Raw genomic sequence first — 54272 nt, 5'->3', positions numbered from 1 at the left:
CCGGGAGAGGAATTCCGGGTGGTACTGGCAAGCCGTGAAGAACGGATGCTCCGGTAGTTCGATCAGTTCCACCAGGCGCCCGTCTGGGGAGCTGCCGCTGATCCGATACCCCGATTCAAGAAAGAGATTGCGGTAGGCATTGTTGAACTCGTAGCGATGGCGGTGACGTTCGTACACCACTTCATCGCCATAGAGCCGATCGGCCATGGAGCCCTCAGCGATTCGGCAGGGGTACACCCCGAGGCGCATGGTGCCGCCCAGGTCCACCACGTCCTGCTGTTCCGGCAGGAGGTGAATCACCGGATGGCTGGTGCCGGGCTCCAGTTCCGCACTGGTGGCATCCGGTAAGCCAGCCAGGTTCCGGGCCCACTCGATCACCGCGCACTGCATGCCCAGGCACAACCCCAGGAACGGAATGCGCTGTTCCCTTGCCCAACGGATTGCTGCCACCTTGCCATCCACACCACGGTTGCCGAAGCCGCCCGGTACAACCACGGCATCCATGCCATGCAGCAGGGCATCAGCGCCGCGGTTTTCGATCTCTTCCGCGCAGACCCAGTGCAGGTCGAGGGAGGCATCCTGGGCGAGACAAGCGTGGCGCAGGGCTTCCACCACCGAGAGGTAGGCGTCATTGAGTTGCACGTACTTGCCGACCAGGGCCACCTTCACGGCCGGACCGGGGTTGCGCATTTTGTGCACCAGCTGCTGCCAGGCGCTCATGTCGCTCTCATGGTCGGTGAGATTGAGCACATCCAGCACTTCCCTGCACAGCCCCTGTTCTTCGAGGGTCTGGGGCACGGCATAAATGCTGTCGGCATCGAGGGAGGGGATCACGGCCCGCTCGAGCACGCCACAGAATCCGCCGATTTTGCGTTTGAGTTCAGCGTTGATCTCCCTGTCGCTGCGGCACACCAGCACATCTGGTTGGATGCCGATCGAGCGCAGCTCCTTCACCGAGTGCTGGGTGGGTTTGGTCTTCAGTTCGCCTGAGGTGCCGATGTAGGGCAGCAGGGTCACATGGATGTAGGCCAGATCATGGCGACCCACATCCCCCCTGAATTCTCGAATGGCCTCGAGGAAGGGCAGGGATTCGATGTCGCCCACGGTGCCGCCGATCTCGGTGATCACCACATCCGCATTGCTGTTGGAGGCAACGCGGTGAATGCGATCGCGGATCTCCCCCGTGATGTGCGGGATTACCTGCACGGTGCCGCCGTTGTAGTCGCCCCTGCGTTCCTTGTTAATCACCGACTGATAGATCGAGCCGGTGGTCACGCTGTTCAGGCGTGACATCGCCGTGTCGGTGAAGCGTTCGTAGTGGCCGAGATCAAGATCGGTCTCGGCGCCGTCCTCAGTGACGAACACCTCGCCGTGTTGATACGGGCTCATGGTGCCGGGATCCACATTCAGGTAGGGATCCAGCTTCAGGATCGACACGCTGTATCCGCGTGATTTCAGCAACCGCCCAAGGCTGGCGGCCACGATGCCCTTGCCGATGCTGGAGACCACTCCACCGGTGACGAAGACGAACTTGGCCATGACCCCCCGGGTGACTCTTCAATGTACCGAGCACCCCAAGGGCTGAGGACCCCCTCCGATTTCACTCCTCCAGGAGGCTGCGCAACATCCAGGCGGTCTTCTCGTGAATCTGCAGACGCTGGGTGAGCAGGTCAGCCGTGGGTTCATCACTGGCAGCCTCGGCCAGTGGGAACACGCTGCGGGCTGTGCGTGCCACCGCTTCATGGCCGGCCACCAACTCGCGCACCATGTCGAGCGCTGCGGGTTGCTGATCGGCTTCCTTGATCGATGCCAGGCCGGCCAGGGTGGAACCACCGTGGGGTGCGACCACGCCCAGGGCCCGGATGCGCTCGGCGATCACATCGAGAGCATTCCAGAGTTCGGTGTACTGCCCCATGAACATCAGGTGCAGGGTGTTGAACATGGGGCCGGTCACGTTCCAGTGGAAACCGTGGGTTTTGCCGTACAGCACATAGGTGTCCGCAAGCAAACGGCTGAGGCCTTCCGCGATCTCATTCCGTTGGGCTTCTGAGATACCGATGTTGATGGTGGGCGTGCTGGCCATGGTTTTAACGGCGATGTGGCGCTTCTAGCTCAGGAATCCAGCCCCTGGATGTAATCGCGCACCTTGGATCGGCGCTGGGGTTGCCTGCAACGGCCCCTCTTCGCCCACGAAGAAGTCCTGATTGTTCTCTTGTTCGCTGTTGAAGTGGCTGATGGGAGGGCGTAGCGGGGCTTGGGATTTCTTCGGCTTTCGACTTGTCTGCTTAGGTGTTGAATCACGTTCCGTGCTTGTTGCACTGCAGCAGCGTCGTTGTCATCGAGGTTCTGCTCTTGGGGCAGTAGCTCTTCAATCCAGTTGTTCAGCGATCGCGATGCCAGTTCGGCCGTTCATAGATGGCCAAAGCATTCAGCCCGAATGGTTGGGTTGTTTTGCTTTAAATCCAGAAAGTCTTCGTCGCTCAGCCTGCGCACTAAAGGCTCAGATGCCATTCGCACGTCTTCCTAGGGAGAACCTCGTAAGAAAGAAGCCGCTCCAACCAGTTTTCCTGCATCCCGTTTGGCGGGGGTGCTGAGACGGCCATCTTCTTCACCCAGAAGGCGGGCTGTGCCGCGTTCGAGGAAGATTTACTGCAGGGCCTGCAGCCCATTGGATGAGGTTGTCGTCAGGAGAGGCAGGCTTTCTAAAGGTCATTCTCGCGGCTGCAAATCGCTTTGACGAGATTGTTCGTTTCAGTTGTGATCCATTGCTCAAGAAGTTCGCTTTCCATCCGTTGTCGCATGGCGTCATCTCTTAGACGTTGTTGAAGCTGGGGATGGTCGCGCGAGATCAGGGTGGGTCCCACCCTGCCACCATTTCTTTGCTCAGGCCCTTCGCTGTAGTTGGTCGCCAGCTTCTCGAAGCTCGTTTCACCAACCTCCAATTGGAGCTAAAGCTCAAGGGGGATGCCTGAATCTTTCACCCTGAGAAGGCTGTAGATGGCCTGATCTAATTCTTCTTTGCGTTGAAGTAATCGGGCCTCTGCCTTGGCGCCAAAAGAATCCAAAGCAAATTTGCTGAGCTTGATGGGAAGACTGAGCTGCTCAAGAAGCTCATCTTTGCTGATGCACCGCTTTGATAACCAGTGATTAAGGGCTTCTTCGTTTCTGAGTTGGTTTTGTTGGCAATGGTTTGTGAGGGCTTGTTGAGTGAACTCCTCAGGGAGTGTGAGTTGCTTGGTAATTTCTTCAATTAACAAGCGTCTTGCTAAACGACTGAATAGATCGCTACGCCTGAGAAGGATGATACTTTCGAGTGTGAGAAAGTCGATCTTTTTGCGGATTAATGGGTAGTTATTATTCTTGTGGCCAAGACTAGGTAGTTGTATGGATATGACTGTGCCTCGGATGCATAAAGCGTCGTGTCGATCTTGCGTCGATATGACGCAATGCTGAACAAGTTTTAGAGGCTTGTCGCATGCTCATGTGTGATTATTGCGAGTGCCATTTAGAGATAAGTGAGAATTTTGACAAGAATCTAAAAGAGGGCAGAGTCAGATTACGCGAAAAATATTAAAGACTCAAGAAATGCATTGGGAATAGGCTCTTGGAATGATTATTTATTGTGCGGAGATTCTGGGTCTTGTGTTGTCGCTTTGCTTGGCTCTGGCTGAAGGGCTCGATGCATGTTAATGAGTTAATTAGACAAGAAAGTTGCCGCTTTTTTGTAGGTCACCAGCTGCATTTTCCACGATGGCCATGAGATCACCTCGTTGGTACAGATACATGTCCTCTCCTCTTGTCTTGAGCTGTAGGCCTGATGCTCCTGAACCGAGTTGGATTCGGTCTTGATTATTCGTGAAGTCTTCGACGATGGTGTAACCGCTTCCGCGCTGAACGCGGAAGGTGTCGCGCCCGCCTTTACCCCAGACGCGGTCTTTACCTGACCCACCGATCAAAACATCGTTGCCGGAGCCGCCATAGAGACGGTCATTGCCCCTGGCGCCTGTTAGGACGTCATTGCCTGCAGCGCCGTAGAGACGGTCATTGCCGTTTTGCCCATTCAGGGTGTTGGAGGAACGGCTGCCTGTAATGCGGTCATTGCCAGAGCCTGCATTGACATTTTCAATGGAGATGAGTCGATCACGTCCGTCGCGGGTGTTTTGCCAACGAGTGGTATTGAGATTGATGCGATTGGAGCGTGAAGAGAACTGTGCGGTGTCTCGGCCCGAGCCTCCGTTGATGACGTCATTACCGCTACCTCCATCGAGGATATCGTTTCCTTCGTGTGCATTAAGCACATCATTTCCCGAGTAGCCAATTAGTATGTTGTTTGTACTATTGCCAGTAAGATAATTGTTGCCATTCGGATTTGTTAGGAAAACATCTGCTTCCAGTATGTTGCTGATCTGATCTAACTCAAGAATTCCTTTTTTGCTAAGTAAGCCAGATTCGGAGCCAAGGCCAGCTGTGCCAAGTGTGGTTTTGTATGGAATAAGTGTGTATTGAGATTCATGGTCGTAATAGCTTTCAATGGTTAAGCCTTCGTTTTTTGTTCCATTTGAGTTTGTGGCCGTGACAATCTCGTAGTAGCCCTGCTTCCCGGTTTCATTCAATAATTGATTGTAGGAGTCTGAATCGTCTGTGTTTGCAGTGATAATATCTCCAGGCATGAATCTTCCTCCTCCATTGCTGCTGTTAACCATTCCGCTGATTGTATAAAAGTCTCCATTTCCGTAGTGATAGCGAGCTGTGATCTCGGAATAGCGTTCATCGACCTCCTTGGGCTTCTCGATGGAAAAATTAAATACAGATAGATTAGAATTGACGCCTGCATCAATTGCATCTACAACACCCAGGGAAAAAGAGAAGTCCCCAGAGCCTTTGCCTTTAAAGTCATCCTTCGAAAAAGTGTATTCAAAATTACCAGATGTTTTTCCTTTATTGGGTGTATCTACTCCTAGGGCGCTGAGTAGTTTTACGGAATTATTCACTGCTGTGAAGCTGAAGTCCGCATATGGAAGATAATCTTCGCTGATAAAAGTATATGAAAAGCTAATCATGTCTCCAACGCTTGCTGCTCCTGAAACTTGAAAGGCAGAACCTTCAGTTGCATTAATAGCTGTTTTTGTTCCGTTGAGAGTTCCATCGAGTGATGCTGTGATCAAGCCTAATTGGCTCTCCAAAGTGCTTTGCTGGAGAGAGCCGCTTCCGGTAGAAAGAAGGATATCTCCAGATTTATTCGAGCTATTCCCTAAATAAAGGAATGAATATGGAGAGTCGTCATCTTTTGGGGGGGGCGGTTCAGGGTTTGGCTGTTTATCCTCATCAAGAGTCGCTAACGCAAAAGGGTCGGCTTCTCCTGCCCAATTGGCTGTCACCATGTCGCCTTCTTTGACTCCCCCCATCAAGAGCAATCCGGCAACATGCGGCGCAGCCATGGATGTGCCGCTTAAGTTGGCGAGTTGCCCGCCTTTGTAATAGGAAAGAACGCTGACGCCAGGCGCTGCAACATCAACATCATCTCCTCCGCTTTGGTCATCCCAGTTCGAAAAGGATGCCATTTGATATTGATTGTCAACGGCCGATACGGTGTAAATGTTGGCATGATCGCCAGCACTCGCTGGTGAATAGCCGTCTGCATCTGAGCCACTATTGCCAGCAGCGATTGAAAACTTGATTCCCTGGTTGGCAGCATTTTTTACGGCCGCATCCATGCCCGCGCTGTAACCACCTCCAAGGCTCATGTTGATCACAACTTTGGATTTATCTAGTCCGTTGTTGTTAATCACTTGGGTGGCGTAGTTCACCGCATCAATGATTGTGCTATAGCTCGCTCCTCCACCTGTGCTGTCAAACACTTTCAGGGAGATCACCTCGGCTCCGGGTGCGACGCCGACAACCCCTACACCGTTCGCTAGTGCAGCAATTGTTCCGGCCACATGGGTTCCATGGCCATTTCCGTCGGAGAAGGCAGTTTCACCGCTGATCCAACTTTTTGACCATGTTTTGTTGACGACTAAGTCGCCTGTGGTGTCGAGGACACCCGAATCAATCACAAAGGCGTACGTTCCGCTTCCGGCATTGCCTTGCGTGCTGATGTCGCTGCCTCCCCATACCGCCTTTACTCCGTAGGGCAGGATTTCTCCTGTACTTGCTGATCCGTTGTTGTAGATCGGGAGAGCCGCTGCGCTGAATGAGCTCGTACGAAGTTCTTCTTCTATAGAGACATTTCTGTTTGTTTTGACGTAATACTGATCGAGTGAGACTGCCCGATCAATTTCTCTCCACCCTGGTGACGATCCGCTTTCGCTGAAGAATGAGCTTTCTGCTGCCGAATTGTTTGTTTCGGGGATGACCTCTACCGGTGGGGTGAGGGGAAGTGGGCGGTCTGCTTCGATGCTGCGAATGCTTGGGATTGCTTCTAGGCGTTCAGCTTCTGCAGGTGAGATTGAAATCGTGAAGCCATTGATGGCTTCAAATAATTTGATGGGTTTCGCGTCGATATTGGCTGCTTTTAAGGCTGAACCAATGCGATTTTCTAGTGAGGAATCGTTATCGCTTTCTTCTAGAAATGCGTAATGGAGTTCTTTGTTGTTGCCTATATCTGCCTGGCTTAATTGGTTCTCAACCGATTTATTTAAAAATTGTGCATTATCAATGACATGATGACTTTTCGGCTTGCGTTGCCCGGTCAGAGTGTCGAAGAGATCGAATAGAGATTTCACGACTTCATCCCTCCAGGAGGCTGCGCAACATCCAGGCGGTCTTCTCGTGAATCTGCAGACGCTGGGTGAGCAGGTCAGCCGTGGGTTCATCACTGGCAGCCTCGGCCAGTGGGAACACGCTGCGGGCTGTGCGTGCCACCGCTTCATGGCCGGCCACCAACTCGCGCACCATGTCGAGCGCTGCGGGTTGCTGATCGGCTTCCTTGATCGATGCCAGGCCGGCCAGGGTGGAACCACCGTGGGGTGCGACCACGCCCAGGGCCCGGATGCGCTCGGCGATCACATCGAGAGCATTCCAGAGTTCGGTGTACTGCCCCATGAACATCAGGTGCAGGGTGTTGAACATGGGGCCGGTCACGTTCCAGTGGAAACCGTGGGTTTTGCCGTACAGCACATAGGTGTCCGCAAGCAAACGGCTGAGGCCTTCCGCGATCTCATTCCGTTGGGCTTCTGAGATACCGATGTTGATGGTGGGCGTGCTGGCCATGGTTTTAACGGCGATGTGGCGCTTCTAGCTCAGGAATCCAGCCCCTGGATGTAATCGCGCACCTTGGATCGGCGCTGGGGTTGCCTCAGTTTAAGCAGGGCGCGTGTTTCGATCTGGCGCACTCGCTCCCGGGACAGGGCCATGGCCTCGCCGATTTCGGCAAGGGTGCGCGGCGTGTCGTCTTCCAGTCCAAAGCGGCTGCGGATCACTTCGGCTTCCCGCGGGCTCAATTCTTCCAGCAGATGTTCGAGGTCATCGTGGAGTGAGTCGCGGGTGAGGGTCTGCTCTGGCGTCGCATGACCATCTTCGATCAAGTCTCCGAGCTGGGTGTCCTGGTCTTTTCCTACGCGGGTCTCCAGTGACACCGACCGGGGCACCCTGGCCAGGGTCTGGCGCACGGTGTCCTCACTGACCCCCAGCTCTTTCGCCAGGTCGCTCACGGATGCCAGTCGCCCTTTCTCACTGGCGATCTCCTGCTGCACGCGCTTGATCCGGTTCAGTTTTTCGGTGATGTGCACCGGCAGCCTGATCGTGCGGCTCTGGGTGGCGATCGCCCGGGTGATGCCCTGGCGGATCCACCAGTAGGAATAAGTACTGAAGCGAAAGCCGCGGGTGGGATCAAATTTCTCCACAGCTCTCTCCAGTCCGAGGGTGCCCTCCTGCACGAGATCCAGGAGCTCCATTCCGCGCTGTTGGTATTTCTTGGCAACAGCCACCACAAGGCGCAGATTGGCTTGGATCATCCGGTCCCGGGCCCGACGACCCTCGCGCAGGCGTCGTTGCAGTTCCTTCGCCTCCAGACCACTCTCCTCAGCCCAGAGGGTGTACCCCTCGTTCAGGACTCGGTTGAGCTCACTCAGGGGCAGATCCGCGGCCCGGGCCCATTCCTGCCGGGTTGGCCAGTGGCTGATGTGATTGGCCTCGCGCTGCTGGAGTTCCTCGAGATCCAGCAACACCCGGATTGCTGCGATGCGGGTGCTGAGATCACGCTCTTGCACAAGCAAACGTTCCCGCTGCTGCACCTGGCGGGAGAGCGTCACTTCCTCTTCGCTGGTCAGGAGATCAACGCGGCCGATGTCCTGGAGGTAAAGGCGCAGCAAGTCGTTGCTGCCGCTCCAGCGGATCGGGACCTTCCCCGTCGTTCGAGCCTTCTCAACCAATGAACCGACACTTGCGCTATGTAGCCAGGTTCAGTTGTTTTGCTGGCAAGTGCCCCGAACCGCCGGTTTCTGTTCGGGTTCTAGTCAGAGTCTCCTTCGGCTGGATCCACCCACGTGCTGGCCACATGCAGCTCCTCCAGCTGCATGTCGGCCACCCCTCCAGGGGCATTGGTCATCAGGCAGCGGGCTTGCTGGGTCTTGGGGAAGGCGATGGTGTCGCGGATTGATTCTTCCCCAGCCAGCAGCATCACCATGCGGTCGATGCCGAAGGCCAGGCCGCCGTGGGGTGGCGCGCCCACATCGAGAGCATCCATCAGGAAGCCGAACTGCTCCTGAGCCTCCTCCAAGGGCAGGCCAACGGTCTGCAACACCTGGCGCTGCAGTCCGGAGTCGTGAATGCGTAGGGATCCGCCGCCGAGTTCCAGACCATTGAGCACCAAGTCATAGGCCTGGGCCCGTGCGGTGGGCAGGGTTGTCTCCCATTCCGCCTCGTTGCTGCCGAGATCCTCTCGGTTCGGCGCACAGAAGGGATGGTGCAGCGCTTCGTAGCGGTTCTCGTCGCTGTTGAACTCGAACATCGGGAAGTCCACCACCCAGAGGAAGTTCCACTGGTCGTTCTCCCGCTCGGGTTTCACCATGCCCAGCTCCTTGGCTAGGTACTGGCGCACTCGGTCGAGGGCTTTGTTCACTGTGGCGGTGTCGCCGGCGCCGAACAGCAGCAGGGTGCCGGGTTCCGCGCCCGTGCGGCTGAGCAGCTCCTGCTTCTGCCCATCGCTGAGGTTGTCCTTGATCGCGCCGATGGTGTCGATCTCACCGCTATCGCGCACGCGGATGAAAGCCAGGCCGCCGGCACCGGCTTTCTGGGCTTCGCTGAACACATCGCCGCCGGGCTTAATTCGCACATTGGAAAGCGCGTCGTTGCCACAGGGAACAGCGATGCATTTCACCGCGCCGCCCGACTTCACGGCACCGCTGAACACCTTGAAGCCCATGTCTTTGACGATGTCGGACACGTTGGTGAGCTCCATGCCGTAGCGGGTGTCCGGTCTGTCGGTGCCATAGCGCTCCATGGCGTCATGCCAGGTCATGCGCGGGAAGGGCCTGGGCAGGTCGATGCCTTTCACCGCTTTCCAGATTGAGCAGATCAGGGATTCGTTCAGCTGCAGGATCTCCTCTTGATCCATGAAGCTCATCTCGATGTCCAGCTGGGTGAATTCCGGCTGGCGATCGGCGCGCAGGTCTTCGTCGCGGAAACAGCGGGCCACCTGGTAATAGCGCTCAATGCCGCCCACCATCAGCAGTTGCTTGAACAGTTGCGGCGACTGGGGCAGGGCAAACCATTCACCACCGCAGACGCGGCTGGGCAGTACGTAGTCGCGGGCGCCTTCGGGCGTGGAGCGGGTGAGAACCGGGGTTTCTACTTCGATGAAGCCTTCGTCTTCGAGGAAGCGACGGGCGGCCTGAATCGTCTGGGCCCGCAGGCGCAGGTTGTCGTTCATGCGCTTGCGGCGCAGATCCAGATAGCGGTGGCGCAGCCGCAGCTCTTCGCGGGTGTTCTCCTCGTCGTGCACCGACACGGGGAAGGGCAAGTTGCCCTTCACGCTGTTGAGCACGCTGATGCCGCTGGCCAGCACCTCCACTGCGCCGGTGGCCAATTTCTCGTTGAGTGATTCAGCGGGGCGAGCCCGCACCTTGCCGCTGATCTGCAGCACGGTTTCGCTGCGCAAGTGTTCGGCGACGGCGAAAGCCTCAGCTCCCAGATCGGGATCCACCGTGATCTGCACGGTGCCGGTGCGATCGCGCAGGTCGATGAAGATCACCCCGCCATGGTCACGGCGCCGGTCTACCCAGCCGCAGAGCTGCACGGTGTTGTCGATGTGCTGTTTGCGCAGGTCGCCGCAACCGTTGCTGCGCATGGGATCTCTCAACTCGTGACAGGAGATTTTCCCACAGCCCAGGTCTCCTCAGGGATGGCGGTAAAAAGGTCGCCTGACGACCGTGGCGGCCTCTGCCTTGCCGCGGATCTCAACGCCAAGCTCCTGCCCGATCTTGGCCAGGTTTGTGGGGACGTAGGCAAGGGCAATCGCTTCCCCCAGGGTTGGTGACCAGCTGCCGCTGGTCACCACGCCGACGGTCTCTCCGTTGTGCAGCACTGGATAGTCATGACGGGCGATGGCGCGCCCCTGCAACTTGAGGCCCACCAGCCGTTTGGCGGGGCCGGACGCTGCGGCCTGCTCCAGGGCCTGGCGACCGACGAACTCCGCCGGCATCTCCAGATGCACCAACCAGCCCAGGCCCGCCTCGAATGGTGTGGTGTCGGCGTCCATGTCTTGGCCGTAGAGATGCATGGCGGCCTCCAGGCGCAGGGTGTCGCGTGCCCCCAGGCCGCAGGGGCTGACGCCGCGATCCAACAGAACCTGCCAGAGCTTTTGTCCGTCGTCTGCGCTCAGCAGCAGCTCGGCACCGTCCTCACCGGTGTACCCCGTGCGCGCTGTGAACACGGGATTGGCGAGTGCCTGAAAGCTGAGGGTGCGGTGCCCAAAGCGAGGCAGGCCGCTGAGGCTTTCTCCGCTGAGCTCCTCGAGTAGTGGGATGGCCTGCGGGCCCTGAAGAGCCAGCAGCACGCCGTCTTGTTTGATGTCGGTCACCGTGAGGCCAATCGGTTCCATGCGCTCACGGATCCAGGCGGTGTCTGCGTCGGCGCAAGCCGCGTTGATCACCAGCACCAGGGAACCCCGTTCGGCATCAACAGCGCCGCAGTCGTAAACGATCAGGTCATCCCGAATGCCGCCGCGCTCGTTCAGCAGCACCGTGTAACAGGCTTCGCCGGGACCGATGCGATGCAGATCGCTTGGCACCAGCTTTTGCAGTGCATCTTTGGGATTGGCCCCCTCCAGCTGCAGCACTCCCATGTGGGAGATGTCAAACATTCCAACGTGCTCGCGCACGACTTTGTGCTCCTGGATCAGGCCGCTGAATTGCACCGGCATCTCCCAGCCAGCGAACGGCACCATGCGGCTTCCTGCTGTGATGCAGAGGTCATGGAGCGGGGTGCGGTGCAGATCCATGCCTGTTGAACGCTTGGAGGAAGGGTGCGCCGAATCCTATGGAGGCCTACGGAATTGCGTCGGAAGTGGAAGCAAAGCCGCAGATTGTGCTCTTTTGCTGGACCGCTTTCACAAGCGTCCCTAGCTTTAGCTCTCCTTCCGGTCGGTGCGATTCTGCCACCATCTTCCTGCCAGTCTTGCGCGCACTGCGCTGCGCCAACGACCCATCAAGGAGGTTGGTGCCGCTTGCGTCATCTGCCTGTGCATGCCGAGCTGGCGCGTCTGGTCTGGTGCCATCACTGGACGGCACAACGGCCATCCCTGCCCGAGCTGGAGCCTGGGAAAGCCCATCTTCCCAGGGGTGACCGCCAGCTTGACCTTGGTGCTTCCGTTGAGGGGGAAGTGTTTTCGATGAATTCTTCTGGTTTGCTTTAAGAGAAGAATAATTGTTTTGCTGGCAACATCTTTTTTATGCGTCGTCAGTTGATATTAGTAACCATATTTCATTATTTCTGTTGCCAGCGACGACGACAATGCCGACTGCTGTGCAGCTGATAGCCGAGCATCGCAATCACGATCAATTGATTCTGCCCACTGGAAGTTTGCTGTTCAGTCGTGGGACCCCTGCCAGGTCGATCTACGCGATTGAACGCGGTCTTGTTGAGTTATCGAGTGGGGGGCGGGATCGCTTGCGCTACGGAGATGGTGAGGTGTTTTTCTATGAAGATCTCATCGCTGAGACGCAGAGACACAGCCGAACAGCCACAGCCATCACGCCGCTTCATGCCTTCTCATTGGATCGCAACAGCTTTATGGAGCTGATCCATCAACACCCGACCCTGGTGCTCACCCTGTTGGGTCGGCAGCACGCCAGGCTGAGGGAACAGCGCATGGACGCGGCTCACTTTTATTGAGCCATCAGCAGCAGCAGGCTTCGAGTGACCTTGGCCGCCAGCACACTGCTGATGCCGCTGGGATCGAGTTGAGGGGCGAGTTCAACAACATCCGCGCCCACCAGGTGGTGATATTGCAGCTCATTGATCAGAGCAGCGAAATCAGCCCAAGTGAAACCCCCTGGTTCCGGTGTTCCGGTGCCTGGCATCACCGCAGGGTCGAACCAGTCGAGATCCACGGTGAGGTAGATCGGCCGCCCGCGCAGATCGCTGAGCTTTTGGCTCATCTGATGCAGTGGAATCAAGCGGCCACTGCGATGCAGTTCTGAGAATTCCTCGGCCGTTCCGCTGCGGATGGCGATCTGCAGCAGATCGCCGCTCGGCAGCACGTCCAAGCAGCGGCGCATGGCGCAGGCATGGCTGTGACTTGCGCCGAGCCAGGTCTGCCTCAGGTCTGCATGGGCATCGAGTTGCACCAGTACCAAATCAGGATGGTCTTTGGCCACAGCCGCGACGGCTCCGGAACTGATGGAATGCTCCCCACCGAGCATCAGCGGTTTGAGGCCCAGGGCAAGAATGTGAGCCGTTGCCCGTTTAACGGCCTCCACCACAGGCTCGGGTGCTCCGAAGGCGATGTTGAGCGCGCCGAGATCGGCGTAGGCCAGGGTGTCGAGGTCTCGATCGAGCTGCGGGCAGTACGTCTCCAGGCCGGAACTGACCTCGCGGATCGCGGCAGGGCCGAACCGGGTTCCAGGGCGAAATGATGTGGTGCCGTCATAGGGCACGCCAAATACACCGACCTGACAGCCGGATGAATCGCGGCGAGCGCCCATGAAGATTGCTCCGTCTTGGTCAAACATCTCCTCAGCGTCGAAGGCCTGCAATCGGTTTGTCGTCATGCGCTGAGCTCCCTTTCAATGCTGGCGGGGATGGCCTTAAACGCTCCCGTTTGCCAACGTGGACTCCAGATGTCACAGCCATCGCCGATCGCTGCGGCGCGCGCGGGATCAGGGCTGAGGTAGCGGGGCCCGTCGCTGGCCGCGAAGGTCCAGCTCCACCAGCCGCTGGGGTACATGGGGACCCAGCCATAGAGAGGGTCCGCATAACCGAAGACCTCACGCAGCATGCGCACGGTGTCGATGTGAACCGCGCGGAACGCTTCCGGTGATTCGCTTTGGGTTGCGAACACTCCACCGGGTTTGAGAATGCGGCGGCAGTGCTGGAAGAAGCTGCGATTGAACAGTCCCTCGGCCGGCCCCGCAGGATCTGAACCATCCACCAGCACCACGTCGTAGCTGGCGTCGGAAGCCTGACCCACCCAGGCGATTCCGTCTCCCACGGTGAGCTGAAAGCGCGGGTCGCTCCAGCATCCCCCGCCGACGGCCGCCAGGTGTTTCTGGCTGAGCTCCACGACCCGACCATCAATTTCAACGAGATCGACGTGCTTCACCTCGCGATGACGAAGGCATTCCCGGGCCGTTCCGCCGTCGCCGCCGCCAATCACCAGGATCCGATCAATCGAGCGGGCCGCACAGAGGGCAGGATGGACCAGGGGCTCGTGATAGTGGCGCTCTTGATGTTCGGCTGTCATCCAGCAGCCATCGAGCAGGAGCCCGTTTCCGTAGCGATTGCTGTGGATCACCGTGATGCGCTGGATCGCGCTCTGTTCGTCCACAATCACGTCGCCTTGGAGTCCGTAGCGCACCCCGTTGTGGTGTTCGTCGATCCAGTCGCTTGCTGTTGAGGGGGCTTCGCTCATGATCTGGCGCCCAGGGTTTCTTGTCTCCAGCTAAGGGCACGACGGGTTTGCCATGCCTGAGCCGCGGCTGCAGACTGATGGCCATTTCTCCGGCCGTGTTGTGAGAGTTGTCCAGCGGTTTTTATCGATTTTCAAGGACACCAGGGAGTGTCTGGACCCGGCTCAGTTCGACGATCCAGTGGCGCTGCGCACGAACTGGACGCCTGTTGTGCATGGCGGAAATAACTTTTGCACCCACCGCTTGCAGTTGAAAAGCGGGCTAACGAGTTCCTCTGTGATCTTTCGGACCACCCCTGCGATGTTGGCGTTCTGCTTGCTGTTCCTCGTTGGCGGAGTGGGTGTTGCAGCGGCGATGCTGGTGATGAGCGCTGGGACTGCCATGGCGTTCTCACCGGGAGTGTTGGTGCCGCTGGCCTTTGCTGTGGGTGGTGGCCTGATGCTCAAACGAGCGCGGGCCCATGAGGCCAGTTTTGAACGGACGTCGGGCCAGTGCAGGGTGCGAGCGAAGAACTACTCGATCGGCGAGGTGCACGCGTTGCAGTTGCTGCGGGAAACGGTGCGGGGCAACGATTCCAACTATCACAGTTACGAGTTGAATCTGGTGTTTCGGGATGGCAGTCGCAGCAATGTGACCGATCACGGTGCCCTCCCAGCGATTCGCAGGGATGCCAGTGCGCTTGCGGACTATCTGCAAATCCCCGTGTGGGATGCCATTGATTTCAGGCTTCCCGAGCATCTGCGCAACGGCGGTGCTGATCCCAAGCTCGATCTTCTCAGAAACAATCTGGGCTTGTAAGAGGAGGTCAGTTGCTTTGGTTCAGGAGCTGCGGATCAATGAGCGCCTGGTGATTCCTGCTGCCGAACTGCAGTGGCGCTTCTCCCGCGCATCCGGTCCTGGAGGGCAGGGAGTGAACACCACCGACTCCAGGGTTGAGTTGCTGTTTGATGTGGAAGGCTCCCGGGTGCTGGGTCCTTTTCGTAAAGCGCGGCTGAGGGAGCAGCTGGCGTCCCGTTTGCAGGATGGTTGCCTCAGGGTTGTGGTTGCTGAGGAGCGATCGCAGTGGCAAAACCGTCAGCGGGCGATGGCGCGTCTGGCGGATTGGTTGCGCGAGGGCCTGAAGCCTCCCCCGCCCCAACGCCGTGCCACCCGCCCTGGGCGTGCAGCCGTGAAACGCCGGCTCGATGCCAAGGGCCGGCGCAGCGAGCTCAAGCGCCGCCGACAAGGACGTTCAACCTTGGATGACTGAGCAAAAATGCAGCAAACCTTTGGTTATGGGAACATTAAACTGATGGAAGATGAAAGGTATGGGTTTGGCAAAAGCGCAAAACCGCCGTTCCATTGATCACCTCGTTGATCTGTTGATGATCGAGGAGAGAGCGAGGTGCTGCTGCACGCGAGCTCAAGCGCAATTGCTGATCAAGGAGTCCGATCAGGTCAAGCGTGCTCTCTGGGGTTCTGCAGCGGATTCCGGTTACGAGCATTTCTGAGAGCTCAGAGTGTCTACCCGGCCTACGGTCTAGGCATCAACCCCAAGAATGTGCAGATCCGTCGCGACACCATCGGCCTCACTGTGGATGGGAGCTTGATGCGCCTCTATGTCGCCCAGCCCCAGCCCGAGGGGTGTTGGCCTGGCTTGCTTTTTTATTCCGATATCTATCAGCTTGGTGATCCGATCACGCGCTTGGCGGATCGCCTCGCCGGCTATGGCTACGTGGTGGCCGCTCCTGAGATCTTCCACCGCCGTGAACCGATCGGTGCGGTGATCAAGCCCGATGCCATAGGTCGGCTGCGGGGGAACAACAACGCCAGAAACACCTCCACGGCTGCTTTCGATGCGGATGCCGCTGCTGTTCTCGATTGGCTTACGGATCAGGTCGCTGTGGATGGAGCCCGCCTGGGCGCTGTGGGCTTCTGCATCGGTGGGCACCTTGCCTTTCGAGCCGCCCTGCGGCCTCAAGTGCGGGCTACGGCCTGCATCTATCCCACGGGGCTCCAGGATGGGCTGTTGGGCTCAGACCGAGCCGATTCCCTCCAGCGCGCTGCCGAGATCCAGGGGGCTTTGCTCACGATCTTCGGCAGCCTCGACCCCCATGTGCCGGAGCCGGCCCGCGAGGCGATCCTCGCTGCGTTCGCTGCAGTGCCTGACCTGCGGCAGACAACTCGTCTCTATGAGGCCAATCACACCTTCATGCGCGATGACGGTGAACGCTGGGACCCCCAATGTTCAGACCATGCCTGGGGGGAGGTGATCGCCTTTCTCCAGAAGGAGCTGGGTTGAACGTGATCAAGACGACTGGGCGCTTTCAGCGCGGATCGCAGCCTTCGCTTGCTGCCACAACTCCTCAAGCTCCTGGATGCTCCGTCCTTGCAGGTCTCCTTTCAGGGCGCTCTCAACCCGGGAGAACCGATCCAGGAAGCGGTGATTGGTTGCGGCGAGTCCTTCCTCGGGATCAAGGCCGCACCAGCGGGCCACATTCACCAGGGTGAACAGCACATCGCCGAGCTCATCCTGGGCATGGCGGCGATCCCCCGAGGCAATGGCGTCCTTGAGCTCGTCGAGCTCCTCGTGAACCTTGTCCCACACGCCCGTGAGGTCATCCCACTCGAAACCGGCCTTGGCGGCCTTGCGAGAGATGGTCATGGCAGCGGCCAGGGCCGGTTGCCCTCGCACCTTGCCGGCCAGTTGATCGCTCAGCGGGCTGGAGGATTGCTCTCCTCCCATTTGTTCCGCCCGTTCTGCGGCCTTGATGGCCTCCCAGCTCAAGCGCACGGCCTCACTGCTTTCCGCTCTGGCCTCACCGAACACGTGGGGATGGCGGCGGATCAGCTTGTTGCTGATGGCCGTGGCGATGGCATCGAGATCAAAGCGGCCGTGTTCTTCACCGATCCGGGCGTGCAGCACCACCTGCAGCAGAAGATCGCCCAGTTCCTCTGTCAGATGCCGGTCGTCGCCATGGCGGATGGCATCCGCTACCTCATGGGCTTCCTCCAGCACATAGGGGACTAGGGAGGCATGGGTCTGCTCCAGGTCCCAGGGGCAACCGCTCACCGGATCCCGCAGGCGTGCCACCACGCTTTCCAGGTGGCGCAGGGGGTCCTGATCACCAGGAACCGTGGCGTGCTCGGCCATGAAGTCTGTCGGCGTCCTGCGCCACCCTCTCACCGGTGCCGTCCGTGCGGCCAGTGTCGGGGCCATTCAGCGGGCAGGGGATCACCGTCGAGGATCAGATGCAGCCAGACACTCGTCTCCAGCCCCAGCAGAACGGCCAGCACGGGGCGCGGATGCTTGCGCAGCCAGTGAAGAACCACAGGAAGTGCCTCGCTGGGTGCGGGACCGGACCAGCCAGGGAGGGCTGTCAGAGCGATCCAACCCAGCACCCCAACGATCAGCATCCAGGCCAGCCGCAGCCCTGTGCCGATCAACGGGCCATGGGAGAACAGTGATCGGTGCGGGATCAGCGTCCGGTAGGGGCGCCAGATCCAACCCAGCGCACCCCACCGTTTCAGAGCTCGTGAGCGGGTGTCGAGATCAGGAGAGAGCCAGAGCCCTCCCCAGGCGAAGGCCGCGGCGGTGAGTGCGCCCAGACCCCAGCCCAACCAGAACCCCGAAAGCAGGCCCGCGGGGACACAGCCGATCAGCGTGGCGCGGTCATGATCCCGGCCGGAGGCCATCGCAGTGATTCATCCGTGACCCAGCCTGCCGCGATCAGGCAGAATCTCAACTCCGGGCGATTAGCTCAGCGGTAGAGCACCTCCCTTACAAGGAGATTGTCACTGGTTCGATCCCAGTATCGCCCATCATTCATACCAAGGCTTCTCAGCCAAACACCACCCGCCACTCGGCGGGTTTTTTGTTGGCGGGACCACTACGGGACCACTTTTCATGGCATGATCACCGAAGTGGTCCCAACAGAGAGATTGTCATGGCACTCGATTTTCGTCCCGTTCTCAAGGAATCCATCAAGAACGCAGGCGTCCCCCGCGGGTGGTCCGTCAGTGAGCACCGAGGCAAGGTGAAACTGCGCGTCAGGTCTGGTGCCGGTGGTGCCGTCGCGTCATGGAGCAAGACGCTGCCTATCCCATGGGAAGTGGGTTGCATCGGTCCCGTCACCGACGAGGTGGCTGCGCTTTATGCGGCCACACAGTCCGATCCACCCAAGTCAGTTGGTGATGCGTGGCTGGAACTTCACCCTGAAGACGACGACGCCGAACCTGCTCCAGGTGTCCCGTCATTGATCACCGGCATCGACTGGCAGACCATCGCCAATCGGTTTTATGCCGACCGCTGCAAACACGGCACCAAGATCAACCTGCGCACCCTGAGGGAAGAGCAGCGGTACGTCGGGGCTGCAGTGGAGCTATTGACTCAGAAGCGCCCACCAGCAACTCCATATGCCCTGATTGACGCTGCGTTGGAACTGCGGGGGTGGGTTGATAAGCCAGCGGCCCGTAAGTCAGCAGTAGGTGCCATCTGCCGGTTCCTGGCCTTCGGGATGGATCACTGCGGGTTGAGTGCTGACTGGGAAATTCCCAGCAGACAGAAGGCAAAGCTGGGCGGCAGTGGCCGTGCATCTGACCCACAGCCCGTTGCACCTTTGACCGATGTGGAGTGTCTGAAGCTCATTGATGCCGCGCAATCCCCTGAGTGGAAAAACGCGTTGCGGATCATGGCCACTTATGGGTTGCGACCAATCGAGTTGTGCCATCTGACGGTCGAGTTCAACGATGCGACCAAGCGCAACCAGCTGAAGTGCACCTACCGCAAGGCATGTGGTGGGCGCTCAGAGAAGCTGACGACAGAGCCACGATTCCTGTTTGCAGCGCCGTTGAAAGATGCCGATGGAATGCCCACCAGCGGTGATCTGACAGCGGCCTGGGAGGCTGGTCTGCTGCCCCTGCCACCACTGAAGGAAGGTGGACGGGCGGTCGACCAATACCTGTCACGAATGCCGTTGTGGAAGCAATGGAAGGCTGAGTTTGCAGCCAAGGGCAAGACGTTGCGGGCCTACAGCTTCCGCAACAGCTACAGCGTCCGGTGCCATGCAGCAGGCAAGCCCACCAGCGCGATCAGCGACGCTATGGGCCATAGCGAGCGCACCCATTCCGATAGCTATCTGACGACGAGGTTGAAGACGGTGGAGCTGACTGACCGGGTGAATGTGTGGAATCGGTTGAACGCCAAGACGATTGATCGAGTCCGCAGGACAGGGACGGATGAATGTGATTACTGGGTGCCGTTGACGTCTGACGAGTGACAGCGGGGAACACTCAAGGCAGTCACGTCTGACCGATGCCTCAAGACACCCGTATTGCCACACGATGGTCGGCTGCAATCTCAGGCAGAAGCAGCTCCAACAGGGGCAGCACCCAAAGAAGCGGTGCAAGCTCTGGGCACCCACCTGGCAGAAGGAAATGGGCTGTGCTCCTGAGGCGAGCTAGAAGCTTGGTGCGGTCCCTTGATTTGGAACATCGAACTCAGAATTGTTTTTCTCTTCCAGCTCATCTAGTGAAATCGTCATTTCATTGCTGGGCTTGGATGAGACCCCTTTGACCGTGGGTGGCTTTGCGCCCCAGTCGTGTCCAGGCTGATCAGGCAACCATTTCCCAGCTCTGTAGTTCCTAGAGGACATCGCTCAGAGTCATCCATTGCTTACTAGTTCTAGCTCTGGGCTCCTGCCTGGCAGAAGGAAGTGGGCTGGGAGCCAGACGCTGGCTGAGCAGAGCGGGGAACACTTCAGGCAGTCACTTCTGACCAATGCTTCAAGACACCCGCATCACACTGTTCCTGCTGGCTGAACTGGTGGCAGCGATTAGCCCAGAGAGGCCTGCCCCAACAATGGTGATGTCAACTTTGGTCATGGTTTGATGAGACTAGATTGTTCGGTTGTATCGATGATTTTGCTCAGCCACGCATGAAAAACTTGTTCAATGTTTGAGTTATTTCCCAGATCACATCTTCACCCTTGGGAAGGTAGAAACTGTCCCTTGCTCGATAGGTCTCTGTGATTCCATTACTTTTGTACGTGACGTTGACAACGCCAGAAATGACTGTCATCAGTTCTTCTACAGGCTAAGCCTCCTCTTCAAGGCATGGTGCACACTTCCAGATGCCACATATTGTTTTTTCATCTTCTGATTGGTAATAAACATATTCGCTTTCGGTGTGATCGTCCGTCGTAAACGCTTCGAGCGGAACCATATTGGATGGAGCGAGTTCCACCTGTGGGTCGAGACGCATCTGAAAAATACAAAAGATATTTCTATAATGATAACAGGGAAGATAAGTGGCGTATCAGTTGATACAAAGTTAGTTTCGGTGCGATTTTTCTAGGCAATTCATGAGATTGATTGCAACGACCAGCGCAATCAATCAAAGCTCGGCATCATACGCGGACTGACGCCAGTCTCATGCTCCGTCGTCTTTCCATTGGACTCTTTGCTTCTGTTATAGCCATCACGCCATTCCCCCTGAAAGCGCATGACGGCTTCGCTTATGGCATCAAGCCTAGAGATCAGCCAAACAAACCAAGCATTGGATTGTGCGATCACCTCAGAGACGATGATCGTCAGTGGGACAATACTTTTACGACTACCATTGGGTCATGGAGGCTAACTGTAAGAAACTCGAATGAATTTCATGCGGGAAACATTACTTTTATTGAGAAAATAAATCCTAAAAACGCAGAGGAAGGCTCAAAAGAATTCAATTCAGTCGTGCATACTATTGCGATTGATAGTGGCTGTCCGCCACATGCTAATCGGAATATTCGCAATGAGATCCTGGATACCAAAAAAATATTTTATCTGATCAATACCCATGCTCACCATGATCACATCCTGGGAAATTCGCTTTTCCGCGATGCCGGGGCCGAGATCATCGCCCACGACAACGCCAGAAAGGAGATGGCATCACTCGAAGACTTTGATCCGTCGGGCCTACCTAACATTACCTTCACGGACGAAATGAGCTTATTTGTTGATGACATTGTCGTGCACCTGATACATCTTCCATCAGGCCATACAAATGGTGATTTAGCTATTTGGATACCCAAGCTCAATATTCTCTTCACGGGCGATACTTATATGACCGAAGGCTATCCTTTGATTGACCTGAGAAGTGGATCAATTCGGGGGCTAATCAAAGCGGTTACATTAATGATTGAAATTGCGGGAGATAATACATTAATCATTCCAGGCCACGGTAATCTTAAAAAAAGAACAGATGGGAGCATTGAAGGCCCAAAACGGGAGGGCTTGATTCAGTACCGCCAGATGCTGATAACAGTCACCAAAGAAGTTGAAAAACTAAAGCAAATTGGGTACAGCTTGCAGGAAATAAATGCCAAAAATCCCACTCAAGAATTTGATCAAAAATGGGATAAAAACTTGATCTGCCCCGAAAACTTTGTGTCCTTTATATACAATTCATTACCGGGGAACAAAGATGAAGTTAGCTCTTGCTCTAACAGCAGCCGTGTCGATTTTGCACCACCCAAATAAGACAATAAATCCTTTATCGAGTCACGCTTAAGGTTTGCTCAGACAGCTTCAGCAAGATCTCCTTTACCGTCTAATTATCTATCCGATACCTGGCACGATTGAGCAGAAATTAGCTAAAAAGAGATCGCTAAAATAAGAGTGTCAGCTAGGGACATTGCAGCCCCGCCACGAGTGGGGTTTTTTATTGCAGCGGGGAATGCTTTCAGCAGTTGCACCCATCCAATGACCCTCGACACTCAGATGACGCTGGCTCTGCTGCAGGAGCTGCTCCTGTCGCTACGTGCCAACGACCCTGATGGCTTCAAAGGCTGGCTAGCTGAAGTCGTTCATGAGCTTGGTGAGCCAGCAGTGATTGAACTGATGCTCGACGGGTTGAACCCAATCCTCACGACAGACGAAGCGGACAGGCTGGTGGGCTGGCACCTAGGGGTAAGCCTCTAATAATTTTGCTAGAGAGGGCATGGAGTCCTAGTCCTCTCCTATGTCAGAAGAACAACTCAAGGCTTTCTTGGAAGCCGTCAAGGCAGACTCCTCACTGCAAGAGAAACTCAAAGCCGCTGGCGATGTCGATGCCGTTGTCGCCATTGCAAAGGCTGCGGGTTTTGCCATCTCAGCTGATGACCTCGAGAGAGCTCAATCTGAAATTTCGGAAGAAGAGCTGGAAGGCGTGGCTGGTGGCTACGGCCATCCCGAAACTACGATGCCAGCAGACCCTACGAAACTACTGCCGATAAAGATAAACTACGGGGACCTACTGCCGAAAACCCTTCCGTTACTGTGAATGTACTGCCGTTACTGTAAAAAACGAAAACCGTTTTTACCTTGATGGTAGCAGCCCAACATGATGGGGGCAGCAGACCCTAATTATCCCATCAAACCCCTGTTGCCACAGGGGTTTTTTATTTCCTCAACCAACCCACAGAAAGTCCCAAACGGCTTCCGATACCTGGCACTAATGAATACTTAGCCCCGTCAGCAATGGCAGTTTTTTTACATGGACCACCAAGGAAGCTGGCGAAACTCACTGACTTGATCTAGCGAATCCAAGCTTTTACTTCTGGCCCCAGTTGAATCCGAACCGCTGCTGGGCGGATGCTTCCATCTCCTTGCGGATCTGCTGCATCGCTTCGCGAGCAAATGCCTTTTCATTCTCCTGAGCAGTAATGATCTGCTTCGTAAGAGTACGGAGCTTTTCAATGTCCTCGCAGCCATCGATCTCTCTGAAGGCTGCTTCCAAATGAAACCTTTGCTCAACTGACAAGTGATGATTGGTCATTAGAGATAAGTAAAGGAGTTACAGCCCCGCTGATATGGCAAGGCTGCTGATCAGTCGGTGATGACTCAGGCTGCAGAAATGCTGTATGGAGCTTCAGGGGCGCTGGTGGGCATGGGGTCGAGCTTGCCTTGTGCCAATGCTTTGGCGCGGACATACATCTGACTTGATGTGGCACCAGCTGCTTCCATTGCCTTGGCGACGATGGCCCAGTTACGAACTTCGGTAGACATTTGAGGCTGAATTGAAGACAAAACAACCATCGCCAGCCAACAGACCTGGCCGTGACGGTGAAAACCGCCAAGGGACCGAACACGCGAAACGAGAAGTTCGCTGCTAATTACCTGGTTTCTCCGAGTGTTCGTCTGGCTTTGGGCGGTAACGAGACATGGCATACAACAGGCCAAAACGCCTGTCTTGCGTTGCCACTGCATCACCAGCGCAACAGCGGGGAATACTCAAGGCAGTGACGTCTGGCCCATGACCCGCGACACCCGCATTGCTCTGTTCCTATCCAGCCTGTCGATGCCAACAGGAACACCCAGGAGTTCAGAACTTACGTGTGGTGTATCGCTCGATTACACTCCTGAATTTACTCTCACCAGAGAAATAAAGTTTTCTAAAGATTGTATCGATATCTGTAGGTACTTGAACTCAAGTACATGAAGTCTCCGTTACATCCAGTGAGAGTCTGGCTTCTGTGCCGAGAGACACTTATTTGGAATTACAGAATCCCTTAATATTCTTTGCATCCCTCATCATGGGCTCTGCCCTCCTTCCCATGGCTTCATCCAAAAAAGAACTTGCGCTGCTTGGCGGCACCTTCATCTTTGGCTTGAGTGCTCTTGAGATGGTTCTGAGAATTGGCGGATATTGATATTGAGTAGAGGAGTTTATTCTGCCATTAGAGATAGCCCGGTATCACATCAAGGTGGTGGCAAATGAGTCGCCATCAATCTCCCGATAAAACATTCAGCCCCGCCACGAGCGGGGTTTTTTATTGCCAATTGATGAGATCGATTACTGCGAAGAGCGCAGTCAAGCAAAGCTCGCCATCATGTGCGGACTGACGCTATCCCAATGCTACGTTCCGCGATTACGTCTGCCGCCTCTCTGCTGGCAATAGCTCTTACGAATCCTCTATTAACTGCAAATGCGGGGGAGGCCGGGCTTGAGCACTTCAAATGCAAAGCGGCAGGCACCATCACAATGACTGACGAGGAAGGTTTTCAACCCGTATCAGAGGAGATCACCGTTGCGTTGAAGGTCGAAGTCGATGAGCCAAACGGAAATGTAAGGATTAATCAGCCTTACTCTCAAGAGATGGATCCTTGGGGTGCAGCCATCTTTGACCGGGATGCATCCGGACGTTGGGTAGCAGTTGAATTTTATCAGCAGATACTGCACACAAAAGTAGAGGTGACGATACTCAGAAAGAGCGGGAAATTTTATTACGCGAGAAATCAGAGCAAGGTATTCCCAAAGTTTTCAGAGACAGCCGAAGGTGTTTGCAGGCGTTATTGATTAATAAAAATAATGCCCTATCAATTTGCGTCTCATTTCCTCAGGAACCTTCTGATCGTAATTAATTCTCCAGCCTTCAATACCTGGCACTTGTGAGCTGAAATTAGATAAAACGAGATCGCTAAAATAAGGGTGTCAGCTAGAGACATTGCAGCCTTACGTGACTGAGACTTTCTGAAGGGGGGATGCTTTAGGCAGTTGCCCTTAACCAATGACCCTCGACACCCAGATGACGCTGGCTCTGCTGCAAGAGCTGTTAATGGCGCTTAGGGCTAACGACGCTGATGGCTACAAGTCTTGGCTTGCCCTTGGCATTGAAGAGCTTGGAAGGGATGTAGCTGGTGAGGTCGAGTCGGATTGGATGGTGCCCTTATTGGTTGAAGAGGAGAGGGACAGGCTGATGGTTTGGCAGCTGGGTGTGAGCCTCTAGTCCTTTCGGAGGCGGAACTCTTACGTGTCCAATACTACAGAACAATTCTCCGTCCCCATGCTCAAATAATATATTATTTTAATTGACAATGAGATTTGCAGTGAACTGGACAGTGCCTTCTAGTACTGACGCCTCTTATGTCAAGGCTGTACAAGATGCTGTCCTCGGTTACCTGAAAAGTGGATCCCCGATGGATCAGTTTGAGGGTTTCAAAATACTTGAGCGAATCCATTTCCCACTTCAAGGAGGAATACAGCTGGTCGAGGCCGAGAGTATGGCTCATGTCTACAAGTTCACAGCTCCATGGACCAAAAACTTAGGGATCGAAGTTGAGGTTCTTCCTGCACTGAGTGATGAAGAGCTAATAGCTACAGAAGAGGCTTTGACGTCGTAATTAATTCAGATTGAGGAGCTGGCCCTACCCCGCCATAAGCGGGGTTTTTTATTGCCTTCCTGTCAGCTCATCCCAGCTCACATATGCAGGTCCAAGCTCAATGAGCTGCCTGCAGCGTCTCCGTGCAGCAGGCGTGTCAGGTCGCTTGGCATCAAGCTGCCATTGCTTCCGTACGCCTTCCCATTGCCCCGTCGTTAATTCCTGCGTCTTGGGGTCGCGCTTATGCCTGCGCCTTGCCATCAACGCAACCTCTGCAGCACCTGTGTCGCAAGCAATGCCACGTCTTGCAGCATTAACTCAACTGGGGGATAGAGGCGGCTGAAATCGGGAAAATAAATCCCCCAGTTGGGGGAGGGTGTAACGATGCAAAAGTGCGATGGTGAATACATCGGGGGGCGACCCTCACACAACACCTGAATTAAATGAAACTTTCTGCTTTTGTCGCTATCGCTGCTGTTATTGGTGGTTCATTTTTAATTCCTGTTCCTGCTGATGCAAGCGTCTGGGTTGACCTAAAAAATAATAAACAGCTACTTGCCAATGACGGTGATTCAACAGTTTATGTGACAAATGGGTATACGACCACATCGGAAAAAACTGAGAAGGCAGGCTATCCAATTGCGTGAGGCAAACATAATGCAAGAAAACTGATTAACAATATCCCTGGCATTAAGGGATGGGCGAGCGCATTTCATAATGAGTCAAACCATATGCCAAACTCTGAAATTGGTTCTTGGACTGCAGAAATGCTTTACAGAAACAGTAATTGAAAAAAAGTCGGGAAGCCTGAAGCCTTATGGCTGAAAGCTATACAAAACCCGCAAGGGAAAAGCAGGGGGCGTTATGTGTCGCTATCAATCTCCCGACAAACTTACTTCTTTTACTCCATAGTCAAATGATTGAGCAAAGTATTTTCATCAGTGAAGACGGTCGAAGATTTGACACCTCAGAGGAATGTCAAGAGTGGGAATCTCTGCTTATTGTCATAAGAAAAGTCAGGCAGCGGTTATGGGAGCATGAATTCAAGACATCAGCCTTGGGTCCAGCATGGTGCAAAGAAAATATGGGAGAAAGGTGTACCGACGAATACCAGCTCAGTTCTGACAACGAACTTCTTCACCTTGATGACGATATATTTGGAGGAAGACTAGAAGATGTATGCATTGTTGCAGTTCAGTCATACATGTTTAGGCTTAGACAAGAATATTCAATAGTCTTTGATTGGCTAATAAATACTCAATACTAGTTTTGCTATCAATCTCCCGACTGAACATTCAGTCCCGTCAGCTATGGCGGGTTTTTTATTGCCTACCCAGTTGGTGGATGCAATCAACCCACTCCTTAGGCGAAGTTGATGCCAGTAATGAATTGAGGGAATGGAAAAGTTGGTCTACGGACCTTTTGTTACGAGAGAGATCGCTTTGCAGCTGCTATCCCTAAGCCTACTCATGGCCTACATGGCGGAGAACAGCAAGCGGCTCATGGAAGCGAGGTACTGAACCGATTGGATGCAAAAGAGGGAGCAACTGCCTTGTAGGCAGTCGGTCGATTGCAAAGTGGTCCCACCTTGTAAGTGGTCCCGCCCCCTAAAACGGGACCACTATTGGCATTTCAGGGGGGTTCCTAGGGCGCCCTCTATATCCAAGAGCCCAGTCATAGCTTGAAAATCGCTTGCTAGGACTGTGAAATTTTCTCCCTTACAAGGAGATTGTCACTGGTTCGATCCCAGTATCGCCCACTTGAATTCAGCGTGTCACTGGGTTCTCAGCGACTGTCTCGGCAGCTGTGGCAGAGCCCGAAAAATTCCAGGGTGTGGAAGATCACATCGAAATCTTCCGCTTCCGGAGCCTCCACGTTCAGGCCGTGGATCGGGCAGTGCTCAAGACGTTCGGTCTTGCCGCAGTCCACACAGGTGAGGTGATGATGATCTCGCTCCACTGGTGCATAGAGAGCTTCACCCGTGGGCAGATGACGACAGCGCACTTTCCCTTGGCGCTGCAGCTGGCGCAGGTTCCGGTACACCGTGGCCAGTCCCATCGCTCCAGGTTTGTCCTGGAGGCAGCGATGAAGCTGCTGGCCCGTCATTTCCTGTTCGGAGCGTTGCAGTTGCTCCAGCAGTTTCAGCTGGCGATCACGGCCAGCATTTCCCCGTTCCATCGTCGTTGGTCTCACACTGCAGCGCTGTGGTGTTCAGTCAGTGATTCACTCACTGTCCAGAGGCGTTGTCGCTGGCTTTGATCCTTGGCGGCACGGGCCACCGGCTGTTGTTTGGGAGAACCGCGCAGTCCGCCCAGCTGGCTTGGGCCGTAGTGCTCACCGCCCTGGGCATCGCTTGCCGTGGCGGCATAAAGCTGGGGCAGGGCTCCCTGGGCAGCGCTCTGGAAGAAAGGATCCATCAGCCGATAGGCCAGGGCTTCCTGCCAGGCTCCCGTGGCGGCCACCGACACCGGTTGCAAATTGGTGCGTGCCAGTCCGGGGTGGGCTGCGAGGGATCGCACCGCACTTCCGGAGGCCTGCAGCCGCTGATTCAGTTCCAAAGCAAACATCACATTGGCGAGCTTGCTTTGGGAATAGGCCTTCCAGCGGTCGTAGCGCTGCTCTCCCTGGAGGTCGTCCCAGGCCATCACTCCGAAATACTGGGCGCCGGAGGTCACGGTGACAACCCGCGCATGCGGGCGGTCGTTCATCAAGGGCAGCAGCGCCTGAGTTAAGGCGAAGTGACCCAGATGATTCACACCAAATTGCAGTTCATAGCCTTGGCGGCTGAGCATGCGTGGAGGCGCCATCAGTCCGGCGTTGTTGATCAGAAGATCCAGCCGTCCGTACCGGTCCGCCACATCCCTCGCGCAGCTCGCCACGCTGTTCAGATCCGAGAGATCCAGCTCGAGAAGATCCAGACCGGCAGTGCCTGCTCCCAGCAGTTGGGCACGGGCTGCTTCACCCTTGCGTGCGCTGCGGCAGGCCATCAGCACGGTGCAGCCACGGCCGATCAGTGCCCGCGTGGTTTCCAGCCCAAGGCCGCTGTTCGCCCCGGTGACCAGGGCGACCCGACCTCGCTGATCAGGTATGTCTTCGGTAGTCCAACCCATGGTGCGGGAGTGTCAGCACAGGGTCAGTCTCGCTGGTCGGATCAGTCCTCGGGGAACAGCAGCCCTGCCAGTTCGTCGGCATCCACGTCGTAGACCCTTGCCAGAGAGGTTTCGATGGCACTGGTCACTTCACCGGGAAGAAAGCGCATCGAATTCAGGGCATCTTCGGTGATCTCGTCTGTGAGAAGGGTGTCCTCGCTGTCCAGTTTCTCGTCGTTGATCACTGCCATCACCCAGCTCTGATAGGCGTACACCAGATCCGAGAATTCGAGTTCGGGGTCGTTGAGATCCAGGGTCATCGTCAGGCTCAGCGCGCTGCACCAGTCTGACCTCCGGGGAGCAGGATGTCTTTAGCTGAGCATCAGGATGGGTTTACCGGATTCCGAACAGCTCCAGGGCACTCTTGTTGATTTCGCCCTCGGTGAGCTGATCCGACAGAACCGCGAGAGTTTTCAGCCGCTCTGGACGGTGGACAGCTGGGCCAAACTGATGATTTGGCTGGCCCTGAACTGCGGCCTTGCCGGTGACAGCGAAAGCCTGGAGCATTTCGCCGCTGCTCTGGGTGAACGAATCACATCGCGCTTACGGCGCACGTTTTTTGAAAGGGAGCTGCCTGATCTTGAACTTCAGGTTCTGGCGGATCCGGCTGAGCAACAGGTGTTGCTTCTTTCCCTCGATCCAGGAAATCCCTCGGTTCTGGCTCCCGATCGCCTCCAGCGGGCACTTGAGAGAGTGGCGCTGATCCCCAGAGTGGTGCAGGACCAGGGGCGTTGGCAGCAGCTGGAGGCGGTGGTGGCCATTCCCTGGGAGGCCTGCCGTGATTGAACAGGTCTCCTTGATCGCCTCCTACCGCAATGCCGGCTACGAGGCCGTCGCCGATGGTGTGATGGCGTTCTTTGATCGCCGCAAAGACTTGCAACGGCCTGGCGTGGCCTTCGGGCCAGGCGGTGGCGACGAGCCTGCCAAGGTGTCCACCGACATCAGCCTGGTCGCCATTGATCGCAGTGATCCCGATGCCTATGCCCTCGCCGAGGTGATCGTGCGCGGGGTGACGGCAGCCCTTGCGCAGTACCTCAAGGAACGGCCCCTCTTTCGTCAGGTGTGTCCGGATCAGGAGCTTTTCGTGCTCCCGATCTTCAATCTTCAGCGCTATGCCCCTGGAGAGGGTTTCCGGCAGTGGCATTGCGACTGGACGATCAGCAATGAGGCCACCGAGCCGGTGCACCGTGTTCTCGCTTGGATCCTTTATTGCGACAGCGTGCCTGAGGCTGGCACTGAGTTCCACTGGCAGCACCATCACGAAGCCGCCGAGCGGGGCAAGCTCGTGATTTTCCCTGCTGGACCGTCTCACATTCACCGGGGGCGAGTGAACACCACCGCCAGCAAAACCATTGCCACGGGCTGGATCAACGCCGGGTCTTATCAGGCTTTTCTTGAGCGTCTCTCCCGAGCCTGATGCGTCGCTTTGCGAGCATGGCCCACGCATCGCACCGCTTCCGTGCCCGAACTGGCCAAGACCTACGACCCGGTTGGTACGGAAGCGCGCTGGCAACAGGCCTGGGAGAGCCAGGGAGCCTTTCATCCCGACCCCAATGCGCCTGGTGAACCGTTCTCGGTGGTGATCCCGCCACCGAACGTGACCGGCAGCCTGCACATGGGCCATGCCTTCAACACGGCCCTGATCGATACGATCGTGCGCTATCAGCGCCTGGCTGGAAAGAACGTGCTCTGCCTGCCCGGCACCGACCACGCCTCGATTGCAGTGCAGACGATCCTTGAGAAGCAGCTCAAGGAGGAAGGAAAGACCCGCCACGATCAGGGCCGCGACGCGTTCCTGGAGCGGGCCTGGCAATGGAAGGCCGAGAGCGGTGGGCGGATCGTTGGCCAGCTGCGGCGGCTCGGGTATTCCGTTGATTGGAAACGTCAGCGCTTCACCCTTGATGAGGGCCTGAGCGAGGCGGTGAAAGAGGCCTTCGTGCGCTTGCACGAGCAGGGTTTGATTTACCGCGGTGAATACCTGGTGAACTGGTGCCCTGCCTCCGGTTCGGCGGTGAGCGATCTGGAAGTGGAGATGAAGGAGGTGGATGGTCATCTCTGGCATTTCCGCTATCCCCTCAGCAGCGGCGAAGGCCATCTGGAGGTGGCCACCACCCGGCCCGAAACGATGCTGGGCGACACGGCGGTGGCGGTGAACCCCACCGACCAGCGCTATGCCCACCTGGTGGGACAGACCCTGACGCTGCCGTTCGTGGGCCGGGAGATTCCGATCGTGGCCGACGACCATGTGGAAAAAGACTTCGGCACCGGCTGCGTCAAGGTGACGCCGGCCCACGACCCCAACGATTTCGCCATCGGCCAGCGCCACGGTCTGCCCCAGATCACGGTGATGCGCAAGAACGGCACGATGAACAAGGAGGCGGGCCAGTTCGAGGGGCTGGATCGTTTCGAGGCCCGCAAGGCGGTGGTGGCCGGCTTGGAGGAGCTGGGGTTGCTGGTGAAAGTGGAGGACTACCGCCACAGCGTTCCCTATTCCGATCGCGGCAAGGTGCCGGTGGAGCCTCTGCTCTCCACCCAGTGGTTTGTGAAAACCGAGCCCCTGGCGGCCCGTTGCCGCGACGCGCTGGAGAAGCAGGATCCCCGCTTCATCCCCGAGCGCTGGGAGAAGGTGTATCGCGACTGGCTCACTGACATCCGCGACTGGTGCATCAGCCGCCAGCTCTGGTGGGGCCATCGCATCCCCGCCTGGTTCGTGATCAGCGAAACCGGCGGCAAGTACACCGACACCACGCCTTACGTGGTGGCCCGCAACGAAGCCGAAGCCCTGGAGAAGGCCAAGGCGGAGTACGGCGCGGCGGCGCAGATCGAGCAGGACGAAGACGTGCTCGACACCTGGTTCTCCAGTGGCCTCTGGCCCTTCTCCACCCTGGGTTGGCCCGATACGGACAGCGCTGATCTGCAGCGCTGGTACCCCACCAGCACCCTGGTGACGGGCTTCGACATCATCTTTTTCTGGGTGGCCCGGATGACGATGATGGCCGGCGCTTTCACCGGCGCGATGCCCTTCCAGGACGTCTACATCCACGGCCTGGTGCGGGATGAGCAGAACCGCAAGATGAGCAAGAGCGCCGGCAACGGCATCGATCCACTGCTGCTGATCGACCGTTACGGCACCGATGCTTTGCGTTTTGCCCTGGTGCGTGAAGTGGCTGGTGCGGGTCAGGACATCCGCCTGGATTACGACCGCAAAAAGGACACCTCCGCCACCGTGGAGGCCTCGCGCAACTTTGCCAACAAGCTCTGGAATGCCACCCGCTTCGCCCTGATGAACCTGGGCGGCGAGACGCCGGCCCAACTCGGTGAGCCCATCCCTGAGGCCCTGCAGTTGGCGGACCGTTGGATCCTCTCGCGTCTAGCCAGGGTGAACCGGGAGACGGCGGAGCGTTATGGAAGTTATGCATTGGGTGAAGCGGCTAAGGGCCTCTACGAGTTCGCCTGGAACGACGTTTGCGACTGGTATCTGGAGCTGAGCAAGCGCCGGCTCAATCCCGGTGAGAACCCCTCAGCCGAGGCCCTGGCTGATCAACGGGTGGCCAAGCAGGTGCTGGCCAAGGTGATCAGCCAGATGCACCTGATGCTGCATCCGCTGATGCCCCACCTCACCGAGGAGCTCTGGCACAGCGTCACCGGCGAACCGGCGACCAGTTTCCTGGCCCTGCAGTCCTGGCCGGCTCGGGATGAGAGCGCTCTGGATGATGCCTTGGAAGCGTCCTTCGCGGAGCTGATCGGTGCTATCCGCTTGGTGCGCAACCTGCGGGCGGTGGCGGGCCTCAAGCCCTCCCAATCGGTGCCGGTGCGCTTCGTCACCGGCCGCGGCGAGCTGGCGGCTGTGCTCACCAAGGGCACGGCCGACATCACGGCGTTGACCCGGGCGGAGTCGGTTGCGGTGATGACGCCGGCGGAAGCTGATGCGGCTCCAGTGGCCAAGGCCCTGGCGGGGGTGAGCGGTGAGCTGCAGGTGCTGTTGCCGATCGAAGGGCTTGTGGATCTCGATGCGCTCAAGGGCCGCCTGGAAAAAGACATCGCCAAGGCCGAGAAGGAGATCAAAGGACTGGCAGGCCGGCTGGGCAACCCCAACTTCGCTGGCAAGGCCCCGCCAGAGGTGGTGGCGGAATGCCAGGCCAACCTGGATGAGAAGCAGGCCCAGGCCGATTTGGCCCGCAAGCGTTTGGCGGACCTCAGCTGATCTCGACCTGGCCTTTGTCAGCCAAGCGTTTTCTTGTCCTTGGGAGGCCATTCCATGGGGTACACCTGGCGCTGGGGAAAGGGAATGGTGATGTCATTCTCTTCGAAGGCAGTCCAGATCTGCTGACGCAGTTCACTGCTGACTGTCAAAGCATCAAGCGGATTGCGAACAGAGAATTTGAGTATGTAGGTGATTGATGAGTCGGCAAAATCGATCGTGAATGCTTTCGGCATCGGCTGTTTGAGAACCCGGTCGTGAGATTGTGCAATCTCCTCCAGCAAGCCAATGATGAGTTGGGGATCGTGGTGGTAAGCGGCGCCAATTTCAATGGTTTCTCGTCTGTTATTTTCTCCTGCGGTGAATGATTCCGCTTTCGCTTGAAAAAGGATTTGATTGGGAATCAGCAGTTCCGCGTCATCACGCTGTCTACTTAGGTAGATTACCCTTAAGCCAAGTTTCTTCACCAGACAAGGTTCATTGTCGATCATGAGAACTTCGCCAGGTTTGATAGAACCCTCAAGTAAGAGCCAGATTCCAGTAACAAAGTTCAAGACTGGTTGTTGTAGCCCGAGTCCCAGGCCAATGCTTAATGAGCCGAAGATAACGAGCAGAGTGCTGCTGTCAAAATTTGCCCATAATGCAAGCGCTACCAGGCCACAGGCAATGATCAAATACTGGAAAAGAGGTTGAAGTAGTTTGCGCGTTCGGTCGTCATATTTGAGGATTAGTTGAATCACATAGGCTGTAAGTGCTGCAAAAGTTTGACTCGTTACTAAGATTAAGTACAATCCAATGACAAGTAAAAAGGTGTTGCCGATGGCGAACTCGGTGTTTGAAAAATTGCCTATTCCAACAATGCTTATGGCCGACAGGCTGCTGAGTCTTGCGATAAAATAAGTAATCGCCCAGACCAATATTGCGGGCTTCGCGATTTTACTGAGTAACGCTGCAAGTTGATTTTTGCGGTTATTGATTTTTAGTTTTGATTCAATCCAGCTGACAGTATTAAAGAGTGCCCAGAAGAGCCCCACCTGAAGAACAATGCCAGATGGGATTGGCACGATCCCAAGAAGCAGTCCCGTGCCCACTAGGGTTAGAGGGCCAACAAGATTGGCAAGGGGTTGATTGTTGTTGAAGAGTGTCGTCGTCCGGCGGGTGAATGCAACTGAAATCGCAACAACAAGGATAAAAGCGATCTGCCAGCTCACGCTCCACCTGTCCAAGTAGCCCAGCCAACCCACAATCTCTGTCTGTAGTGCCTCCATGGTGATCAGTTTGTTTGTGGTGTGGTGAGGATTTTCAAGGCTTCATCGACGTCGAGAGAGCCATCAATAAGATCTGCAATTGTTTTGCTTTGATCTCCATATCGTTCTCCGTAGCTTTGTAGTCCAGGTTCCTCTTTCGAGTAAGACTGCCATTGCTTGTTATAGGATGTATTGATGGCGGATTGAATTTTTGAGATTTCAGGTGGAATGGATACGTTTTGATTGGCTGCTAGGAGTCCTAAATCGTCGAGCTGAATCTTTCTCTGTGCGATGACGTTAACCAAGGTTTTGATGTATTTAATTGCTGTTTTTCGTTGGGTGCGACTTGAGTTTTTGCCCAATGCGAAACCATAAATTAGGTACCTTGGAAATGCTTTTGACATGGTGCCATTGGGCAGTGCGGCAATCCCAAGGTTGTTGCCCATTATTCTTTTGAGATCTTCAAGTTGGCTGCCAGAGCATGTTATCCAGTCGAGCTCATTTTTTTTGAGCTTTGTGCTCAGTTCTCTCTTGTCTTTATGGAAAGAGATGTTCTTATACAGGGCTGCTTGTCGGAGCCATTGAAGCCATTTGCGTAGACCTGGATAGTTTGGGTTGGTTGGGATCTGATTGCCAACCGAGCTGATTTCAGAAACGGCTCCTAGAGCACCTGCTGACCAGGCTATCTCAAAGCTATTCTTTGCAAGTCCAATTTTTTTTCCACTGGAACTGAGTTTTTCAAGCTCGTCAATTGTTCCCGGAGAGTTCCCTATCTTTGACTTGTTAAAGCATGCAATTTGTGTATCAACCAGCCATGGAGCAAACGTGTATTCTCCTTTTATTTGCGCAAACGTCTGGATGCGTGAATTGTAAAATGTATCAAAATTTTGTTTGTTTGGGAGTGGTGTGGTGAGGCCATTTTTTAGCAATGTAGTCGCTAAATATTGGTCTGTGATGACAAGGTCTGGCCCAAGATTAAGGTCGCTGTCTTGTTTGATCTGGCTGATAAAATTGTTTGATTTATAGGTGATGTAGGCAATGTTTATGTTTGGATTAGAGCGCCGAAATGTTTCAGTGTATTCGTTAAGGAAGGTCTTGATATCTGCTGTATCATTTTCAAAAAATTCCTGCTCCTGCGATGCACCAAAAGTGATGAACAGTGTCGTTGGCGCCTTGAAATTTGTGCAGCTGGTCAGCAGGATTGCTAAGGAGCCTGCAGTCACCGTGTTGAAGTTCTTTAGCCAGTGCACAGCGGTAGCAGCAAGGTCAAAACGATCCCTGTAAAATTAACTCAGTTCTTGTATGGCCGCACCCCGCTTCTGATTGTTGTTTGAATGCAGTGGATGGCCAAGCTGCCTTTTGGCAATACCTCATTAAAGTGAGTCAGCTGTTGTTCAAGCGTTTTGCTTGTCTAAATTGATCCTTCATAATCGTCTGGATTGCAGCTCAGGCAGTCGGTCTTTTAGTCCATGCAAACAACAACACGTCAATTCTTTCAATGACGCTGATCTGTGTTGATGGCCTGAGCAAGATCTACCGGGTTGCCGAGAAGCAGCCCGGGCTGGCCGGCACCCTGCGCCATTTCGTCCGCCGCCGCACCCGGGACGTGACAGCGGTGCAGGACGTCTCCTTCCGGATTGAGCCCGGCGAGATGGTGGGCTTTCTCGGTGCCAACGGGGCCGGCAAAACCACCACCTTGAAGATGCTCTGCGGCTTGATTCACCCCAGCAGCGGCGCGGTGCAGGTGGCGGGGTTCAGTCCCCAGCGCCGCCAGGCGGAGTTCCTCAGACGGATCACTCTGGTGATGGGGCAGAAGCAGCAACTGCTCTGGGACCTGCCGCCGATGGACTCGCTGCGGGTGAATGCGGCGGTCTACGGAATCCCCGATGCTGTGGCCCGGCGGCGCATCAGCGAGTTGGCCGATCTGCTGGAGCTGGGGGAGGAGCTCACCCGGCCGGTGCGCAAGCTTTCCTTAGGCCAGCGGATGAAGGCCGAACTGCTGGCGGCGCTGCTGCATGAGCCGCAGGTGTTGTTCCTCGATGAACCGACCCTGGGGCTGGATGTGAACGCCCAGGTCCGCGTGCGCCAGTTCCTGGCCGACTACAACCGCCGCACGGGGGCGACCGTGCTGCTCACCAGCCACTACATGGCCGACATCACGGCGTTGTGTCCCCGGGTGCTGCTGATCCACAAGGGGCGGTTGTTCCACGACGGGCCGCTGGACTCCCTGGCTGAACAGCTGGCGCCGGAGCGGGAGGTGCGGCTGGAGCTGGAGGCGCCGGTTGATCCTTCGCTCTTCGCCGGTCTGGGACGGTTGGAGTTGATGGAGGGGTGTGACGTGCGGCTGTTGGTGCCCCGCGATCAGCTCACCGCCGTGGTGGCTCAGCTGCTGGATCGTTTTGCGGTGCGCGATCTGGATGTGACCGATCCTCCGATTGAAGAACTGATCGGTGGCCTGTTCCGCCAGGGGCGCGTCTGATGCGGATCTTCGGCTTGAACCGGCGGATCATCCGGGTGCTGCTGGGCACCCAGTACGCCCACATGCTCGAGTACCGCGCTGAGATCGCCCTCTGGGCCCTCTCGGGTGTGCTGCCGTTCATCATGCTCAGCGTCTGGAGTGGCAGCGACGCGCGCTTGGGGCTGGGGCTCGATGGTGTGGCCCTGGATCGCTATTTCCTCAGTGCCTTTCTGGTGCGCCAGTTCTCGGTGGTGTGGGTGGTGTACGACTTTGAGGAGGATGCGCTGCAGGGCCGGCTGTCGCCCTACCTGCTGCAACCGCTGCACCCGCTCTGGCGTTATGTGGCGGCCCATCTCGGTGAACAGCTCACCCGTCTGCCTTTTGCCGCCCTGATCGCGGCGGTGTTCTTTGCGGTGCAGCCCCAGGCCTTCTGGCAGCCCTCGGTGGGAGGCTTTCTGCTGGCCTGGCTGGCCACCTGGATGGCCTTTGCCATCGCCTTTCTGTTCCAGAGCCTGTTGGCCGCCCTCTGTTTCTGGAGTGAGAAGGCCAGTGCCCTGGAGCGGCTTCAGTTCATCCCTTTTCTGTTCCTTTCCGGTCTGCTGGCACCGCTCACGGCCTTCCCGCCGGCGGTGCGGGCCTGGGCTCAGTGGACGCCGTTTCCGTACCTGATCGATTTTCCTGCGCGGGTGCTGGCGGGCCAGCCGGTGGACCTGATGGCGGGCTTCGGGGCGCAGCTGGCCTGGATCGCCGTGTTGCTGCCCTTGCTGCTGCTGCTCTGGCGCGCCGGCGTGCGGCGCTATAGCGCCATGGGGGCCTGATGGGACGGTACTGGCGAACCCTGCGTCGCTTCTGGGGCACGGCCGTGGCGGTGCAGCTGGAGTACCAGGCCAACGTGTTGATCGAGCTGCTGGCGGTGGCGATGAGCCTCAGCGGCAGTCTGTTTCTGCTTTCGCTCTTTTATGGACCGCAGCAGACTCTGGGGGACTGGAGCTGGGCCCAGGCTCTGATGGTGCAGGGTCTCTACACCGTGTTCGACGGCATGGCCACCACCTGGCTGCGCCCCAATCTCGGCGCGATTGTCACCCATGTGCGCGAGGGAACGCTCGACTTCGTGCTGCTCAAACCGATCGACAGTCAGTTCTGGTTGTCGTTGCGCACGCTGTCGCCGGCGGGTCTACCAGAGATCGGTCTGGGGCTTGGGCTTTTGGCCTGGGGCAGCCATCAGGCCGGTGTGGTGCTCACGCTTTTCTCCTTTTTTACCGTGTTGGTGATGCTGCTGGCCGGTGGTTTGATTCTTTATTCACTGTGGTTTCTGATCGCTGCCACCAGCATCTGGTTCGTCAAAACCTGGAATGCCACGGAGGTGTTACGAGCTCTTCTGGCCTCGGGCCGCTACCCCCTCAATGCCTATCCGCCGGCCCTGCGCCTGCTCTTCACATTGGTGTTGCCGGTGGCCTTTCTCACCACGGTTCCCGCCCAGGTATTGCTTGGACAAGCCGCCGCACCGATGCTGCTGGCGGGGTGTGGATTGGCTGCGTTGTTCTTTTCAGCGGCGCGGGCTTTCTGGCTGTTTGCACTGCGCTCCTACACTTCGGCGTCGAGTTGACACGACCGGGCAAGTTCAAGATGCATTCTGGGGAAGGAATTCGGACCATTGGTTTGGATGGCTGGTCGCTGCCGGGTAGAGAGTCATGCAATTGAAGGCAAAATCAGCACCCCTGCCTTTCACGATGCCGGCAATATCGAGAAAAATTGATTGTTGAATCGACAGCCATTCAGCCCATGCTGTCGTTTTGGTGAAGCAGTACACCATCATGTTGATGGATGATGCATCCCACTGGTTGAAATTCACCAGAATGATCTGCGTCTGGTCGATCTGAGGATGATGCTTCAGGTGGTCTCTGACCTCCTCGGTGACTCCGGCGATTTTGTCAATGTCCTCATAGCGAAGGCTGATGTTGGCGAGAATTCGCCTGTTGTACATCTGGCCTGGGTTTTCAATCGGTTTCGTGGCAAAAACCGAGTTGGGAATGTTTAACGGTCTGCGATCGAAGGTGCGGATTCTTGTGTAATACCAGCCGATGGATTCCACGGTTCCCTGCATTTCGTCGACGTTGATCCAATCCCCTTCTTTGAAGGGCCGATTGAAGAAGAGCATGAAGCCGGAGAGGAAATTCTGGCTGATCTGCTGTGTGGCAAAGGTGAAGCCGATGCCAGCGCCGCCCAGCAAGGTGGCGATGGCGGCGGACGGAATGCCGAAGTTCACCATCAACATCGCTGTGGTAATCAGCAGCACGAGAATCGTGAACAGGCGTCTCAGCAGATTGATGAGCATGGATTTGTCCTGCTCGTCGTCCATCTGCATCCAGCGACGCATCGATCCCGACTGGAGAATGACGTGCCCGACGTTCAGGGCCGCCCAGCTGATGGTGAGGATCAGCAGAGTTGCTGAAAGACGGTTCAGTGTGGTGGGATCCACCAGGTCGACGCGCTTGTCGATCCAGTGGGTGATCCAGGTGCCATACAGCGACACGCCCAGGCCGATCAGCACCGGTCGCCTCAGACTGCGTGAGATCAGGCTGCCGATGTTGCGCCCGTGTCGGCTCAGCAGTTGCAGCAGAAACCAGGCCACAACTAAGACCACGGTTCCGACCAGGAGCCCCAAGTTGGTCTGAAAAAATTCCACGCGTTCAACCGTGGCTGTCGTCAGTTGCTGAAAGTCCTGAATGGGTCTAGCGCGACAAGGGTCGGGATTTTAGCCGTGTCCTGTTGGTTTCTCCTCCGGTGATTCCTGATCAGTGGTCGGCCCGGACGGCAGGCTCTGCTGCAGGCTTGGAGGCCATTGCATGGGATACACCTGGCGCTGAGGGAAGGGAATGGTGATCCCTTCTTTCTCGAATCGTTTCCAGATCTCCCTGCGCAGATCACTGCCCACTGCGAAGGCATCCAGAGGGTTGGCCACCCAGAACAGCACCTTGTAGTTGATCGATGAATCGGCAAAGTCCGTTACGAAAGCCGCCGCTGGTGGGTATTTCTTCACTTTGGGATGCTCTTCTGCAATGGCGAGCAGCAGGTCAATCACCCGGTCGGGATCGTGGTCGTAGGCAGCGCCGACTTCAACGCTGTCGCGACGTGCCGTTTCAGCTGCTGTGTACGACGCTGCTTCCTGCGTGAAGAAGGTTTGGTTCGGGATCAGCAGCTCGGCGCCGTCACGTCCGCGCCTCAGCTGCGTGGCTCTCAGTCCGAGCTTGCGCACAGTGCAGGGATCTCCATTGATCATCAAAATCTCGCCTGGACGTACGGAGCCTTCAAACAGCAACCAGATGCTGCTGATGAAATTGGAGATGATTTCCTTGATTCCGAAACCGATGCCTACCGATAAACCACCGGCGATGGCGATGAATGCATTGCCATTGATGCCGATGTAGTACGCCACGCTCACGATGCCGATGGCGATCACGCTGTAGCGGAACAGCAATTCCATGCCACGTCGGTTCTGCTGACGCACCCCGAAGATCGTGCCGCTGACCCAGGCCATCAGTGCTGCAGGGCGTGATGCAATCGTCACGATCAGGTAAATCGCCACAATCGCTGTATAAACCTTGCCTAAGGTGATCTCAACACCAAAGAGGTTGGCGATGCCGACCCGTGCGAGATTGGCGCGGCTGCCCAAAAGGCTCAGCATTGAAACGGTGGCTGTAATCACATAAACCGGTTTGAAAAATGTGCTTTCAAGCTCTTCGATCGGGAACTGTGGATTGACACGTTGAACCAGTAATTTCAAGGGTGTGAACAGATTCCAGCCCAGCCAGAGCAGCCCGAAATAACGCAACAGGCCGAAGGGTGCTTGGCATGCGGCAAAAACTGCCGCGAGAATCAGGATCAGCGCGGGGCCGAGTAGAACACGGAGCGCTTCTGGAACCTGTTGATGTAACCGGTAACGATTGAAATGAAGTTGAAGGCTGCGTGTGCGTGCCAAAAGCACAATCACGGCCAGCACAAGCAGCTGGGACAGTACCGACCAGCGCTGCAAAAAAGCCAGCCAGCTCAGCATTTCCACGAGAATGTCCGTGGGGGAAACCGTCAGAAGCAGGGGGGTGATGGTCATGACGATGGTCCCAGTTCGCTGCTCAGTGTTGCGGCGGCTTGGCTTGGGGTTTCTGTGCCAAAAATCACATCATTGAGTGTGAATTGCATCGCTTGCTCGAGTTTGGGATCTTGATTGAGAGCTGCTCTGATTTCATCGCCAATGTGTACATCCTCTTGGTTGGTGCTGAGGTAAAGGTCTTGGGTTCCAGGGATTTCGCGATTGATGATTTGTGCCGCGGCAGGGTTGACCGGATAGGAGGTGCGATACCGCAGGGCCCATGTTTTCTGGGCCCAGGGAAGAACGATGAATTGCATCAGTTCTTCGCTTTTCAGCCGTTGTTGATGGCTGGAATTGTGTCCGAGTCCCCACACCTGCAGTCGGCTCACCGGTGTGGCTTTTCCTGCTGGCCCTGCTGGTAACAGCCCAACGCCGAGATTGTCTTTGAGGGCCTCGCGCAGTTGGGGCAGCTGGGAGCTCCAGCAGCTGATCCAGTGCAGATTGCCCTTGATCAGCTGTTGCCTGAGGGTGGCCTGATCGTTCAGGAACAGAACGTTCTGCTGAAAGCTGGCTGCTTGGAGCCAGGTGAGCCATTGCACCAGCTGGTTCACATCCTGCGTTGTTGGTGTCTCCCCACGCAGGGAACTGATCAAGGCATTTGCAGCGCCATAGCTGCCCACACTCCAATAGAGATTCTCGAAGTTCTGGGTGAGGCCGAAAATGATGCCCTCACTGCTTTGTTGGGCCAGGTCCCGCAGAGTTTTGGGTGCACTTTTGAGTTTGCGTTTGTCGTAGCAGGCCATTTGGATGTACTGGGACACCGGCAAGCCAGTGATTGTTCCGTCGCTTGTGCTCACACGTGCGAGCAGCTCCGCTGGAATGGCCTGGCGTTGTTCAGGCGTGACCGGGACGGGATCGAGTAAGCGTGCCGCGAACAGGGTCTGGATGGTCTGGGCGTCGCTGATCACCAGGTCGGGCCCCAGTCCACTGTTGGTTTGGCGTTGCAGGTCTGTCAGGACGCTGGTTTCCGAATAAAGGGAGGGTTGGATGCGCAGTCCGGGGATCACAGCGCGCAAATTGGTCTGAAAATCACGCAGCAGTTTGCGATCGCGTGCGCTTTCCTCCCCGGTCACCACTTCGTTGCCGGGCAACGTGCGTACGACCCGCAGCAAGGTGGAGCGGGATTCGTCACTGCCGCTGCAAGCGCTGAGCAGCAGAACCGCTCCTGCCAAGCCAAGAAGCTGAAACCTACGGATTAATAAACGTTGCCCAAGCTTTCGTTTCATCGGTCTTCTATTGCATCAGCACGGTGTCGCCATCGGTTGTACCCGAGCTCCATAGTGAACCCAGAGATCCCGTGATGCCAAATCTTTGCACTTGCGCTGAAGGCCATACCCATGGAACGGTTGTTGGTCTTGGGAGAGGGAATGGCGAGTGATCTGCTGAGCACGGAGGCCGTTCTGCAGTGGCTGCAGTCTCCGTTAGGAGCCCTGGTGTTTATCCCCCTGTATGCGGTTTGGGTCACCGTGCTCTTGCCTGGCATCTGGGCTTCGATGCTGGCGGGTGCGCTCTACGGCACCTGGTGGGGAAGCCTGATCGTGTTCGCTGGAGCCACGCTCGGGGCGGAAGCCGCTTTCCTGCTGGGGCGTCACCGTTTGCGTGGCTGGGCACAACGTCGCCTCAAGCGCTTCCCAAAACTGCTCGCAATCGAAAAGGCGGTGAGCCGTGAAGGGTTCAGGCTGGTTCTGCTCACCCGGTTGTCTCCGGCTTTTCCGTTCTCTTTGCTGAACCTCGCCTATGGACTCAGCGACGTGAGCCTGCGGGATTACAACCTGGGCCTGATCGGCATCATTCCTGGCACGATCCTGTTCTGCGCACTGGGTGCATTGGCTGGAAGCGCTGCGCGTTTCGGGGAGGTGTTGGCTGGGGAGACGTCCCCTCAGGCCTGGGTGTTGCGGGTTGTCGGTGTGCTGGCCACCGTTGCGGTTGTGTGGCTGGTGGGTCGCGCTGCTCGCAAGGCCCTGCAGGAGGGATCTGAGCTTGATCAGGACCCGGCGGGTTAATCAGGATCCGCGAGGCGCCAGTCGCGGACTGCGGCGATCAGCACAAACCAGATCAACCGGCCTCTGGCCCGCAATCCCTTGCGTGCACTCAGGTCGGCATATTTGGCGCGCCCGCAGTCGGTTTTGATCCAACGAAACACCGAGGGCCGCTGTTGATCCTGATTGTTCACGGCGATGGCTGCGACGTTTCGCTGTATTTAAAGCTCTGATTAGGGATCACGCTGATCTTGGTCTTGACGTCATCCAAGGTCAGGTCTTCAGTCCAGGCCCTCTGTGATCAGACCCGCGGGGCTTGCGAGTCAAACTCCGTTGCTGTCAAGCAACTGCATCAGACCTGCTTCATCGAGCACGCTGATGCCGAGGCTCCTGGCCTTCTCCAGTTTGCTGCCCGCGTCCTCACCAGCCACCACGAAACTGGTTTTTTTGCTGACAGATCCGCTCACTTTGCCCCCTGCCCCTTCGATCAAGGCCTGGGCCTGAGAGCGGGAGAGCGAGGGCAGGGTGCCGGTGAGCACAAAGGTCTGGCCGCTTAGGTGTCCGCTGCCGTTGCTGCGATCCGCCAGTGCTTGTCGCTCCTGATCCGAGGCTGCCAGTGTCAGGCCGACATCGCGCAGTTGCTGAAGCAGATCCTGGTTTGCCGATGTGCTGAACCACTGCTGCAGGCTCTGGGCGATTTCCGGACCAATGCCGTGCAAACCGGTGATCGCCTCCGGCTGGAAAATGGCTGCGTCAGCGAGGCTGTCTGCTTCGGTAAAGGCGGAGGCCAGGGCCTTGGCAATCACCTCGCCCACGTGATGGATCCCCAGCCCATAGAGCTGGCGTGACCAAGGCTGCGCGCGGGATTGGGCCAGAGCGGCCACCAGATTGCCGGCACTTTTCTCACCCATGCGCTCCAGGCTTGTGAGCAGGGCGGTGTCGAGGCGGTAAAGGTCGGCGATCGAGCGCACAAGGCCGCGCTCGACAAGCTGTTCAATCAGCTTGCTGCCGAGGCCATCCACATCCAGTGCGCCCTTGCTCACCCAGTGGCGCAGGGCGCCACTCAGGATGGCAGGGCAACTGCTGTTCACACAGCGTGTGGCAGCCTCTCCGCTTTCGCGCACGAGATCCGATCCGCAGGACGGGCAGTGTTGCGGCAATTCCAAGGGCAGGGCACCCTCCGGACGCAGTTCGGGGAGAACCCGCAGCACTTCAGGAATGATCTCCCCTGCCTTGCGCACGATGATGGTGTCGCCGCTGTGCAGGTCAAGCTCCTGGAGCCGATCGGCGTTGTGCAGGGTGGCGCGACTGACGCTCGTGCCCGCCAAGGAAACTGGCTCGAATTCGGCAACGGGCGTTACCACCCCGGTGCGGCCCACCTGACAGGTGAGTTTGAGCAAGCGGCTGGGCGCTTCCTCCGCGGGGTACTTGAGAGCGATGGCCCAGCGAGGCGCTTTCTGGGTGAAGCCAGCAGCGTCCTGCAGGCGCAGGTCATTGAGTTTCACCACAACCCCGTCGGTGGCGTAGTTGAGATCGTGGCGCCGGCTGTCCCAGTCGCCGAAAAACTGCTCAACGGAGTCAACGTCTGGGAGCAGGGCGGCGTTGGGGTTAACGCGGAAGCCTGCATCCTCCAACCAGCGCAGGCTTTCCCACTGGCTGGCGGGGCGTTTCCCCGACCAGTCCTCGGGCAGATGAAGGGTGTAAGCAAAGAAGTCGAGGCGTCTTGCGGCCACCACCTTCGGGTCCAGCTGACGCAGGGTTCCGGCGCAGGCATTGCGGGGATTGGCGAAGAGGGGCTCGTCGCGAGCGGCCCGTTCCCCATTGATGGCGGCAAAGGTGCTGTCAGGGATTAAGGCTTCGCCTCGCACCTCCACCCAGGCGGGTGGGGGGTCGAGGTGCAGGCGCAGGGGAATGGAGGCGATGGTGCGCACGTTGGCCGTGATCTCTTCTCCTTGATCGCCGTCACCACGGGTCGCTGCGCGCACCAACACGCCGTTGTCGTAGCTCAGCGCTAGGGCATTGCCATCGATTTTCAGTTCTCCGACCATTGCCAGGGCCGGCAGGGGGGATCCTGATGGGGGCTCACGGTCGAGCACCTTGATCAGTCGGGTGTACCAGCTCCGCAGCTCGTCAGCACTGAATGCATTGTCGAGGCTGAACAGAGGGATGCGGTGGGTGACGCTGCGAAAGCCCTCGGACGGAGAGCCGCCCACGCGTTGGGTGGGACTGTCGGTCTCAACCAGCTCTGGATAAGCAGCTTCGAGATCGAGCAGTTCCCGGTAAAGCCTGTCGTAAACCGCATCCTCGAGGTCGGGAGCATCAAGCACGTAATAAGCGTGCGCTGCTCTGTTGAGAAGCTGCCTCAGTTCAGCGGCGCGCTCCCTCGAACCCTGCGGCATGGAAGTGGACACGGACGGGCAGTCAGCTCTTGACGTTGGCGTTGACGGTGGCGATGCGGTCGATCTTCCAGTTGTCGTCCACCTTGGTGAAGGTGAAATCGAGCGGCATCTCCTCTTTGTCTTCGGCGATCAGTTTCACCGTGAGGATCATGTTGCCTTCCTGAAGCCGGGGACGACCTGATTTGAGGTTGCGGAAGCGATTGAGTTTCAGGCCGGCCAGATAGCGGATGAACTGCTGGCGGTTCACATGCTGGCGGTAGGTCTTGGTGGTGAGGAGGTAGGCCGCATCCACCCGTCCGGCCGCCACCTGGGTGAAGAACTGCTTGATCAGGGGATTGATGCCGCGGGCGCTGAGCACCAGTTTCACCGCGGTGATCGTCCAGTAGAGGAGCAGGGCACCACCACCGGCGAGCAGTGCCTTGCTTCCGATTTCCCGCACCAGACCCAGATCCATCAGCCCACGCCATTTGGACAGCGATTCTGACTGACGATCCGCTGGATGGCGGCAGACTGGGTCGGCCTCCCGCGTCCGGCGACTGCCGACCATGCCGCTCGAGCCGTTGCTGCCGCTGTTTCATCGGTTGAACCGTGAACACTTCGAGGGCTCGCTCAGCCAGGGGCATCAGCCCCTAGTTGCTGTTCGCTGGAGCGATGGCCGGCTTCGGCGCACCGCCGGTCTTTACCGGCGTGGTGTTTCCGTGGCGCCACCCCTCGGCAGGGAGATCGTGTTGTCGAGGCCCCTGTTGGGGCAGCTGCCGCGCGAGGCCACGGAGAGCACGCTTTGCCACGAGATGATTCATGCCTGGGTGGATCTCGTGCTGAGGAGCAACGAAAGCCATGGCCCCAACTTTTTGGCGCGCATGCAGGCCATCAATGCGGTTCAAGATCGCTTCGAGGTGAGCGTTCGCCATCGTTTTCCGGTTCCCCAGCAACCACCGCGCTGGATTGCCGTTTGCCCGCGCTGCGGACGGCAGACGCCCTACCGGCGGCGCCTGAAACAGGCTGCTTGCCGCCAATGCTGCAATCAGCACCATGGCGGTCGTTGGCATCCCAGTTGTCTGCTTGGCTATGTGCCGGCCCGAGAGGAGAGCTGACGCTCATGGATCTGTTTCTCTGGGTTTTGGAGATCAGCGGTGTGTCCATCGCTTTAATCGGCTTGCAACGGGAACGCTGGTTGGAGCACCGACGTCGGTAACGTTTGAAGATGGATGCACGTCGACAACGCCGCCAGCGTGGTGCTGAGCCATTGGATTCGCGGTTTGATCAATGGATTGAAACCGGGCGGCAGCTGGTGGATGGTGTCTCCGGCACCCGTCCGGGCCGTCGTGGTGGTGGGCGGCCACAGGTCGGATCCCGCCTTGATGCCGTGGGCCGGTGGGTCGGCGATCGGGTGGATTGGCTTTTGGATGAAGACGACGACTGGAGTGAGGGTGTGTCTGCTCCTGAGCCCTCCGAAGCGGCGAGGCCCCGGCCCTCGGGTAAGCGTCCCTTGGATGCGATGTCGCGGCGGCAACCGCTGTTGATGCCCCCGACTGAAACCAGCCCCCTGCCGTCAGAAGAACCCGCTCAGGGGGACTGGCCCGACGATGAGGATTTCCGCGTTGAACGTTGGCGACGCTCGGAGAGCACATCCCCGCCGGCGCCCATTCCAGAGTCTCGGGCGTCAGTTCGTCGCTCCTTCCCCCGCTCCAGTCGTCGGCGCGACGGAGCCTGAGGTTCGATAGCCCCTAGGCTCCGCTCAGCTGAATCAACGGTCATGAGCAACCTTGTGGTTGTGGGCTTCCCGAAGGTCACTGAGGCTGAGGAGGTTCGGCGTGAGCTGGTCACCATCCAGCAGGAGCATCTGATCACCCTGGAGGATGCGGTGGTTCTGGAGCACGGTGATGATGGTCATGTGCATCTGCGCCAGGCGATCAACATGACCGCAGCCGGTGCCATGGGAGGCACCTTCTGGGGTTTGCTCATCGGATTGATCTTCGCCAATCCCCTGTTGGGCGCGGCGGTGGGGGCTGGCGCCGGTGCCGCTTCCGGTGCCCTCAACGACATCGGAATCAACGACAAGTTTCTCGAGGAACTGGCGGAGACGTTGCCCCAGGGCAGTGCTGCTCTGGCTCTGCTGGTGCGCGACTCCACGCCGGATCGGGTGATCGAGCGCCTGCGCCGCCATGCTCCCCATGCCCGACTGATCCACACCAACCTCAGCCACACCGATGAGGAGGCCCTCAAGGCGCAGCTGGAAACGGCTCGCAAGCAGGCCGAGGCTCTCAGGCTTTCCTGACCTGCCGTTGCACCTGATATCGGCAACCGCGCCGGTTCAGTTGCTGGTTCACCGCGTCGACCAGATCGGGCGGAAGTTCTTCCGCCATCTGATCGGCGCTTGTGGTGATGGATGGAGAACCATCCGCCATGGCTTCCAGTAGATCCGTCCATTGGTTCACGTGCTGGTCGCGGCTGAGAGGGTGATGTCCCTGACGTTCCAGAACGATGGTGCAGAGCTCGACATTCCAAAGGGCAGAGCGGCCTTTGCTATGGGGAGCACGTTGCTCGGCCGCGCCCACGTCAAGTGCTGCAGGGGTCGGACACCCGTGGCGATCCCGCCAGCCTTCCCGCTCGAGCATGCGTCCGCAATGACGGGAGGAGATCCCGAAGCTGCGGCCGAGATCGTGGAGGTTCACCCAGTTGGAGGTCGCCATGGAATCGTTGCCGATAGGCGCATGATTGCTTCAGCACGACAGCAAGCAAGTTGTCAAGTTCAAATCCCCATCAAACGCTTGATTTCTTCATGACGCTGCATGAAGCGGCCGGCGCGGAGCTTCTCCAAGCCAGCGTTCCAGGGCTGGGCTGAACACCTCCCGGATCACGGTGAGTTCCCGCCCCTGGCGGAAGAAGCGGTAATGGCGGCTCCAGAAGGGTCCCTGTTCACCAAAGCCCTGCTCGAGCCAGGGGGCTGTCACCAGGGCCAGGCCATCCACTTCTCGGAACAGTTCCGAGCGTCCCTGGGTGAGGCTGATCCAGATCGGCAAGTTGCGGTCTTGGAGGTGCTGCTCCGCTTCGGTCTGGTTCCACCAGCTCTCTGCCCAGGCGAGGGTGATGCCGCCGCATTCCAGCCACACCTGGCGACGCAGCAGGGGATGGCTGAGTTCACGCACTTCCCGAGGCGCGCCGTCCAGTGCTGTGTCGGCCTCCATGGCACTCACGCGCACGGCGACTGGATGGCTGGTCAGCAAGCACAGGTGCCTGGTTGGGCTGCCATCACCAAGCAGCATCAAGCGCCAGGGGCCTGGAAGCCAGCCGGGTTCTTCTCCTGCCAAAACAGCCGCAGTGGGGGCCTCCCAGAGCACTGCTGGCGAGGGGGTCAGGGCGTCGATGGGGTTCAGAAGGCTCCTCCTACCGAAAGTGATCGGCTGGCGCCGCCGCGTTCGATCACCGCACCGCTTGCCGTCACGTTGCGCAGGGACCAGCCACTGTTGCCGATGCTTTCCCCTGGCGCCGCCGACAGGGACTGGTCACCGACTTGAAAGATGGCGGATCCCTGGCCCCCGCCGCTGTGGACCACTCCCACTAGCAGGGGCTCCGGTGTCAATGGCACCGTTGCAGCAGCAGACGCCTCTTCCGCGCGTGTCGGCGCTGTTTCTTCAGGGAGCGGTAGGGAGCGGATGGGAATGGTCACCGGCTCCAATTGCTGAATGGCAGTGGCTGCATCGGCGGGCTTGGTTTCCGGTGTGCGCTGACGCAGCTTTTCAATCAGGGCCAGGTTGCGTTCCCTCTGCAGTGCCTGTTGGGCGCTCCACCACTGGAGACCCAAGGTGAGGGTGCCCAGCACTCCAATCAGGGTCACTACCAGGAGGCTGATCGGCACGCGAGCATGTGGCTGTGGGTCCTTGGCCTTGGGCGTTTGCACCTGAACAGCTTCCAGCGTGCGTTCCCCGTCGCTGAATACCCGATCCATCACCTGCTCAGCGCGCAGGTTCCAGTAGGCCCGGGATGTGGAAAGGGGGGGAGACACCGCATGTTGTTGTCTCCATCAACGCTATCGAGCCTGGCCAGTGGGGGCGAGGTCTGGAGTGCTGGGTTGACTGCGCCGTTGCTGCAGCTCCAGCCATATCAACAGAGCGGTGAGATCGGCCTGGCTCACGCCAGGGATCTGGCTGGCCTGTCCCAGGGTGAGTGGGCGCACTGCTGTGAGTTTTTCACGCGCTTCCCGCGACAAGGTGCTGATGCTGGCGTAGTGGATCGTTTCAGGAAGCTTGCGCCGGCCCTGGCGTTTCACCTGATCGATCTGTTGCTGTTGGCGGGCCAGGTAACCGCTGTATTTGATGTCGATCTCGGCGCCTTCTCGCACTGGCAGTGGCAGGCTTGCATCGGCCAGGCCGTGGCGCACCAGGTCGGCCGCATGCATGCCAGGGCGACGCAGCAGGTCTGCCAAGGTGATTGAACCTTTGATGGGAGCACCGGTCTCCTGCTCCACGGCTGGGGCCACGGGGTCACTCACCTTGAGGCGCACGGTTTCCAGTCGCTGCTTTTCGGACTCCATCGCCTGGAGTTTGTCCTCAAATAACTGCCAGCGCCTGTCATCGATCAGACCGAGTTCACGGCCCATGGGTGTTAGCCGGCGGTCGGCGTTGTCGCCTCGCAGCACCAACCTGTATTCACTACGGCTGGTGAGCACCCGGTAAGGCTCGCGCAGATCCTTGCTCACCAGATCGTCGATCATCGTGCCGATGTAGCTGCCTTCCCTGGGAAAGTGCACCGCCTTCTCGGCGCGGATGCGGCGGACGGCATTGAGGCCGGCCACCAGCCCCTGGGCCGCGGCTTCCTCGTAGCCGGTGGTGCCGTTCAGCTGGCCGGCGCTGAAGAGCCCTTGCACGCGTTTGGTTTCCAGCGACGGCAGCAGCTGGGTGGCGGGGAGGTAGTCGTAATCCACGGAATAGGCCGGTCGCAGCATCACGGCTTGTTCCAGGCCAGGCAGGCTGCGCAGCAGTTGCAACTGGATCGGTTCGGGCAGGCCCGTGGAGAAGCCCTGCACGTAGATCTCGGGCGTGTCGCGCCCCTCCGGCTCGAGGAAGATCTGGTGGCTGTCTTTGTCCGCGAAGCGCACGATCTTGTCTTCGATCGAGGGGCAGTAGCGCGGGCCTTTGCTGTCGATCACGCCGCCGTAGATCGCGGTGAGGTGGAGGTTGTCTTTGATTAGCTGATGGGTGGCGGCTGTGGTGCGGGTGATGTGGCAGCTCATCTGCTCACCACTCACCCAGGCGGCCGGATCAAAGGAGAAGAAGCGATCAGCGGCATCGCTGGGTTGCTCTTCGAGTTGATCGAGAGCGATGCTGCGCCGGTCCACCCGCGCCGGGGTGCCGGTTTTGAGTCGGTCGGTATGGAATCCAAGCTGTTGCAGGGCTTCGGTGAGCCCTTCGGCGGCCTGTTCGCCAGCGCGGCCGGCGGCCATCGACTGGTGACCCACCCAGATGCGGCCGCCGAGGAAGGTGCCCGCAGTGAGCACAACTGCCTTGGCGCCGTAGATGCTGCCGAAATAGGTGCGTACGCCGGTGATGCTGGCTGCTGGGCCTTGGCTCGGGTCCCAGGATTCGCCCCCACCGCTGGGATCGCCCTCAATCTCCAGCCCCGTCACCATCGCTTCGCGCAGGGCCAGGTTGGGGGTGTGCTGCAGCAGTTGCAGCATCTGGCGTGAGTATTGGCGTTTGTCGGTTTGGGCGCGCAGTGCCCACACTGCAGGGCCGCGGCTGGCGTTGAGGATCCGTTTCTGAATCGCCGTGGCATCGGCGAGTCGGCCGATCACTCCGCCCAGGGCATCCACTTCATGGACAAGCTGGCTTTTGGCAGGACCACCAACGGCAGGATTACAGGGCTGCCAGGCGATTCGGTCGAGATTGAGGGTAAATAGGGCGGTATTCAGCCCCAAACGAGCAGCCGTGATCGCAGCCTCGCAACCGGCATGGCCGCCTCCCACGACGATCACGTCGAACACTTCGGTGAGGGCGGAGCTGTTGGCCATGGCTCCAGTATCGGCAATCGGCTTACGCCGCCAGATTTCGGAAACGAGTGAACTGGGGCTCGAACAGCAGTTTCACTGTGCCAACCGGACCGTTGCGGTGCTTGGTCACGATCACTTCGGTGATGCCCCGGTCTGGGGTTTCGGGGTTGTAGTACTCGTCGCGGTAGATCATCAGCACCAGATCGGCGTCTTGCTCAATCGAGCCTGATTCGCGCAGGTCGCTCAGCATCGGCCGTTTGTTGGTGCGGGATTCCACGCCACGGCTGAGCTGGGAAAGGGCGATCACGGGCACGTTCAGTTCCCGTGCCATGCCCTTAAGGGCACGGGTGATGCGGGAAATCTCCTGCACACGGTTGTCTGGGCTGGAGCCCTCCATTAGTTGCAGGTAGTCGATCACCACCAGGCCCAGTTCCTTGCCCTGTTCGGCCATCAAGCGCCGGCAGAGAGAGCGCATTTCCAACACGCCGGAGTTGGGTTTGTCGTCGATGTAGATCGGTAGTTGCCCCAGGGTGTTGATGCCCTGCCCCAGCAAGGGCCACTCCTCCTGTTGCAGCCTGCCCGTGCGCAGGCGCCCGGCTTCGATGCCTACCTCCATCGAAAGCAGCCTGTAGGTGAGTTGCTCCTTGCTCATCTCCAGGGAGAACACGCACACCGGCAGATCGTGCAGCTGGGCCACGTTCTTGGCCAGGTTGAGCACGATCGAGGTTTTGCCCATGGCCGGCCTGCCGGCCACGATGATCAGGTCGCTGCGTTGCAGGCCCTGGGTCATGGCATCCAGGTCGTAGAAATTCACCGGGATGCCCGCCACCGAGGTGCCCAGCGAACGGCTTTCGATCTCGTTGAACGTGCTGGTGAGAATTTCGGCTGTGGGAGTGAGGCCCTTTGAGGGCTTCTCCTGACTGATCGCAAAAATCGTCTGCTCGGCTTTGTCGAGCACCTGCTCCATCGGCAGGCTTTGATCAAAGCCCAGTTGGATCACCTCGTTGCCGGAGCGGATCAGCTGCCGCCGCAGGAACTTGTCCATCACCAGGCGGGCCACCTGCTCGATCGAAGCGGTGGAGGCCACCCGCTCCACCAGCTCCACGAGCCGGTTGCTGCCGCCTACTTTCTCGAGCGCTCCTGTGTCGGCCAGCCAAGCGGTCATGGCCGTGAGGTCGGTGGGTTTGCCCTGGCTGTGGAGCATCACCGCAGTGCGGAAGATCTCCCGATGCGCACCGAGATAAAAAGCCTCCGGCTGCAACACATCGGCTACCCGGCCGATGGCGTCGGGGTCCAGCAGGATGCCACCCAACACGGCTTCCTCTGCTTCCACGTTCTGGGGCGGAACGGAATCGGGCAGGGCCTCGAAGTTGGGTTCATCCCGCCGACGCCCCTTGCCGAAACTACGGCGATCCCCGTCGGCGGACTCGCCGCCGGCATCCGTCAGGGGAACGCTCACCATGGGCCTGACCTTTCAACGCCGACGCCCACTCTGGCGTACTTGCGAGCACGAAACAGAGTGGGCTGTGACGGCCTCACACATCCTTCTGCGACCTGGTGGGTCAGTAGCTGACCACTTCCAGGTTGATCTCAGCGGTGACTTCACTGTGCAGCTTGACGCTGACCTTGTAATTGCCGGTGCGGTGGATGTCGGGAACGGTGATGTCGCGGCGGTCCACCTCCTTCTTGGTGGCCTCTTCGATCACTTCGGCCACGTCGCCATTGGTGACGGTGCCGAACAGCACGTCGTCATCGCCCGTTTGCTTCTTCACGGTGAAGCGACCGATGGTGTCGAGGGCGGTGCGGAAGGCCAGGGCTTCTTGCTTGAGTGCGGCTTGGCGCTCAGCCTCCTTCGCCCGGCGATGCTCCACCTGCTTCATCACCGCTGGGGTGACTGGAACGGCTTTGCCGTAAGGGAGAAGGAAGTTGCGGGCATACCCGGGAGCAACTTCCACCATGTCGCCATCCCGGCCGAGGCTGAGAACGTCCTCATTCAGAACGACTTGTACGCGCTTGGCCATGGCGATGATTCCGGACGACGTCTAATGAGCGATCGATAATTTTACGACGCGACGGGCAGGCGTATTTTCGTGGCCAGTCCCAGGGCTCGCATCAGCCTGATGTGCTCCCAGGTGAGGTCGATCTGCCCCGGTTGCAGTCCGTGGCGGGCGGAGTGTGGATAGGCGTGGTGGTTGTTGTGCCAGCCTTCGCCGAAGGTGAGGGCGGCCACCCACTTGTTGTTGCGGGAGGCGTCACCGCTGTCGTAAGCCACGGTTCCCCAGCAGTGGGTGGCGGAATTCACAAGCCAGGTGACGTGATACACCAGCACCAGGCGTAGGGGGATGCCCCACAGCACCAAGGCCCAGCCGCCAGCTCCAGTGGCGGTGCCAATCCAAAACAGCAGGCCTGCCAAGGGCAACTGCAGCAGCAGGAAATTGTTATTCAGCCAGCGGTAGTAAGGATCCTGTGCCAGGTCGCCGGTCATGCGGGGCACGGCCTGCATGGCTGTGACAGTCTGGAACATCCAACCCATGTGGCTCCACCAGAAACCGCGGTGACTGTTGTGGTGATCCGCATCCGTATCGGAGAACTTGTGGTGATGGCGGTGCAATCCCACCCAGTCGATCGGTCCGTGCTGGCAGCTGAGGGCGCCGCAAGTGGCGAAGAAGCGTTCCAGCCAGCGAGGGAGCTGGAAGGACCGGTGGGACAGCAGGCGGTGATAGCCGATGGTCACGCCCAGGCAGGCGGTGACCCAGTAGAGCACCAGCAGGCTGGTAACGGCCTGCCAGCTCCAGAACATCGGCAGCAAGGCCAACAGGGCCAGGCTATGGATCACGATCATGAAACCGATCGTCAGCCAGTGAAGACCCTTTTTCGGCGCCGCGAAGGTCTCGCCCCGGCGAGGCTGGTGTAACAGGGTTGCAAGCGCCTGGGCCCGGTGCGAAGCTGCCGGTCGACTGGGTGGTGATGGCGCAGTGATGACGCTGGAGACCATGGCCTTATCTGGTTGATATCCGCAGACTATACGCAATACGGATCCGTATCAAGCAATGAGCAACACTAGTGATGCTGATCATGTGACCAGAGGTTATCGCGATCAGCTGGCCGAGGGGCGTCAAGCGATGGCCCATCTCATTCACGTCTGGCATGAGCGCAATGGCTGGTCGCACAAGGTGTTGCCTGCCTTGGCGGATGCGCTCGATCTGGGGCGTGTGCACAACTCCCAGATCTCCAACCTGCGCAACGGCAAGCTCGCCTCCCCGGGCCCCGAGGTGTTTCTGGCCCTCGGTCAGGCCAATACGGTGCTTCACGCCGGCCTGGCTCCAATCCAGGAGCACCTGGCTGAGGTGCATCCCGATCTGCTCAAGGTGCTGAAAGAGGGAGCGGTGCCCCTGCTTGATGCCCAATCAAATCCTCTTGGTGCCGGAGCCTTGTTCGAGATCTTTGTTGGCTTAGCGGTTCTGCCGCCCGGCTTTGATTGGCGGATTGCGCCCCAGGAGGCGGCGCTCCTCAGTGCCGCCATTGCCGACA

The 54272-nt window shown here is 57.9% G+C and carries 59 protein-coding genes and 1 tRNA gene (2 of these 60 running past the window's edge); 26 read left to right on the top strand and 34 right to left on the bottom strand.

Going from position 1 to position 54272, the window contains the following annotated elements; translation table 11 throughout:
- From SynMEDNS5_RS12615 to gcvT, 9 genes are all read right to left on the bottom strand, one after another.
- Nucleotides 1–1539 carry the 5' portion of a CTP synthase gene (locus SynMEDNS5_RS12615; protein WP_186583675.1) on the bottom strand. 93 nt of this gene lie to the left of the window's left edge, so 1539 of the gene's 1632 nt are visible here — the first part of the coding sequence; it begins with the start codon at nt 1537–1539; its stop codon lies beyond the left edge, outside the window.
- Between the two features lie 61 nt (nt 1540–1600).
- Nucleotides 1601–2083, bottom strand: coding sequence for a Dps family protein (locus tag SynMEDNS5_RS12610; protein ID WP_304623110.1), 483 nt, complete (start codon nt 2081–2083; stop codon nt 1601–1603).
- 619 nt (nt 2084–2702) lie between these two features.
- The gene (locus SynMEDNS5_RS13215) at nt 2703–2942 is read right to left on the bottom strand and encodes a hypothetical protein (RefSeq protein ID WP_255440177.1); all 240 of its coding nucleotides are present in this window, start codon (nt 2940–2942) and stop codon (nt 2703–2705) included.
- A gap of 6 nt (nt 2943–2948) precedes the next feature.
- On the bottom strand, nt 2949–3257 hold the full coding sequence (locus SynMEDNS5_RS13210; RefSeq protein WP_255440176.1) for a hypothetical protein: 309 nt from the start codon (nt 3255–3257) through the stop codon (nt 2949–2951).
- A gap of 441 nt (nt 3258–3698) precedes the next feature.
- Complete coding sequence (locus SynMEDNS5_RS12600; protein ID WP_186583674.1) at nt 3699–6725, bottom strand: S8 family serine peptidase; 3027 nt, start codon at nt 6723–6725, stop codon at nt 3699–3701.
- Nucleotides 6726–6729: 4 nt separating this feature from the next.
- Nucleotides 6730–7212 carry a Dps family protein gene (locus SynMEDNS5_RS12595; RefSeq protein WP_304623109.1) on the bottom strand — a complete coding sequence of 161 codons (483 nt, stop codon included), beginning with the start codon at nt 7210–7212 and terminating at the stop codon, nt 6730–6732.
- 29 nt (nt 7213–7241) lie between these two features.
- The gene (locus SynMEDNS5_RS12590; RefSeq protein WP_186583673.1) at nt 7242–8372 is read right to left on the bottom strand and encodes an RNA polymerase sigma factor, RpoD/SigA family; all 1131 of its coding nucleotides are present in this window, start codon (nt 8370–8372) and stop codon (nt 7242–7244) included.
- Nucleotides 8373–8452: 80 nt separating this feature from the next.
- Nucleotides 8453–10288: an aspartate--tRNA ligase gene (gene aspS, locus SynMEDNS5_RS12585; protein ID WP_186583672.1), complete on the bottom strand. Its 1836-nt coding sequence runs from the start codon at nt 10286–10288 to the stop codon at nt 8453–8455.
- A gap of 48 nt (nt 10289–10336) precedes the next feature.
- The gene (gene gcvT, locus SynMEDNS5_RS12580) at nt 10337–11440 is read right to left on the bottom strand and encodes a glycine cleavage system aminomethyltransferase GcvT (protein ID WP_186583671.1); all 1104 of its coding nucleotides are present in this window, start codon (nt 11438–11440) and stop codon (nt 10337–10339) included.
- A gap of 225 nt (nt 11441–11665) precedes the next feature.
- On the opposite strand from gcvT, the gene SynMEDNS5_RS12575 reads away from it, so the two are divergent.
- Entirely contained in the window at nt 11666–11854 is a 189-nt protein-coding gene (locus SynMEDNS5_RS12575; RefSeq protein ID WP_255440175.1) for a hypothetical protein, read from the top strand.
- A 98-nt stretch (nt 11855–11952) separates the two neighbouring features.
- Nucleotides 11953–12333: a cyclic nucleotide-binding domain-containing protein gene (locus SynMEDNS5_RS12570; RefSeq protein WP_186583670.1), complete on the top strand. Its 381-nt coding sequence runs from the start codon at nt 11953–11955 to the stop codon at nt 12331–12333.
- Here SynMEDNS5_RS12570 and speB read toward each other — a convergent pair.
- Both speB and speE read right to left on the bottom strand, forming a co-directional pair.
- A complete protein-coding gene (gene speB / locus SynMEDNS5_RS12565) occupies nt 12327–13211 on the bottom strand; it encodes an agmatinase (RefSeq protein ID WP_186583669.1) in 885 nt (294 codons plus the stop codon). The genes SynMEDNS5_RS12570 and speB overlap by 7 nt on opposite strands.
- A complete protein-coding gene (gene speE / locus SynMEDNS5_RS12560) occupies nt 13208–14071 on the bottom strand; it encodes a polyamine aminopropyltransferase (RefSeq protein ID WP_186583668.1) in 864 nt (287 codons plus the stop codon). Before speE ends, speB begins: the two co-directional genes overlap by 4 nt.
- 52 nt (nt 14072–14123) lie before the next feature.
- Between speE and SynMEDNS5_RS12555 the strand changes: the two genes are divergently transcribed.
- The 3 genes from SynMEDNS5_RS12555 to SynMEDNS5_RS12545 all read left to right on the top strand — a co-directional run bounded on the left by SynMEDNS5_RS12555 (nt 14124) and on the right by SynMEDNS5_RS12545 (nt 16350).
- Entirely contained in the window at nt 14124–14867 is a 744-nt protein-coding gene (locus SynMEDNS5_RS12555; protein ID WP_186583667.1) for a hypothetical protein, read from the top strand.
- 16 nt (nt 14868–14883) lie between these two features.
- A complete protein-coding gene (gene arfB / locus SynMEDNS5_RS12550) occupies nt 14884–15318 on the top strand; it encodes an alternative ribosome rescue aminoacyl-tRNA hydrolase ArfB (RefSeq protein WP_186583666.1) in 435 nt (144 codons plus the stop codon).
- 291 nt (nt 15319–15609) lie between these two features.
- A complete protein-coding gene (locus tag SynMEDNS5_RS12545; RefSeq protein ID WP_186583665.1) occupies nt 15610–16350 on the top strand; it encodes a dienelactone hydrolase family protein in 741 nt (246 codons plus the stop codon).
- A gap of 6 nt (nt 16351–16356) precedes the next feature.
- Here SynMEDNS5_RS12545 and mazG read toward each other — a convergent pair whose 3' ends face one another.
- Together mazG and SynMEDNS5_RS12535 are read right to left on the bottom strand one after the other, a co-directional pair.
- Nucleotides 16357–17202 carry a nucleoside triphosphate pyrophosphohydrolase gene (gene mazG / locus SynMEDNS5_RS12540; protein ID WP_186586012.1) on the bottom strand — a complete coding sequence of 282 codons (846 nt, stop codon included), beginning with the start codon at nt 17200–17202 and terminating at the stop codon, nt 16357–16359.
- A 29-nt stretch (nt 17203–17231) separates the two neighbouring features.
- A complete protein-coding gene (locus SynMEDNS5_RS12535) occupies nt 17232–17744 on the bottom strand; it encodes a metal-binding protein (RefSeq protein ID WP_186583664.1) in 513 nt (170 codons plus the stop codon).
- 54 nt (nt 17745–17798) lie between these two features.
- Here SynMEDNS5_RS12535 and SynMEDNS5_RS12530 point away from each other — a divergent pair.
- Nucleotides 17799–17870: transfer RNA gene (locus SynMEDNS5_RS12530), tRNA-Val, on the top strand.
- A 125-nt stretch (nt 17871–17995) separates the two neighbouring features.
- Nucleotides 17996–19327: a hypothetical protein gene (locus tag SynMEDNS5_RS12525; RefSeq protein WP_186583663.1), complete on the top strand. Its 1332-nt coding sequence runs from the start codon at nt 17996–17998 to the stop codon at nt 19325–19327.
- 647 nt (nt 19328–19974) lie between these two features.
- Here SynMEDNS5_RS12525 and SynMEDNS5_RS13265 read toward each other — a convergent pair.
- Nucleotides 19975–20127 (bottom strand): cupin domain-containing protein, encoded by a 153-nt coding sequence (locus SynMEDNS5_RS13265; RefSeq protein WP_186583662.1) that lies wholly within the window; start codon nt 20125–20127, stop codon nt 19975–19977.
- 353 nt (nt 20128–20480) lie between these two features.
- Here SynMEDNS5_RS13265 and SynMEDNS5_RS12515 point away from each other — a divergent pair, with 353 nt between their 5' ends.
- From SynMEDNS5_RS12515 to SynMEDNS5_RS12505, 3 genes are all read left to right on the top strand, one after another.
- Entirely contained in the window at nt 20481–21572 is a 1092-nt protein-coding gene (locus SynMEDNS5_RS12515; RefSeq protein WP_186583661.1) for an MBL fold metallo-hydrolase, read from the top strand.
- A 222-nt stretch (nt 21573–21794) separates the two neighbouring features.
- Nucleotides 21795–22013, top strand: coding sequence for a hypothetical protein (locus SynMEDNS5_RS12510; protein ID WP_186583660.1), 219 nt, complete (start codon nt 21795–21797; stop codon nt 22011–22013).
- Between the two features lie 40 nt (nt 22014–22053).
- Nucleotides 22054–22353 (top strand): Nif11-like leader peptide family natural product precursor, encoded by a 300-nt coding sequence (locus tag SynMEDNS5_RS12505; RefSeq protein ID WP_186583659.1) that lies wholly within the window; start codon nt 22054–22056, stop codon nt 22351–22353.
- Between the two features lie 270 nt (nt 22354–22623).
- Here the strand turns inward: SynMEDNS5_RS12505 and SynMEDNS5_RS12500 are convergent, their stop codons facing one another.
- Together SynMEDNS5_RS12500 and SynMEDNS5_RS12495 are read right to left on the bottom strand one after the other, a co-directional pair.
- Nucleotides 22624–22848, bottom strand: a complete 225-nt coding sequence (locus SynMEDNS5_RS12500; protein ID WP_186583658.1) for a hypothetical protein — start codon at nt 22846–22848, stop codon at nt 22624–22626.
- Nucleotides 22849–22913: 65 nt separating this feature from the next.
- Nucleotides 22914–23078, bottom strand: coding sequence for a hypothetical protein (locus tag SynMEDNS5_RS12495; protein WP_006851016.1), 165 nt, complete (start codon nt 23076–23078; stop codon nt 22914–22916).
- Between the two features lie 847 nt (nt 23079–23925).
- Here SynMEDNS5_RS12495 and SynMEDNS5_RS12490 point away from each other — a divergent pair.
- From SynMEDNS5_RS12490 to SynMEDNS5_RS12470, 5 genes are all read left to right on the top strand, one after another.
- Entirely contained in the window at nt 23926–24369 is a 444-nt protein-coding gene (locus SynMEDNS5_RS12490; protein ID WP_186583657.1) for a hypothetical protein, read from the top strand.
- A gap of 211 nt (nt 24370–24580) precedes the next feature.
- The gene (locus SynMEDNS5_RS12485) at nt 24581–24799 is read left to right on the top strand and encodes a hypothetical protein (protein ID WP_186583656.1); all 219 of its coding nucleotides are present in this window, start codon (nt 24581–24583) and stop codon (nt 24797–24799) included.
- An 88-nt stretch (nt 24800–24887) separates the two neighbouring features.
- Entirely contained in the window at nt 24888–25193 is a 306-nt protein-coding gene (locus tag SynMEDNS5_RS13260; protein WP_370593545.1) for a DUF3303 domain-containing protein, read from the top strand.
- 422 nt (nt 25194–25615) lie between these two features.
- Nucleotides 25616–25819, top strand: a complete 204-nt coding sequence (locus SynMEDNS5_RS12475) for a hypothetical protein (protein ID WP_186583654.1) — start codon at nt 25616–25618, stop codon at nt 25817–25819.
- A 170-nt stretch (nt 25820–25989) separates the two neighbouring features.
- Nucleotides 25990–26439: a hypothetical protein gene (locus tag SynMEDNS5_RS12470; RefSeq protein WP_186583653.1), complete on the top strand. Its 450-nt coding sequence runs from the start codon at nt 25990–25992 to the stop codon at nt 26437–26439.
- 518 nt (nt 26440–26957) lie between these two features.
- On the opposite strand, the gene SynMEDNS5_RS12465 is transcribed toward SynMEDNS5_RS12470, so the two are convergent.
- From SynMEDNS5_RS12465 to SynMEDNS5_RS12455, 3 genes are read right to left on the bottom strand one after another with little or no spacing between them, the layout of a single operon-like run.
- Complete coding sequence (locus tag SynMEDNS5_RS12465) at nt 26958–27350, bottom strand: transcriptional repressor (RefSeq protein ID WP_186583652.1); 393 nt, start codon at nt 27348–27350, stop codon at nt 26958–26960.
- Nucleotides 27351–27361: 11 nt separating this feature from the next.
- Nucleotides 27362–28282, bottom strand: a complete 921-nt coding sequence (locus SynMEDNS5_RS12460; protein WP_186583651.1) for an oxidoreductase — start codon at nt 28280–28282, stop codon at nt 27362–27364.
- A 41-nt stretch (nt 28283–28323) separates the two neighbouring features.
- Nucleotides 28324–28581 (bottom strand): hypothetical protein, encoded by a 258-nt coding sequence (locus SynMEDNS5_RS12455; RefSeq protein ID WP_186583650.1) that lies wholly within the window; start codon nt 28579–28581, stop codon nt 28324–28326.
- Between the two features lie 67 nt (nt 28582–28648).
- On the opposite strand from SynMEDNS5_RS12455, the gene SynMEDNS5_RS12450 reads away from it, so the two are divergent.
- From SynMEDNS5_RS12450 to SynMEDNS5_RS12440, 3 genes are all read left to right on the top strand, one after another.
- Complete coding sequence (locus SynMEDNS5_RS12450) at nt 28649–29107, top strand: protein phosphatase (protein WP_186583649.1); 459 nt, start codon at nt 28649–28651, stop codon at nt 29105–29107.
- 61 nt (nt 29108–29168) lie between these two features.
- Entirely contained in the window at nt 29169–29738 is a 570-nt protein-coding gene (locus tag SynMEDNS5_RS12445) for a 2OG-Fe(II) oxygenase (RefSeq protein WP_186586011.1), read from the top strand.
- Between the two features lie 42 nt (nt 29739–29780).
- Nucleotides 29781–32525 (top strand): valine--tRNA ligase, encoded by a 2745-nt coding sequence (locus SynMEDNS5_RS12440; RefSeq protein WP_186583648.1) that lies wholly within the window; start codon nt 29781–29783, stop codon nt 32523–32525.
- Between the two features lie 17 nt (nt 32526–32542).
- Here SynMEDNS5_RS12440 and SynMEDNS5_RS12435 read toward each other — a convergent pair whose 3' ends face one another.
- Together SynMEDNS5_RS12435 and SynMEDNS5_RS12430 are read right to left on the bottom strand one after the other, a co-directional pair.
- On the bottom strand, nt 32543–33790 hold the full coding sequence (locus SynMEDNS5_RS12435) for a mechanosensitive ion channel family protein (protein WP_186583647.1): 1248 nt from the start codon (nt 33788–33790) through the stop codon (nt 32543–32545).
- 5 nt (nt 33791–33795) lie between these two features.
- On the bottom strand, nt 33796–34992 hold the full coding sequence (locus SynMEDNS5_RS12430) for an ABC transporter substrate-binding protein (RefSeq protein ID WP_186583646.1): 1197 nt from the start codon (nt 34990–34992) through the stop codon (nt 33796–33798).
- Between the two features lie 281 nt (nt 34993–35273).
- Between SynMEDNS5_RS12430 and SynMEDNS5_RS12425 the strand changes: the two genes are divergently transcribed.
- From SynMEDNS5_RS12425 to SynMEDNS5_RS12415, 3 genes are read left to right on the top strand one after another with little or no spacing between them, the layout of a single operon-like run.
- Entirely contained in the window at nt 35274–36248 is a 975-nt protein-coding gene (locus SynMEDNS5_RS12425) for an ATP-binding cassette domain-containing protein (protein WP_186586010.1), read from the top strand.
- Nucleotides 36248–37045: an ABC-2 family transporter protein gene (locus tag SynMEDNS5_RS12420; protein WP_186583645.1), complete on the top strand. Its 798-nt coding sequence runs from the start codon at nt 36248–36250 to the stop codon at nt 37043–37045. Before SynMEDNS5_RS12425 ends, SynMEDNS5_RS12420 begins: the two co-directional genes overlap by 1 nt.
- Nucleotides 37045–37833 carry an ABC transporter permease gene (locus tag SynMEDNS5_RS12415; RefSeq protein WP_186583644.1) on the top strand — a complete coding sequence of 263 codons (789 nt, stop codon included), beginning with the start codon at nt 37045–37047 and terminating at the stop codon, nt 37831–37833. Before SynMEDNS5_RS12420 ends, SynMEDNS5_RS12415 begins: the two co-directional genes overlap by 1 nt.
- A 15-nt stretch (nt 37834–37848) precedes the next feature.
- Here SynMEDNS5_RS12415 and SynMEDNS5_RS12410 read toward each other — a convergent pair whose 3' ends face one another.
- From SynMEDNS5_RS12410 to SynMEDNS5_RS12400, 3 genes are all read right to left on the bottom strand, one after another.
- On the bottom strand, nt 37849–38913 hold the full coding sequence (locus SynMEDNS5_RS12410) for a mechanosensitive ion channel family protein (RefSeq protein ID WP_186583643.1): 1065 nt from the start codon (nt 38911–38913) through the stop codon (nt 37849–37851).
- A gap of 69 nt (nt 38914–38982) precedes the next feature.
- Nucleotides 38983–40335 (bottom strand): mechanosensitive ion channel family protein, encoded by a 1353-nt coding sequence (locus tag SynMEDNS5_RS12405; RefSeq protein ID WP_186583642.1) that lies wholly within the window; start codon nt 40333–40335, stop codon nt 38983–38985.
- Nucleotides 40332–41546 carry an ABC transporter substrate-binding protein gene (locus SynMEDNS5_RS12400; RefSeq protein ID WP_186583641.1) on the bottom strand — a complete coding sequence of 405 codons (1215 nt, stop codon included), beginning with the start codon at nt 41544–41546 and terminating at the stop codon, nt 40332–40334. Before SynMEDNS5_RS12400 ends, SynMEDNS5_RS12405 begins: the two co-directional genes overlap by 4 nt.
- Nucleotides 41547–41741: 195 nt before the next feature.
- On the opposite strand from SynMEDNS5_RS12400, the gene SynMEDNS5_RS12395 reads away from it, so the two are divergent.
- The gene (locus tag SynMEDNS5_RS12395) at nt 41742–42377 is read left to right on the top strand and encodes a TVP38/TMEM64 family protein (RefSeq protein WP_186586009.1); all 636 of its coding nucleotides are present in this window, start codon (nt 41742–41744) and stop codon (nt 42375–42377) included.
- Here SynMEDNS5_RS12395 and SynMEDNS5_RS12390 read toward each other — a convergent pair.
- From SynMEDNS5_RS12390 to SynMEDNS5_RS12380, 3 genes are all read right to left on the bottom strand, one after another.
- Complete coding sequence (locus SynMEDNS5_RS12390) at nt 42374–42547, bottom strand: hypothetical protein (protein WP_186583640.1); 174 nt, start codon at nt 42545–42547, stop codon at nt 42374–42376. The genes SynMEDNS5_RS12395 and SynMEDNS5_RS12390 overlap by 4 nt on opposite strands.
- A gap of 129 nt (nt 42548–42676) precedes the next feature.
- Nucleotides 42677–44752, bottom strand: a complete 2076-nt coding sequence (ligA, locus tag SynMEDNS5_RS12385) for an NAD-dependent DNA ligase LigA (RefSeq protein WP_186583639.1) — start codon at nt 44750–44752, stop codon at nt 42677–42679.
- 22 nt (nt 44753–44774) lie between these two features.
- Complete coding sequence (locus tag SynMEDNS5_RS12380; RefSeq protein ID WP_038005324.1) at nt 44775–45206, bottom strand: hypothetical protein; 432 nt, start codon at nt 45204–45206, stop codon at nt 44775–44777.
- 91 nt (nt 45207–45297) lie between these two features.
- Here SynMEDNS5_RS12380 and SynMEDNS5_RS12375 point away from each other — a divergent pair, with 91 nt between their 5' ends.
- From SynMEDNS5_RS12375 to SynMEDNS5_RS12365, 3 genes are all read left to right on the top strand, one after another.
- Nucleotides 45298–45846, top strand: coding sequence for a SprT family zinc-dependent metalloprotease (locus tag SynMEDNS5_RS12375; RefSeq protein ID WP_186583638.1), 549 nt, complete (start codon nt 45298–45300; stop codon nt 45844–45846).
- 110 nt (nt 45847–45956) lie between these two features.
- Nucleotides 45957–46466 (top strand): RNA helicase, encoded by a 510-nt coding sequence (locus SynMEDNS5_RS12370; protein WP_186583637.1) that lies wholly within the window; start codon nt 45957–45959, stop codon nt 46464–46466.
- Nucleotides 46467–46508: 42 nt separating this feature from the next.
- Nucleotides 46509–47030, top strand: a complete 522-nt coding sequence (locus SynMEDNS5_RS12365; RefSeq protein WP_186583636.1) for a DUF1269 domain-containing protein — start codon at nt 46509–46511, stop codon at nt 47028–47030.
- Here SynMEDNS5_RS12365 and SynMEDNS5_RS12360 read toward each other — a convergent pair.
- The 7 genes from SynMEDNS5_RS12360 to SynMEDNS5_RS12330 all read right to left on the bottom strand — a co-directional run bounded on the left by SynMEDNS5_RS12360 (nt 47017) and on the right by SynMEDNS5_RS12330 (nt 53736).
- A complete protein-coding gene (locus SynMEDNS5_RS12360) occupies nt 47017–47445 on the bottom strand; it encodes a hypothetical protein (RefSeq protein ID WP_186583635.1) in 429 nt (142 codons plus the stop codon). The two genes, SynMEDNS5_RS12365 and SynMEDNS5_RS12360, sit on opposite strands and share 14 nt — an antisense overlap.
- 87 nt (nt 47446–47532) lie before the next feature.
- The gene (locus tag SynMEDNS5_RS12355; protein WP_186583634.1) at nt 47533–48093 is read right to left on the bottom strand and encodes a chorismate lyase; all 561 of its coding nucleotides are present in this window, start codon (nt 48091–48093) and stop codon (nt 47533–47535) included.
- Nucleotides 48094–48125: 32 nt separating this feature from the next.
- Nucleotides 48126–48758, bottom strand: coding sequence for a hypothetical protein (locus tag SynMEDNS5_RS12350; protein ID WP_186583633.1), 633 nt, complete (start codon nt 48756–48758; stop codon nt 48126–48128).
- Nucleotides 48759–48782: 24 nt separating this feature from the next.
- Nucleotides 48783–50762, bottom strand: a complete 1980-nt coding sequence (gene mnmG / locus SynMEDNS5_RS12345) for a tRNA uridine-5-carboxymethylaminomethyl(34) synthesis enzyme MnmG (protein ID WP_186583632.1) — start codon at nt 50760–50762, stop codon at nt 48783–48785.
- 22 nt (nt 50763–50784) lie between these two features.
- Nucleotides 50785–52203, bottom strand: coding sequence for a replicative DNA helicase (dnaB, locus tag SynMEDNS5_RS12340; protein WP_186583631.1), 1419 nt, complete (start codon nt 52201–52203; stop codon nt 50785–50787).
- A gap of 100 nt (nt 52204–52303) precedes the next feature.
- Nucleotides 52304–52762 (bottom strand): 50S ribosomal protein L9, encoded by a 459-nt coding sequence (gene rplI, locus SynMEDNS5_RS12335; protein WP_011934304.1) that lies wholly within the window; start codon nt 52760–52762, stop codon nt 52304–52306.
- Nucleotides 52763–52803: 41 nt separating this feature from the next.
- Nucleotides 52804–53736 (bottom strand): fatty acid desaturase, encoded by a 933-nt coding sequence (locus tag SynMEDNS5_RS12330; RefSeq protein WP_186583630.1) that lies wholly within the window; start codon nt 53734–53736, stop codon nt 52804–52806.
- 55 nt (nt 53737–53791) lie between these two features.
- Here SynMEDNS5_RS12330 and SynMEDNS5_RS12325 point away from each other — a divergent pair, with 55 nt between their 5' ends.
- Nucleotides 53792–54272, top strand: the 5' portion of a protein-coding gene (locus SynMEDNS5_RS12325) for a hypothetical protein (protein ID WP_186583629.1). The gene runs 245 nt beyond the window's last position; 481 of the gene's 726 nt are visible here — the first part of the coding sequence; its start codon is at nt 53792–53794; its stop codon lies off the right edge, out of view.

The sequence above is a fragment of the Synechococcus sp. MEDNS5 genome, assembly GCF_014279875.1.
GTDB lineage: Bacteria > Cyanobacteriota > Cyanobacteriia > PCC-6307 > Cyanobiaceae > Synechococcus_C.
This window is presented reverse-complemented; position numbering and strand designations above follow the sequence as displayed.

What these genes read in the sequence shown, in the direction of transcription:
- SynMEDNS5_RS12610 (WP_304623110.1), bottom strand. Translation starts at nt 2,083, where the DNA reads ATGGCCAGCACGCCCACCATCAACATCGGTATCTCAGAAGCCCAACGG.
- SynMEDNS5_RS12595 (WP_304623109.1), bottom strand. Translation starts at nt 7,212, where the DNA reads ATGGCCAGCACGCCCACCATCAACATCGGTATCTCAGAAGCCCAACGG.
- aspS (WP_186583672.1), bottom strand. Translation starts at nt 10,288, where the DNA reads ATGCGCAGCAACGGTTGCGGCGACCTGCGCAAACAGCACATCGACAAC.
- gcvT (WP_186583671.1), bottom strand. Translation starts at nt 11,440, where the DNA reads ATGGATCTGCACCGCACCCCGCTCCATGACCTCTGCATCACAGCAGGA.
- SynMEDNS5_RS12570 (WP_186583670.1), top strand. Translation starts at nt 11,953, where the DNA reads ATGCCGACTGCTGTGCAGCTGATAGCCGAGCATCGCAATCACGATCAA.
- speB (WP_186583669.1), bottom strand. Translation starts at nt 13,211, where the DNA reads ATGACGACAAACCGATTGCAGGCCTTCGACGCTGAGGAGATGTTTGAC.
- speE (WP_186583668.1), bottom strand. Translation starts at nt 14,071, where the DNA reads ATGAGCGAAGCCCCCTCAACAGCAAGCGACTGGATCGACGAACACCAC.
- SynMEDNS5_RS12555 (WP_186583667.1), top strand. Translation starts at nt 14,124, where the DNA reads ATGCCTGAGCCGCGGCTGCAGACTGATGGCCATTTCTCCGGCCGTGTT.
- mazG (WP_186586012.1), bottom strand. Translation starts at nt 17,202, where the DNA reads ATGGCCGAGCACGCCACGGTTCCTGGTGATCAGGACCCCCTGCGCCAC.
- SynMEDNS5_RS12535 (WP_186583664.1), bottom strand. Translation starts at nt 17,744, where the DNA reads ATGGCCTCCGGCCGGGATCATGACCGCGCCACGCTGATCGGCTGTGTC.
- SynMEDNS5_RS12525 (WP_186583663.1), top strand. Translation starts at nt 17,996, where the DNA reads ATGGCACTCGATTTTCGTCCCGTTCTCAAGGAATCCATCAAGAACGCA.
- SynMEDNS5_RS13265 (WP_186583662.1), bottom strand. Translation starts at nt 20,127, where the DNA reads ATGACAGTCATTTCTGGCGTTGTCAACGTCACGTACAAAAGTAATGGA.
- SynMEDNS5_RS12515 (WP_186583661.1), top strand. Translation starts at nt 20,481, where the DNA reads ATGCTCCGTCGTCTTTCCATTGGACTCTTTGCTTCTGTTATAGCCATC.
- SynMEDNS5_RS12510 (WP_186583660.1), top strand. Translation starts at nt 21,795, where the DNA reads ATGACCCTCGACACTCAGATGACGCTGGCTCTGCTGCAGGAGCTGCTC.
- SynMEDNS5_RS12505 (WP_186583659.1), top strand. Translation starts at nt 22,054, where the DNA reads ATGTCAGAAGAACAACTCAAGGCTTTCTTGGAAGCCGTCAAGGCAGAC.
- SynMEDNS5_RS12500 (WP_186583658.1), bottom strand. Translation starts at nt 22,848, where the DNA reads ATGACCAATCATCACTTGTCAGTTGAGCAAAGGTTTCATTTGGAAGCA.
- SynMEDNS5_RS12495 (WP_006851016.1), bottom strand. Translation starts at nt 23,078, where the DNA reads ATGTCTACCGAAGTTCGTAACTGGGCCATCGTCGCCAAGGCAATGGAA.
- SynMEDNS5_RS12490 (WP_186583657.1), top strand. Translation starts at nt 23,926, where the DNA reads ATGCTACGTTCCGCGATTACGTCTGCCGCCTCTCTGCTGGCAATAGCT.
- SynMEDNS5_RS12485 (WP_186583656.1), top strand. Translation starts at nt 24,581, where the DNA reads ATGACCCTCGACACCCAGATGACGCTGGCTCTGCTGCAAGAGCTGTTA.
- SynMEDNS5_RS13260 (WP_370593545.1), top strand. Translation starts at nt 24,888, where the DNA reads ATGAGATTTGCAGTGAACTGGACAGTGCCTTCTAGTACTGACGCCTCT.
- SynMEDNS5_RS12475 (WP_186583654.1), top strand. Translation starts at nt 25,616, where the DNA reads ATGAAACTTTCTGCTTTTGTCGCTATCGCTGCTGTTATTGGTGGTTCA.
- SynMEDNS5_RS12470 (WP_186583653.1), top strand. Translation starts at nt 25,990, where the DNA reads ATGGCTGAAAGCTATACAAAACCCGCAAGGGAAAAGCAGGGGGCGTTA.
- SynMEDNS5_RS12465 (WP_186583652.1), bottom strand. Translation starts at nt 27,350, where the DNA reads ATGGAACGGGGAAATGCTGGCCGTGATCGCCAGCTGAAACTGCTGGAG.
- SynMEDNS5_RS12460 (WP_186583651.1), bottom strand. Translation starts at nt 28,282, where the DNA reads ATGGGTTGGACTACCGAAGACATACCTGATCAGCGAGGTCGGGTCGCC.
- SynMEDNS5_RS12455 (WP_186583650.1), bottom strand. Translation starts at nt 28,581, where the DNA reads ATGACCCTGGATCTCAACGACCCCGAACTCGAATTCTCGGATCTGGTG.
- SynMEDNS5_RS12450 (WP_186583649.1), top strand. Translation starts at nt 28,649, where the DNA reads ATGGGTTTACCGGATTCCGAACAGCTCCAGGGCACTCTTGTTGATTTC.
- SynMEDNS5_RS12445 (WP_186586011.1), top strand. Translation starts at nt 29,169, where the DNA reads ATGGCGTTCTTTGATCGCCGCAAAGACTTGCAACGGCCTGGCGTGGCC.
- SynMEDNS5_RS12435 (WP_186583647.1), bottom strand. Translation starts at nt 33,790, where the DNA reads ATGGAGGCACTACAGACAGAGATTGTGGGTTGGCTGGGCTACTTGGAC.
- SynMEDNS5_RS12420 (WP_186583645.1), top strand. Translation starts at nt 36,248, where the DNA reads ATGCGGATCTTCGGCTTGAACCGGCGGATCATCCGGGTGCTGCTGGGC.
- SynMEDNS5_RS12415 (WP_186583644.1), top strand. Translation starts at nt 37,045, where the DNA reads ATGGGACGGTACTGGCGAACCCTGCGTCGCTTCTGGGGCACGGCCGTG.
- SynMEDNS5_RS12405 (WP_186583642.1), bottom strand. Translation starts at nt 40,335, where the DNA reads ATGACCATCACCCCCCTGCTTCTGACGGTTTCCCCCACGGACATTCTC.
- SynMEDNS5_RS12395 (WP_186586009.1), top strand. Translation starts at nt 41,742, where the DNA reads ATGGCGAGTGATCTGCTGAGCACGGAGGCCGTTCTGCAGTGGCTGCAG.
- ligA (WP_186583639.1), bottom strand. Translation starts at nt 44,752, where the DNA reads ATGCCGCAGGGTTCGAGGGAGCGCGCCGCTGAACTGAGGCAGCTTCTC.
- SynMEDNS5_RS12380 (WP_038005324.1), bottom strand. Translation starts at nt 45,206, where the DNA reads ATGGATCTGGGTCTGGTGCGGGAAATCGGAAGCAAGGCACTGCTCGCC.
- SynMEDNS5_RS12375 (WP_186583638.1), top strand. Translation starts at nt 45,298, where the DNA reads ATGCCGCTCGAGCCGTTGCTGCCGCTGTTTCATCGGTTGAACCGTGAA.
- SynMEDNS5_RS12370 (WP_186583637.1), top strand. Translation starts at nt 45,957, where the DNA reads ATGGATGCACGTCGACAACGCCGCCAGCGTGGTGCTGAGCCATTGGAT.
- SynMEDNS5_RS12365 (WP_186583636.1), top strand. Translation starts at nt 46,509, where the DNA reads ATGAGCAACCTTGTGGTTGTGGGCTTCCCGAAGGTCACTGAGGCTGAG.
- SynMEDNS5_RS12360 (WP_186583635.1), bottom strand. Translation starts at nt 47,445, where the DNA reads ATGGCGACCTCCAACTGGGTGAACCTCCACGATCTCGGCCGCAGCTTC.
- mnmG (WP_186583632.1), bottom strand. Translation starts at nt 50,762, where the DNA reads ATGGCCAACAGCTCCGCCCTCACCGAAGTGTTCGACGTGATCGTCGTG.
- dnaB (WP_186583631.1), bottom strand. Translation starts at nt 52,203, where the DNA reads ATGGTGAGCGTTCCCCTGACGGATGCCGGCGGCGAGTCCGCCGACGGG.
- rplI (WP_011934304.1), bottom strand. Translation starts at nt 52,762, where the DNA reads ATGGCCAAGCGCGTACAAGTCGTTCTGAATGAGGACGTTCTCAGCCTC.
- SynMEDNS5_RS12330 (WP_186583630.1), bottom strand. Translation starts at nt 53,736, where the DNA reads ATGGTCTCCAGCGTCATCACTGCGCCATCACCACCCAGTCGACCGGCA.